This is a genomic window from Pararhizobium sp. IMCC3301, from assembly GCF_030758315.1.
GTDB lineage: Bacteria > Pseudomonadota > Alphaproteobacteria > Rhizobiales.
In genome coordinates this window covers 3,337,532-3,394,002 of sequence record NZ_CP132336.1, presented here as the reverse complement: position 1 = coordinate 3,394,002, position 56,471 = coordinate 3,337,532, and the positions used below count along the sequence as shown (strand labels likewise).

The 56,471-nt window shown below is 53.2% G+C and carries 60 protein-coding genes, 1 tRNA gene and 1 pseudogene (2 of these 62 running past the window's edge); 39 read left to right on the top strand and 23 right to left on the bottom strand.

The features are described from left to right. A protein-coding gene (locus tag RAL88_RS16445; RefSeq protein WP_306264935.1) for an SOS response-associated peptidase crosses the window boundary here: on the top strand, positions 1-678 show its 3' portion. Its footprint begins 9 nt before the window's first position; the window shows 678 of its 687 coding nt (coding positions 10-687); the start codon falls outside the window, past its left edge; its stop codon occupies positions 676-678. On the opposite strand, the gene RAL88_RS16440 is transcribed toward RAL88_RS16445, so the two are convergent. Continuing rightward, positions 675-1,064, bottom strand: coding sequence for a helix-turn-helix domain-containing protein (locus RAL88_RS16440; protein WP_306264934.1), 390 nt, complete (start codon positions 1,062-1,064; stop codon positions 675-677). The two genes, RAL88_RS16445 and RAL88_RS16440, sit on opposite strands and share 4 nt — an antisense overlap. Before the next feature lie 310 nt (positions 1,065-1,374). Continuing rightward, a complete protein-coding gene (locus tag RAL88_RS16435) occupies positions 1,375-1,794 on the bottom strand; it encodes an N-acetyltransferase (RefSeq protein WP_306264933.1) in 420 nt (139 codons plus the stop codon). 21 nt (positions 1,795-1,815) lie between these two features. Between RAL88_RS16435 and RAL88_RS16430 the strand changes: the two genes are divergently transcribed. Further along, positions 1,816-2,954, top strand: a protein-coding gene (locus RAL88_RS16430) for an IS3 family transposase (protein ID WP_306264932.1) whose coding sequence is annotated in 2 segments (ribosomal slippage) — positions 1,816-2,071 and positions 2,071-2,954 — 1,140 coding nt in all. Because the reading frame shifts where the segments join, the coding sequence is not laid out codon by codon here. Between the two features lie 58 nt (positions 2,955-3,012). Here RAL88_RS16430 and RAL88_RS16425 read toward each other — a convergent pair. Further along, positions 3,013-3,228 carry a hypothetical protein gene (locus tag RAL88_RS16425; protein ID WP_306264931.1) on the bottom strand — a complete coding sequence of 72 codons (216 nt, stop codon included), beginning with the start codon at positions 3,226-3,228 and terminating at the stop codon, positions 3,013-3,015. Further along, complete coding sequence (locus RAL88_RS16420) at positions 3,228-3,884, bottom strand: helix-turn-helix transcriptional regulator (protein ID WP_306264930.1); 657 nt, start codon at positions 3,882-3,884, stop codon at positions 3,228-3,230. Before RAL88_RS16420 ends, RAL88_RS16425 begins: the two co-directional genes overlap by 1 nt. A gap of 126 nt (positions 3,885-4,010) precedes the next feature. Here RAL88_RS16420 and RAL88_RS16415 point away from each other — a divergent pair, with 126 nt between their 5' ends. Further along, positions 4,011-4,451: a hypothetical protein gene (locus RAL88_RS16415; protein ID WP_306264929.1), complete on the top strand. Its 441-nt coding sequence runs from the start codon at positions 4,011-4,013 to the stop codon at positions 4,449-4,451. A 19-nt stretch (positions 4,452-4,470) separates the two neighbouring features. Beyond that, the gene (locus RAL88_RS16410; protein ID WP_306264928.1) at positions 4,471-4,851 is read left to right on the top strand and encodes a helix-turn-helix domain-containing protein; all 381 of its coding nucleotides are present in this window, start codon (positions 4,471-4,473) and stop codon (positions 4,849-4,851) included. An 11-nt stretch (positions 4,852-4,862) separates the two neighbouring features. On the opposite strand, the gene RAL88_RS16405 is transcribed toward RAL88_RS16410, so the two are convergent. Continuing rightward, entirely contained in the window at positions 4,863-5,606 is a 744-nt protein-coding gene (locus tag RAL88_RS16405; RefSeq protein ID WP_306264927.1) for a hypothetical protein, read from the bottom strand. Between the two features lie 2 nt (positions 5,607-5,608). Next, positions 5,609-5,968, bottom strand: coding sequence for a hypothetical protein (locus RAL88_RS16400; protein WP_306264926.1), 360 nt, complete (start codon positions 5,966-5,968; stop codon positions 5,609-5,611). A gap of 189 nt (positions 5,969-6,157) precedes the next feature. Here RAL88_RS16400 and RAL88_RS16395 point away from each other — a divergent pair, with 189 nt between their 5' ends. Continuing rightward, complete coding sequence (locus tag RAL88_RS16395) at positions 6,158-6,727, top strand: recombinase family protein (protein WP_306269725.1); 570 nt, start codon at positions 6,158-6,160, stop codon at positions 6,725-6,727. A 96-nt stretch (positions 6,728-6,823) separates the two neighbouring features. Here RAL88_RS16395 and RAL88_RS16390 read toward each other — a convergent pair whose 3' ends face one another. Beyond that, positions 6,824-7,228, bottom strand: a complete 405-nt coding sequence (locus tag RAL88_RS16390; RefSeq protein WP_306264925.1) for a hypothetical protein — start codon at positions 7,226-7,228, stop codon at positions 6,824-6,826. Positions 7,229-7,444: 216 nt separating this feature from the next. Between RAL88_RS16390 and RAL88_RS16385 the strand changes: the two genes are divergently transcribed. Together RAL88_RS16385 and RAL88_RS16380 are read left to right on the top strand one after the other, a co-directional pair. Continuing rightward, positions 7,445-7,660, top strand: a complete 216-nt coding sequence (locus tag RAL88_RS16385; protein WP_306261318.1) for a hypothetical protein — start codon at positions 7,445-7,447, stop codon at positions 7,658-7,660. Further along, positions 7,650-7,925 (top strand): type II toxin-antitoxin system RelE/ParE family toxin, encoded by a 276-nt coding sequence (locus RAL88_RS16380; protein ID WP_306264924.1) that lies wholly within the window; start codon positions 7,650-7,652, stop codon positions 7,923-7,925. Before RAL88_RS16385 ends, RAL88_RS16380 begins: the two co-directional genes overlap by 11 nt. Positions 7,926-7,999: 74 nt before the next feature. Here RAL88_RS16380 and RAL88_RS16375 read toward each other — a convergent pair whose 3' ends face one another. Continuing rightward, positions 8,000-9,709 (bottom strand): ParB/RepB/Spo0J family partition protein, encoded by a 1,710-nt coding sequence (locus RAL88_RS16375; protein ID WP_306264923.1) that lies wholly within the window; start codon positions 9,707-9,709, stop codon positions 8,000-8,002. 88 nt (positions 9,710-9,797) lie between these two features. Further along, on the bottom strand, positions 9,798-10,685 hold the full coding sequence (locus RAL88_RS16370) for an ArdC family protein (protein ID WP_306264922.1): 888 nt from the start codon (positions 10,683-10,685) through the stop codon (positions 9,798-9,800). A 743-nt stretch (positions 10,686-11,428) separates the two neighbouring features. Between RAL88_RS16370 and RAL88_RS16365 the strand changes: the two genes are divergently transcribed. The 5 genes from RAL88_RS16365 to RAL88_RS16345 all read left to right on the top strand — a co-directional run bounded on the left by RAL88_RS16365 (position 11,429) and on the right by RAL88_RS16345 (position 15,311). Continuing rightward, positions 11,429-11,884 carry a hypothetical protein gene (locus RAL88_RS16365; protein WP_306264921.1) on the top strand — a complete coding sequence of 152 codons (456 nt, stop codon included), beginning with the start codon at positions 11,429-11,431 and terminating at the stop codon, positions 11,882-11,884. An 8-nt stretch (positions 11,885-11,892) separates the two neighbouring features. Then, a complete protein-coding gene (locus RAL88_RS16360) occupies positions 11,893-12,177 on the top strand; it encodes a hypothetical protein (RefSeq protein ID WP_306264920.1) in 285 nt (94 codons plus the stop codon). Positions 12,178-12,286: 109 nt separating this feature from the next. Then, positions 12,287-13,006 (top strand): hypothetical protein, encoded by a 720-nt coding sequence (locus RAL88_RS16355; RefSeq protein WP_306264919.1) that lies wholly within the window; start codon positions 12,287-12,289, stop codon positions 13,004-13,006. Then, complete coding sequence (locus RAL88_RS16350) at positions 12,952-13,674, top strand: thermonuclease family protein (RefSeq protein WP_306264918.1); 723 nt, start codon at positions 12,952-12,954, stop codon at positions 13,672-13,674. Before RAL88_RS16355 ends, RAL88_RS16350 begins: the two co-directional genes overlap by 55 nt. A gap of 239 nt (positions 13,675-13,913) precedes the next feature. Continuing rightward, positions 13,914-15,311, top strand: a complete 1,398-nt coding sequence (locus tag RAL88_RS16345; protein WP_306264917.1) for a hypothetical protein — start codon at positions 13,914-13,916, stop codon at positions 15,309-15,311. 155 nt (positions 15,312-15,466) lie between these two features. Here RAL88_RS16345 and RAL88_RS16340 read toward each other — a convergent pair whose 3' ends face one another. Together RAL88_RS16340 and RAL88_RS16335 are read right to left on the bottom strand one after the other, a co-directional pair. Further along, on the bottom strand, positions 15,467-17,803 hold the full coding sequence (locus RAL88_RS16340; RefSeq protein WP_306264916.1) for a hypothetical protein: 2,337 nt from the start codon (positions 17,801-17,803) through the stop codon (positions 15,467-15,469). A 64-nt stretch (positions 17,804-17,867) separates the two neighbouring features. Continuing rightward, a complete protein-coding gene (locus tag RAL88_RS16335; RefSeq protein WP_306264915.1) occupies positions 17,868-18,371 on the bottom strand; it encodes a hypothetical protein in 504 nt (167 codons plus the stop codon). A 779-nt stretch (positions 18,372-19,150) separates the two neighbouring features. Between RAL88_RS16335 and RAL88_RS16330 the strand changes: the two genes are divergently transcribed. From RAL88_RS16330 to RAL88_RS16300, 7 genes are all read left to right on the top strand, one after another. Then, positions 19,151-20,365, top strand: a complete 1,215-nt coding sequence (locus RAL88_RS16330; RefSeq protein ID WP_306264914.1) for a hypothetical protein — start codon at positions 19,151-19,153, stop codon at positions 20,363-20,365. Beyond that, on the top strand, positions 20,365-20,904 hold the full coding sequence (locus RAL88_RS16325; RefSeq protein ID WP_306264913.1) for a hypothetical protein: 540 nt from the start codon (positions 20,365-20,367) through the stop codon (positions 20,902-20,904). The genes RAL88_RS16330 and RAL88_RS16325 overlap by 1 nt, the downstream gene beginning before the upstream one ends. 17 nt (positions 20,905-20,921) lie before the next feature. Beyond that, positions 20,922-21,458 carry a hypothetical protein gene (locus tag RAL88_RS16320; RefSeq protein WP_306264912.1) on the top strand — a complete coding sequence of 179 codons (537 nt, stop codon included), beginning with the start codon at positions 20,922-20,924 and terminating at the stop codon, positions 21,456-21,458. Further along, positions 21,455-21,841, top strand: a complete 387-nt coding sequence (locus tag RAL88_RS16315; RefSeq protein ID WP_306264911.1) for a hypothetical protein — start codon at positions 21,455-21,457, stop codon at positions 21,839-21,841. Before RAL88_RS16320 ends, RAL88_RS16315 begins: the two co-directional genes overlap by 4 nt. Then, a complete protein-coding gene (locus RAL88_RS16310) occupies positions 21,825-22,124 on the top strand; it encodes a hypothetical protein (RefSeq protein WP_306261305.1) in 300 nt (99 codons plus the stop codon). Before RAL88_RS16315 ends, RAL88_RS16310 begins: the two co-directional genes overlap by 17 nt. 104 nt (positions 22,125-22,228) lie before the next feature. Then, positions 22,229-23,593: a type IV secretory system conjugative DNA transfer family protein gene (locus RAL88_RS16305; protein WP_306264910.1), complete on the top strand. Its 1,365-nt coding sequence runs from the start codon at positions 22,229-22,231 to the stop codon at positions 23,591-23,593. Further along, positions 23,590-23,835 carry a hypothetical protein gene (locus RAL88_RS16300; RefSeq protein ID WP_306264909.1) on the top strand — a complete coding sequence of 82 codons (246 nt, stop codon included), beginning with the start codon at positions 23,590-23,592 and terminating at the stop codon, positions 23,833-23,835. Before RAL88_RS16305 ends, RAL88_RS16300 begins: the two co-directional genes overlap by 4 nt. On the opposite strand, the gene RAL88_RS16295 is transcribed toward RAL88_RS16300, so the two are convergent. Beyond that, complete coding sequence (locus tag RAL88_RS16295) at positions 23,832-24,092, bottom strand: hypothetical protein (RefSeq protein WP_306264908.1); 261 nt, start codon at positions 24,090-24,092, stop codon at positions 23,832-23,834. The two genes, RAL88_RS16300 and RAL88_RS16295, sit on opposite strands and share 4 nt — an antisense overlap. A 63-nt stretch (positions 24,093-24,155) precedes the next feature. Here RAL88_RS16295 and RAL88_RS16290 point away from each other — a divergent pair, with 63 nt between their 5' ends. The 5 genes and pseudogenes from RAL88_RS16290 to RAL88_RS21735 form a co-directional block, all read left to right on the top strand. Then, positions 24,156-24,662 carry a hypothetical protein gene (locus RAL88_RS16290; protein WP_306264907.1) on the top strand — a complete coding sequence of 169 codons (507 nt, stop codon included), beginning with the start codon at positions 24,156-24,158 and terminating at the stop codon, positions 24,660-24,662. A 22-nt stretch (positions 24,663-24,684) separates the two neighbouring features. Next, a complete protein-coding gene (locus RAL88_RS16285) occupies positions 24,685-25,302 on the top strand; it encodes a hypothetical protein (RefSeq protein ID WP_306264906.1) in 618 nt (205 codons plus the stop codon). A gap of 12 nt (positions 25,303-25,314) precedes the next feature. Beyond that, positions 25,315-25,650 (top strand): hypothetical protein, encoded by a 336-nt coding sequence (locus tag RAL88_RS16280; RefSeq protein WP_306264905.1) that lies wholly within the window; start codon positions 25,315-25,317, stop codon positions 25,648-25,650. Positions 25,651-25,810: 160 nt separating this feature from the next. Next, positions 25,811-26,182: a hypothetical protein gene (locus tag RAL88_RS16275; protein ID WP_306264904.1), complete on the top strand. Its 372-nt coding sequence runs from the start codon at positions 25,811-25,813 to the stop codon at positions 26,180-26,182. Then, positions 26,179-27,210: pseudogene (locus RAL88_RS21735) on the top strand (recombinase family protein); the annotation flags it as partial. The gene RAL88_RS16275 and the pseudogene RAL88_RS21735, both read left to right, overlap by 4 nt. A 505-nt stretch (positions 27,211-27,715) precedes the next feature. Here the strand turns inward: RAL88_RS21735 and RAL88_RS16270 are convergent. After that, positions 27,716-27,790, bottom strand: a tRNA-Thr gene (locus RAL88_RS16270). A 133-nt stretch (positions 27,791-27,923) separates the two neighbouring features. Here RAL88_RS16270 and RAL88_RS16265 point away from each other — a divergent pair. The 6 genes from RAL88_RS16265 (at position 27,924) to RAL88_RS16240 (ending at position 32,449) form a co-directional block, all read left to right on the top strand. After that, positions 27,924-28,106: a hypothetical protein gene (locus RAL88_RS16265; protein WP_306264903.1), complete on the top strand. Its 183-nt coding sequence runs from the start codon at positions 27,924-27,926 to the stop codon at positions 28,104-28,106. Between the two features lie 95 nt (positions 28,107-28,201). Continuing rightward, on the top strand, positions 28,202-29,491 hold the full coding sequence (murA, locus tag RAL88_RS16260; RefSeq protein WP_306264902.1) for a UDP-N-acetylglucosamine 1-carboxyvinyltransferase: 1,290 nt from the start codon (positions 28,202-28,204) through the stop codon (positions 29,489-29,491). Between the two features lie 42 nt (positions 29,492-29,533). Then, a complete protein-coding gene (locus RAL88_RS16255) occupies positions 29,534-29,995 on the top strand; it encodes a DUF2948 family protein (RefSeq protein WP_306264901.1) in 462 nt (153 codons plus the stop codon). A gap of 36 nt (positions 29,996-30,031) precedes the next feature. Further along, positions 30,032-31,324: a histidinol dehydrogenase gene (hisD, locus tag RAL88_RS16250; RefSeq protein WP_306264900.1), complete on the top strand. Its 1,293-nt coding sequence runs from the start codon at positions 30,032-30,034 to the stop codon at positions 31,322-31,324. Positions 31,325-31,340: 16 nt separating this feature from the next. Next, positions 31,341-31,916, top strand: coding sequence for a UPF0262 family protein (locus tag RAL88_RS16245; RefSeq protein ID WP_306264899.1), 576 nt, complete (start codon positions 31,341-31,343; stop codon positions 31,914-31,916). Positions 31,917-31,957: 41 nt separating this feature from the next. Further along, positions 31,958-32,449 carry a low molecular weight phosphatase family protein gene (locus RAL88_RS16240; protein WP_306264898.1) on the top strand — a complete coding sequence of 164 codons (492 nt, stop codon included), beginning with the start codon at positions 31,958-31,960 and terminating at the stop codon, positions 32,447-32,449. A gap of 41 nt (positions 32,450-32,490) precedes the next feature. Here RAL88_RS16240 and RAL88_RS16235 read toward each other — a convergent pair whose 3' ends face one another. Then, positions 32,491-33,474, bottom strand: coding sequence for a glycerophosphodiester phosphodiesterase (locus RAL88_RS16235; protein ID WP_306264897.1), 984 nt, complete (start codon positions 33,472-33,474; stop codon positions 32,491-32,493). Positions 33,475-33,748: 274 nt separating this feature from the next. Between RAL88_RS16235 and RAL88_RS16230 the strand changes: the two genes are divergently transcribed. From RAL88_RS16230 to RAL88_RS16210, 5 genes are all read left to right on the top strand, one after another. Beyond that, positions 33,749-35,059: an extracellular solute-binding protein gene (locus RAL88_RS16230; RefSeq protein WP_306264896.1), complete on the top strand. Its 1,311-nt coding sequence runs from the start codon at positions 33,749-33,751 to the stop codon at positions 35,057-35,059. Between the two features lie 77 nt (positions 35,060-35,136). Next, a complete protein-coding gene (locus RAL88_RS16225; RefSeq protein ID WP_306264895.1) occupies positions 35,137-36,015 on the top strand; it encodes an ABC transporter permease subunit in 879 nt (292 codons plus the stop codon). A gap of 12 nt (positions 36,016-36,027) precedes the next feature. Then, on the top strand, positions 36,028-36,882 hold the full coding sequence (locus RAL88_RS16220) for an ABC transporter permease subunit (protein WP_306264894.1): 855 nt from the start codon (positions 36,028-36,030) through the stop codon (positions 36,880-36,882). Then, positions 36,882-37,958 carry a sn-glycerol-3-phosphate ABC transporter ATP-binding protein UgpC gene (gene ugpC / locus RAL88_RS16215; protein WP_306264893.1) on the top strand — a complete coding sequence of 359 codons (1,077 nt, stop codon included), beginning with the start codon at positions 36,882-36,884 and terminating at the stop codon, positions 37,956-37,958. Before RAL88_RS16220 ends, ugpC begins: the two co-directional genes overlap by 1 nt. A gap of 52 nt (positions 37,959-38,010) precedes the next feature. Further along, positions 38,011-38,829 (top strand): ABC transporter permease subunit, encoded by an 819-nt coding sequence (locus tag RAL88_RS16210; RefSeq protein ID WP_306264892.1) that lies wholly within the window; start codon positions 38,011-38,013, stop codon positions 38,827-38,829. Positions 38,830-38,841: 12 nt separating this feature from the next. Here the strand turns inward: RAL88_RS16210 and RAL88_RS16205 are convergent, their stop codons facing one another. From RAL88_RS16205 to RAL88_RS16180, 6 genes are all read right to left on the bottom strand, one after another. Next, positions 38,842-39,804 carry an ABC transporter permease gene (locus tag RAL88_RS16205; RefSeq protein WP_306264891.1) on the bottom strand — a complete coding sequence of 321 codons (963 nt, stop codon included), beginning with the start codon at positions 39,802-39,804 and terminating at the stop codon, positions 38,842-38,844. Positions 39,805-39,814: 10 nt separating this feature from the next. Continuing rightward, positions 39,815-41,323 carry a sugar ABC transporter ATP-binding protein gene (locus tag RAL88_RS16200; RefSeq protein ID WP_306264890.1) on the bottom strand — a complete coding sequence of 503 codons (1,509 nt, stop codon included), beginning with the start codon at positions 41,321-41,323 and terminating at the stop codon, positions 39,815-39,817. A 67-nt stretch (positions 41,324-41,390) separates the two neighbouring features. Then, positions 41,391-42,308, bottom strand: coding sequence for a substrate-binding domain-containing protein (locus RAL88_RS16195; protein ID WP_306264889.1), 918 nt, complete (start codon positions 42,306-42,308; stop codon positions 41,391-41,393). 106 nt (positions 42,309-42,414) lie between these two features. Next, entirely contained in the window at positions 42,415-43,896 is a 1,482-nt protein-coding gene (locus RAL88_RS16190; protein ID WP_306264888.1) for an FGGY-family carbohydrate kinase, read from the bottom strand. Positions 43,897-43,929: 33 nt separating this feature from the next. Further along, positions 43,930-48,222, bottom strand: a complete 4,293-nt coding sequence (locus RAL88_RS16185; protein WP_306264887.1) for a translocation/assembly module TamB domain-containing protein — start codon at positions 48,220-48,222, stop codon at positions 43,930-43,932. Then, the gene (locus tag RAL88_RS16180; RefSeq protein WP_306264886.1) at positions 48,219-50,120 is read right to left on the bottom strand and encodes an autotransporter assembly complex family protein; all 1,902 of its coding nucleotides are present in this window, start codon (positions 50,118-50,120) and stop codon (positions 48,219-48,221) included. The genes RAL88_RS16185 and RAL88_RS16180 overlap by 4 nt, the downstream gene beginning before the upstream one ends. Positions 50,121-50,617: 497 nt before the next feature. Between RAL88_RS16180 and RAL88_RS16175 the strand changes: the two genes are divergently transcribed. Continuing rightward, a complete protein-coding gene (locus RAL88_RS16175; protein ID WP_306264885.1) occupies positions 50,618-51,727 on the top strand; it encodes a mandelate racemase/muconate lactonizing enzyme family protein in 1,110 nt (369 codons plus the stop codon). Between the two features lie 30 nt (positions 51,728-51,757). Continuing rightward, positions 51,758-52,087 carry an L-rhamnose mutarotase gene (locus tag RAL88_RS16170; protein WP_306264884.1) on the top strand — a complete coding sequence of 110 codons (330 nt, stop codon included), beginning with the start codon at positions 51,758-51,760 and terminating at the stop codon, positions 52,085-52,087. An 18-nt stretch (positions 52,088-52,105) separates the two neighbouring features. Here the strand turns inward: RAL88_RS16170 and RAL88_RS16165 are convergent, their stop codons facing one another. After that, positions 52,106-53,080, bottom strand: a complete 975-nt coding sequence (locus RAL88_RS16165) for an aldo/keto reductase (protein WP_306264883.1) — start codon at positions 53,078-53,080, stop codon at positions 52,106-52,108. An 18-nt stretch (positions 53,081-53,098) separates the two neighbouring features. Then, complete coding sequence (locus RAL88_RS16160) at positions 53,099-53,791, bottom strand: GntR family transcriptional regulator (protein WP_306264882.1); 693 nt, start codon at positions 53,789-53,791, stop codon at positions 53,099-53,101. Positions 53,792-53,932: 141 nt separating this feature from the next. Between RAL88_RS16160 and RAL88_RS16155 the strand changes: the two genes are divergently transcribed. After that, the gene (locus tag RAL88_RS16155) at positions 53,933-54,946 is read left to right on the top strand and encodes a Zn-dependent oxidoreductase (RefSeq protein WP_306264881.1); all 1,014 of its coding nucleotides are present in this window, start codon (positions 53,933-53,935) and stop codon (positions 54,944-54,946) included. A gap of 36 nt (positions 54,947-54,982) precedes the next feature. Then, complete coding sequence (locus RAL88_RS16150) at positions 54,983-55,819, top strand: amidohydrolase (protein WP_306264880.1); 837 nt, start codon at positions 54,983-54,985, stop codon at positions 55,817-55,819. An 8-nt stretch (positions 55,820-55,827) separates the two neighbouring features. Here the strand turns inward: RAL88_RS16150 and RAL88_RS16145 are convergent, their stop codons facing one another. Next, positions 55,828-56,471, bottom strand: partial view of a sugar ABC transporter ATP-binding protein gene (locus RAL88_RS16145; RefSeq protein WP_306264879.1) — the 3' portion only. 913 nt of this gene lie beyond the right edge of the window; 644 of the gene's 1,557 nt are visible here — the last part of the coding sequence; its start codon lies beyond the right edge, outside the window; it ends in the stop codon at positions 55,828-55,830.

Sequence of the window (56,471 nt, the reverse complement as noted above, 5' to 3'; positions counted from 1 at the left end):
CTTTACTCGGTCACGACCAATCGGCAGGCAATCAAAGATTTTGTCAAAGCCGTTAGCGTTGCAGAAGGCGTTGGCAATTTCCCGCCGATACCGGTTGTCTTCCCCGATTATACCGCGCCAATTGTGCGAAATTTTGAAAATCAGCGTCAGCTTTCCATGGCGCGATGGGGCATGCCGTCACCTGAATTTGCGCTTATCAGTAAAAAGACCGGGAAAAAGAAAGGCACGGATAAAGGCATTACCAATATCCGAAATACTAAGAGCCCGCACTGGCGCCGATGGTTCGGGGTCGAAAACAGGTGCGTAGTGCCGTTTAACTCCTTTAGTGAAAACGAAGTCTTGTCGGATGGGTCGCGCCCGCCTGTCTGGTTTGCGGCAAATGATGACAGGCCGCTACAATTCTTTGCCGGAGTTTGGACAAATTGGACAGGCGTAAGAAAACTCAAGGAAGGTGAAATCTCCGCAGATATTTTTGCGTTTTTGACAACGGAAGCCAATAAGGAAGTTGGTGCTATTCATCCAAAGGCCATGCCGGTGATTTTAAGAACAAGCGAAGAGGCTGATATCTGGCTGAATGCACCATGGGTCGAGGCCGTTACTTTACAGCGGCCTCTGCCTGATAACAGTCTCAAGATTGTTGCGCGCGGCGCTAAACCAGATGGGCTGGAATTAATTTAATTGATTTCAGCAATTTTGTTGTGGCGGCGAATGAGATTGATAAACGACCGCCTGAATGCTGGGTCGCGTATTTCATGAACGATAAGGCCATAGCCAAAAATCGTTTCATCATCATCCAAGCTTCGCGGCTCTGATAATAATTGCCTGCCCGTCAAAACGGCACGCGCATCACACAAAAAATAACTCACTGGCTGATCCAAGGAGATAGCGGATTGTAACAATTTGGATGATGAAATCCTGTTCTTGCCAGACTCATATTTTTGAAGTTGTTGGAATTTGATACCAATTTTTTCAGCTAGAGCGGCTTGCGACAGACCTGCCTCAAGGCGCGCCTTCTTTAGGCGTTGCCCGATTAGCTTTTCAATATCTTGATCTACCAGACGCATTTCAGGCCTTCAAAAGCGCATGAAACCGGAGGAAAGCCTACACACCCCAAATCGCTTTCGGCTGGCTTTCCCCCGATCTGCACAAGCGATGGGGAAATATCGCATTGTTCTGTGAAATTGGGTGATGGTTTTTGTTTCGCTCATCAAAAGATAATCGCAGATCTCCGGATCAACGCTCAAGAAAAACCATGCCATAGGCAGCATTTTGTGCGTGTTGCGCGGTTGCCAGCGTAGCACCGTTGCGCTCCACGCAAATTCTGGCGTAACTCTTGAAAGTGGGATTTGCGCAGGACGCAATTCAGCAATCAGATCAAGCCACGATGCATTCTGGCTGACGCGTCCTGATGTTGAAGTCCGGAATTTCATCCTGCCCCACATTGGTCATTCCGATGCGCTCATAGAATGCGGACAATGTTGGATAGTTTGTTTCGCTGGTATTCAGACACACGACATCATGACCGTCTTCAAACAACTTACCCATCATGAGATTTGCCACGCTACGGCCTCTGCCATTGCCGGCATGTTCCGGGAACAGGGCGATGTTCTCAATCTCAATCGGGTTTTTCGGGCCTACCGCCGAAAGAAACGTCCTGACAATGTTTTGATGCGGGGTTACAGCGATGCAATAGCCAATCTGTTTTCCAGCCTCGACAAAATCAAACAAGAGAGGTGGCCTGGCAAATCTGAACAATTGAGTTAGGTGGATTTTCTGCTCCCAATCCGGCAGCATTGTCGGGACGAAGGAGCGAAGATGACGAGACGACCCAGACGGAACCACAGCGCTGCATTTAAGTCGAAAGTCGCATTGGCGGCCTTGAAGGGTGACAGAACGATGAGCGAGTTGGCCTCGCAGTTCGATCTGCATCCTAATCAGATCAAGCAATGGAAAGATCATCTGCTCGACGGCGTGATGGAGGTTTTCGACGATAGATCGAACGCGCACAAAGCGCCTGAGATCGATGTCAAATCCCTGCATGCGAAGATTGGCCAGTTGACGCTTGAAAATGATTTTTTAGAAGGAGCGCTCGACAAGGCCGGTCTTCTGCCGAGCGCAAAGAAATGACAGATCGTAATCACAAGCTGAGCCTGACGCGGCAAGCCGATCTGCTGGGGATCAGCCGTGGCAGCCTTTATTACGAGCCGCGCCCGGCCAGTGGATCGCAACTCAGTCTGATGCGCCGAATTGATGAACTGCACATGGCATATCCGTTTGCGGGCAGCCGGATGCTGAAAGGGCTGTTGCGGCAAGAGGGCTTCACCGCTGGGCGGCTGCATGTCGCAACCTGCATGAAAACCATGGGTATTGAGGCGCTCTACCGCAGGCCAAACACCTCAAAGCCTGCGCCTGGCCACAAGATCTACCCCTACCTGCTGCGCAAGCTGGCGGTGACGCGCCCCAATCAGGTTTGGGCGACGGACATTACCTACATTCCCATGGCACGCGGCTTCGTCTATCTTGTCGCTGTTTTGGACTGGTTCAGCCGCAAGGTGCTGGCTTGGCGACTTTCGGTCACGCTGGAAACCGCGCCTTGCATTGAGGCACTCAACGAAGCCATCCACAAGTTTGGCAAGCCGGAGATCATGAACAGCGACCAGGGCAGTCAGTTTACGTCCATCGACTTCATCAAGGCGCTGAAGGACGTGGACATAAAGATCAGCATGGACGGTAAGGGTGCATGGCGTGACAACGTCTTCGTCGAGCGGCTGTGGCGCAGCATCAAATACGAAGAGGTCTATCTGCGCGCCTATGACAGCGTGTCGATCGCCCGCGAAAGCCTCGCCAGATATCTGGCTTTCTACAACACAAGGAGACCGCATTCATCGCTGGAAGGACTAACCCCCGATCAGACATATAATATCAAGCCAAGGCCGACCATGGTCGCGGCATAAACGGGCGGAAAATCCACTTAAGAAACGGCTCGAAACTGTTCAAACAAACCGAACCACCTCACAAGCGCATATTTTGATTTTTGATCCGCGCGGTTAAAACATCAACATCATAAAGTTCCTTGTTGATCCAATTCCACGGAATGCGCGACACACGGTCAACAATATTCTTCGGATTTGGGGTGACTTCAACCAATCTGTGTTTCGCGCTGATGCCACGCGCATTGAACTGGTCCCTGGTCTTCAAGAAATGCGTGCGTTTGATCGTCTGGATCATCATTTTGGCTCATGCGTCAATTGCCACTGCAAGCTGAACTGCTTTTTCAGGGACTCGGCAAAACCAGCATTCTTGATAACAACAACCATGACGTCGTTATTCTCAAACGTGGCAATGCCCACCTTGTCGCCGTAGACAAAGGTAGCTGTATCATTGAAATGTTCGGGATTTATCCAGCGATATTCGCAATAGGACGCGCCGAAAAATGTGCCGTCACCTTCCGCAAAAATAACCCGGTATCTAAACTGATCGGGCTTCTTGTCTTTCAACGCCATCATACGTTCTTGTTGAACTTTGACGAAGTCAGCACCCAAAGCGCCGATCACAAGGTGCGATGCGGCGTTGTAAAGGCATATCTCGCCGCCAACCTTTCGGGCTGTTTCGTAAATATCGTCATAAAATTGGCGGAACTCCGCGTTTCCACGATAGACCCGAACACCCGAAGGGATTTGCCGAACCCCATTGTGATCGGTAAATTCGACGCCGCGGGTTTCATAGAAATTGACGAGCTTCGCAGCATGCGGGCTTGAAACGTTGCCCTTTCCATTTTCGATATTGGAAATAGTTTTCGGGTCTACGCCAATATTCTCAGCAACGAATTTTTGCTCGAAGCCCGCCAAACCTCTTGCTGCGCGTAATTGTTCTTTAGTAATCATTGTCTATACCGGAATTTAATTTCTATTATTACTATATATTAACCATTCTTTAACCATATATCTGTAGAAAGTACAACATATTATTAATTTACATATTTATATATTTGAGACACACGGGGGTTTATTATGAGTAATACTATTAGAAATACTGAAAAAGAAGACAATGAGGCGCTCAGAGCAGAGCTTGAAAAACGCTATGGCGAGGCTGTGGCGCAGGAAATCATGGATCAAATCGAACGCGCATCGGCGGAAACGACAGTGCCGGACTATATGCCCTTCAAAGCCAGCACTGAAATGCTGGAGCTGTTCCGGGGCGAAGCGCAGGACTTATCCAAAGAGTTGAGAAAAATGCGCCGCAGCCGCAAAGAGAGCAAAATCGCCTATATTGCCGAGCGCACGCTTGAGATCGAGTTCAACCGTGTCTTCCGGCTTTACTGGACAAGCATGAAACTGCACCACGCTTTATACCACAAGGTTAAAACGGCACTGTCAAAGCCGTCATACCTTTCAAGTCGGCTTTCCCCGCAAACGTCTGGCACTCCCCTGTGCCAGGCGTTTGCCGCCTGATCAGATGATGGGGGCCGCAATGAAAAAGAAACAGAAAAACAAATTCAATGTCGATCTGGGCTTTCGTGTCCGGCAGATACGAAGTCTCAACAAATTGTCGCAAGAGGTTCTGGGCGAGAGACTGGGCGTTTCAACCCCGACAATGCAACGCTATGAAGCGGGTGAAATCCCTTTGACTGCGGAGGCAATCGGCAAATGCGCCGCATCGCTGAATACGCCTGTCGGTTTTTTCTATGGCGAGACTGACCAGCATCCGGCAGCGTCGAACACGAACAAAGTCGGCTTGTTGCTGGCGGCTGAGATCATGGAGTTGCCGGACGAGAATATCCGCAAAAGCGTTTTTCACCTTGTACGCTCAATTATCCGGTGGGATGAAAAACGCAGCAAAGACGCGGCGTAGACATTCACCAGTTACATTTCCGGTTTGAAAACAGCCTGAACGCCTGTGGTTGATGGGATGATGGCTGGCATGGCATTGGCAGCAAAAGCGGCTGTCATGTCGGGCGCTGGTGATGGTGATGGTGGCTCGTATCCCACAATATGCATTCCAATTTCTGGCGGCATCGCGTCCAACAAGTCAGCATCCAGTTCCTCAAGTCGTTCTTCTGTCAGCCCGTCCTCAGAAGCTTCGAGCCGTGCAGCGTCAACTTTTTCCTGAAACTCAAGTAGTTCTTGCCGCTCTTGGCTAAGCTGGCTTCGCTGTTCATCCAGTGCGGAAAAGCTTTCCCAGGTTGGATGTGTCGCGTCAATAAGATCAGAATCCAATTCCTCCGGGCCAACCTCTTGTCCGAATTCATCAAACACCTGAGCACCATCTTCAGTTTTGAAAACACGCCTTCCATCTTCCATGACATGAGCGCGTGCCAGCAGATCATTTATCTGGGCGGTGATTAAATCCAATGCCGCTTGATTTTCCATCAACGCAAATACGGTTGCTTCGTCGTAGCTGTCCAGTTTGGCTTCAAAGGCCTCAATTTGAATTTGTGTAGCCATTACGGTTTCGGCGGCGGTAGCAAGTATGTTGTCATCCAATTTCTCGGCGACGTCTTCCCGCCTTTCCCTATCCTGACGTGCCTTAATAAACCAACGCTGTTGGCCCGCCTGATTTATGCGGCTGTCCTTTTTGTCTTTGAAATGATCACCTAACTGAACCAAACTTATTCCCCGCATTCTTTCTTGATCAACACAAATAACAACGGCCCTGCCGGTTTATCGGGATGACGGTCAAACCATGAATCAATCGACCTTTGGAGATCGATACCACCGTTATAAAACCAGTCATAAATGCACTTCATTCCTACATTGCTTGGATTATCCCGTAACCAGCGGGAATAGGCCAAACCCTCAACAACGCCTGCCAGATACCCTGTTCTTTGATCGTCGTTCATCTTATTCATAATATCACCGGCATTTTGCGCCTTTGCGGACTCAACACCACTGAATCCAAATATACATAAAAGTATCATTGCAGATATTTGTTTATAATTACTTAATATATTAATTTTTCTATTCAACATAATCGGTCATTATTGTAGAATTTGATTCTTATGCCTTGGTTTTGTTATAATTGAATTGTAATCGTGCAATTTCAATGGCTTGGCTGGACACAATCCCGGCACTTCCTCACAAATTCAGGATCACACAAAAAGGACCGATTTTGTTGGTTGGCTTGTCACCGACCATATGTAGCTAACGCATTGAAAAACATGATATATGGATATCTCCGGGTCAGTACAAAAATGCAAAGGCCTGATCGTCAAATCGAGGGGCTGAAAGGCTTATGTGACGCGTTTTTTGTTGAAGTGCTATCTGCGGTATCGGCAAAACGGCCAATATTCGAAGAAATCGTTCAAAAGCTACAGCCCGGCGATACGTTTCTTGTCTGGGATTTGGATCGGGTTTTCAGGACGACATATGACGCGATTGTCTATGAAAAAGAATTTCGGCGGCGCGGTATCAAATTCAAAGCCATGAACATGAACATCGACACAAGCACGGCAGATGGAAATCACGAATATCAAAGCAGAGCGGCAGCGGCGGAATGGGAACGGCGTAAGATATCGGAGCGCACGATTGAAGGCCTGGTCATGGCACGCAAGCGGGGAAGCCGGTTAGGCAGGCCGCCCAAAATCACCGATGAACAGGTGCGCCACGCAAAAGCAATGATTGATAACTCTGATACATCCATCAAAGATGCGGCGGCTTCGTTGAAAGTGCACCCATGGACGCTATCCCGCAGAATGCGGGCTTTACCAACGGAGCGGACGTTCCATTAGGGCCAGGACCAGTAAACGGCTAGGTGCGCATAGAGCTTATTCCCACATTGCAGTATTTTGAGTTACTCCCCAAATGTTGGAAGGTTCTGGGGTAGCTTAAATTGCTGTTTGCGCCTGCTGATCGGGTTGGCTGGTTTCATTTATCTGCGGGTAAAGCACGGCTGGTGGTTTGCCGCCAATGGCTGAATGTGGGCGCTTGGGTGGATGAATCTGTTGAGACGTCAAAACCACAATCATCGCGCCGACATGTTCATCTTCCGTTCCTTCTTTGAAAGTGGTATATATTGAGGCAGAGCCCGATTCGGGCACAACAAGTGGTAGGAGACCAGCGAAATGGCCCGGAAAGGCAACAAAGAAGTCACGAGCGCAAAGGCTGCGACAGCCGCATCCAAGGTGCTCAGTAACCCTAGTTCCAGCAAAGCTGCAAAGACGGCAGCGGCGTCCGCTCTCACACAGCGGCCAAACAAGAAGTAAGTTTGAGCGAGCCAAGCGCTCGCTCATTCTATCCAATTTTGGATCATACATTCCAATCGGTAATTTACGCCGCTGCTACCGTCATATTTTGGTTATGAATAATGGCCCCAGATATCGAGGCTAGTCCTCAAGCCGCCTGTCGAAACTCACTGCCTGATGCCGAATGACGGTGCTGGCTCCCAGGCCACACCATAAATCATCAAAATTCTGGCAAATCGAGTTGGTTTAAGCTATAATTGCTGTATGAAAGACGATGTTCTCGAGACAATTCAAATTAACGTTTATCCGTGGGCTGTGCCGACAGATGCGCAAAAACGCGCCTTTGATAAGCTTTCAACCGAAGAAAAGCGTCAGGCTCTGGAAGACGCCATTGAAGAAGGCTTTTCAAGTGGTGTCAGCGATAAGTCGATGAGTGATATCATCGCAGAGGCAAAAGCCGATATCAGGGATGGCGCATAGACTATCCCGGCGGGCAGAACGCGACCTCAAAGATATTTACACGCACACATTTAAAACGTTCGGCGAAGGGCAAGCAGATAAATATCTGCATGAACTTGATGCCGTTTTTGAAATCATTGGTGACAACCATAAAATAGGTCGTGCCTATTCTAAACGCACGTTCCAATTTGTGCATGGAAAACACATCATTCTATACCGGGTTGAAAAGCAAATTGCCCTCATTGGACGCATTCTACATGGCGCGCAAAATCGGAAAGACTCATAAAAAATCCCTTTTACTGCGGACGCAGAGAACCGCCCGTTGGTGGAAACCAACGGGCGGTTTTTATTTAGTGACTGCTATTTAAACAGCTTCTTGAGGGCTTTGCGGCTGTCCATGGCTTCTATGCCGCCTTTTTTAGTGTAGGCGGTCATGGGGAAACTCATATAGCCCGGTTGCCAGTCCTGCTTGCCATTCTTGCGCTTGCCGCTCAAGCCGTCCTGAATGATCTGTTTCTGGACTTTGGCGGTCGAGGCGACATGCGCGTCTGCCGTGCTCTTTCCAGCGACTTGTTTGACAATGGTGTTGAGCGTTTCCTTGTCGCGCAACAGATCAAAGAAGGTTTGATCTGGTTGCCAGTGCTTCGCCATATCAACACCAAGTTTTTCGCCCAAAACTTCAACAAGAGCAGAATTGCTTGGCAGGGTTTCGGCAACGACAAAGGTCAAAACAAGATTGACGCTGGCATCGTCCAGTTCCATCAGCTTGGCGACTATGGCGTAAAGATCAGGAGTTTTACCCCAATCGGTTTTGCGCGGTACGATGGGTTCGCCCTCTTCACCAGAAAGGTCTAACAGACTCTGTACCCGTTCGCGCTCTGCCTGAAACACGCTTTCCGCCTTATTGGTTGCAAGGCTTTCTGCAATAGCGTCCGTATTGGCCTTCTGCGGGTCGGCCTGAACAGTCCATAGGCTTGACCCCGCAATCATCTGCGCCACTGCCAAACGCAGGGCAATACCCTGATGTGAGAGTAGTTCTGTTCTCACGGCGCTGTGACGATGCAAGCCCAGATAATTCTGCATGGCTTTGGTAATCTCGGCCTTTTGTATGTCTGCCATAACTTCGCCAGCTTGAACTTTCTTCTGGCGCTCGGTTTCCTCTCTGGTCAGATAACTCTCATGGAATGTCACTTCGCCATTGGTGGCAATCTGGACATAGATTCTGCCGCCATCTTTCTTGGTGGCCTTGGCATATTCCCATTCGTTCCAATACTCACCGATATCCAGAATGATGACCTCCTGCCAACCATTGGCAAGATAGGTTTCCTTTGCGGCGGCAATGGCCTGATTTTGTAACGTCCAGAAATTCGTTGCATCATCAAAATAGCTGGCGTCTTCAAACAGATCAGACACGCTTGCGCCTTTGTAATTTGCGACATCAAACAGGGCATTTTCCAGTGGAATATTTGCGCCGCCAAACAACCAGCTTTTAAGGCTGTGACCTTGCGGGGCGTGTTGATCTTCGCTCTTGAACAAATCCCACCATAATTTTTGTTGTTTGGTGGTTGCCAGTGTCAAGGCGCGAAGTGTTCCTGCGTTAATCTCAGCCTTGCGGTACGCGCTCAATATCGGTGCATATAGATTGCCAAGGGCAAGGCGCTGTTTGACCTGCCTGTCGGTAATGCCGAATTGCAGGGCAATATCTTCAATGCTTGTCCCTTGTTTTGCCAGCGCTGAAAAAGCCTTGTACTGGTCAATTTCATCCATCGGCAGACGGGCAATGTTTTCCGCCAAGGACGCCTCTATCGCTTTGGCATCATCGCCCTCTTGCATGACAATGCACGGCACAGGCTCAATCTCGCCTTGTTGCGCTAATTTGCTCAAAGCATGAAAGCGCCGCTGTCCTGCGACAACTTCAAACCCTTCACAGTTGGCACGTACCAGCAATGGCTGGATAATACCAAGCGATTGAATGCTGGCTTCAAGATCGGCGGTGTTTTTAGCGCCGATTTTGCGGACATTCAGTTTTGTGGTTTTCAGATTTTTCAATTCAATATGTTGTAGTTCCATGGGTCTTCTCCTTGGGTGTTTAGGTTTTTAAAGGGCGCGGAATTGCACCATCGAGGCCAACCAGCGATTGAACTCTGTGCTGCAATCCCTATTCCTGAAACCCGTCGAGAAATGCCACGGCACGGGCGGCTTGTGCCGATGCCTTGAATATGAATTTCTTGTTGTTTTTGAGCGCCGCCAGCCAACTCTTGATGTAAAGCGCGTGATCTTCGCGCGGGGTCTGTACGATTGCGAGTTTGGAACACAGAAACGCCGCGCCAAGTTCGGCAATCAATTCCTCAAAGGCGTATTTTTCGCGGTCTTGGCGGTTTTTTGCCTTGTCACGGTCAAGGCGTTTGGGCGCGCCTGTCCAGTGGGTCAGTTCATGAAACAAAGTCGCATAATAGTTTTCTGTGGCGGTGGCCTGCGGCGTATCCAAAAAAGCGGCAGTATCAGGCAGATTGATAAAATCGCCGCTGCGTCGATAGAAGGCACTTAACCCGCCATGGCGAATGTCTGCGCCCGTCTGGGTGCAATAGCGGTCTGCATGGTCAATGCGGGTGACAAGATCAATTTTTGGCTCTGCGCCGCTTTCCTGATGGTCGTAGCCGTCCACCTGACTGGCATTAAACACGGTATAGAACCGCATCATCGGTATGTTGAATTCTTCCGGCTCGCCTGCGCTGTTTTCTGCGGTCTTTTGAAGCGTTTTGAAAAAGATAATCGGGCTTCCCTTTTCGCCTTTTCGAACCTGTGCGCCCTTGTCCTTCCATTGTTTGAAGGTCGCCCATTGATTGGACTCAAACCCGTTCACCTGCTGGTCTACCCAAAGGGACGGAATATTGATGCCTTGATACTGGTGGTCTGTTGTGGGGTTCGCTGGTAATCCCTGCGCCGCCAAACCGGCAAAAGGGGCTTGGTAGTCGTCCAGATTTACCTGATCTAGAACGGATATAATCTTGTCGGTAATCTCTTGGTAAATATCTCGCTTGGTCATTGTGTCCTCACTTGGTTTTGGTTTCAAAAGCGAGGATTTCTTTTGTCACTACCCCGCACATGAAACCTTGCCCAGCGGCGAGCGCCCAAAATCCAAAACGAAAAAAGCCGCCTCCGGTTTACCGGGGGCGACCTGATTTGGGCGTCGTTGTTCACGCACAAAAATATTTCAACTTCTGTTGTGGGGGACCGTTTAGCAATTCCCCGAATGCCCCCGCATTTGGCTGGAATTGCTTACGGGAAACAGTGGTTGAAATATTTTTGGACTTGAATAAAGCTTGTCTTAGGTTTCCATGTCCGGTGTGCCGGGCATGGCATAAAGCGGCGGCCTAATTGCCGCCTCATCAGATCTGCTAAACGCCGTCAACAACGGCACCATAAAAATGAAGTCTACCAGGAGCCATCCTTGACATGGCGGGACGTGACGATCGGTGCTTCAAGGTTCCCGGTGTTCCCGCAGGAGCGGCCAAAGCCGCAGGATCGAGACCACCCTTGGAGCGCTGGCTATTTGATCTCTTTTTGTCAGGGATCGTGACCCGAATGGGACGAAACAGCTCTGCTGGTTCGGTTTCGCTTGGCAAGGCACGCGCCTAGAGAAATAGTGCCCGCCCGGACAGAATAAATTACTGGCCCTCGATTTGGCTTGCGGCAGTATTTGGCGTCTGGTTGCAATAGATCATGACAAGTGTTTAGAATGGAAATTAGATGCGGACTTCGCATTTTGCCTTCAGCAAAGGATCACTAATGTCTGACTCTGATGACAACGCTTTGGCAAAGTCGGCCAAGAATCCTTCGACAGATTTGGCGACCAATAATTCTCTCCATCTGGGTGGTGTCGAGAAGCTTGATCTTAGCGGGCTATCACAGAATCAGATTGAAGAGCTCAAACATCAATACCACTCCGGTATGATTGATATTCACAAAAAAGCTCAAGAGTTAAAAGTCGATGCGGCAGCGCTTGACGCCGTGCTTCACAATTTCAATGACCAGACTGAACGCGCAACTCAAGCTGGAAACAGCGCCACTATTACGCACACCCAGACCACATCAATTGGCAGGACGGAAATCATTATCGGCAATACCGAAAAGGCGGCACAAGGAAAAATTTCTCGCTCAGGCTCCGGTTTACCCGACAACATGCCGCTTATCATCGGCATCATTGCCGCCGCAGCTGTTATTGTTGCTCTTGTTATGAACTAGATCGGATGATGAAGAAATTCTTCCATCTTCGCACTAATGAAGACTTCAATAAGGTGCGATTTGATCTGAATGAGGCTCTGGCGAATTCCCAGCTTTCCGCAAAAGACAGGCACAATCTGGAGGAGCAGACGGAATTGATCCTCAAGCAATTCATGCTGCAACTTTCGCTCCCGAATGCGCGAAAGGTTTTTTCGGAACAGAATCTCAGTGGCGATGGATATAAACTACGTTTTGTTTTGAACACCGAAGGCCCAACATTATTGGACAAACTTCGCAAGCTTTTGGGCATCTAGAGAAATGGCTCGTTACAGTCGAGGACGCACGCGATATTCCCGATCAAGCAACAACGGGCGGGAAGCCGCCCGTCGTCACATAGATGAAGCAGAAGCATTTTCTCGCGAGATGGGTGGCACCGACAAAGATGTGAAGGAATATTTTTTCAATCTTGATGGAAAAACTCTCGATACGATTTTGCAAGAATACGGCAAACAATACGGTGAGATAAAAGAAGAATACGCCAGACAAACATTTTCCGATTGGAAAGCCGGTGCCAGGCGCATGTCGGGTCTTGTTGCTAAAAGGCTTTTTGACTTACTGCCTCCAAGAATGCCGCTATCAAAAAAGTATGAGCTAGCTGAAAACGTTTGGGTACATTTCGGGCCAACATCCAAATATGACGTGACCATTGGCCCGACGGCGGATGTTAACTCGGTGGCGGGACTGGTCTCAAAACGCCTTGATGACAGCGTTTCGCATTATGAAGTGCCTGACAATGTTAAGCGGCGTTTCGCTTGGCTCACAAGCGGCGACGTCAAAGTGCAAACAGATATGCTGAACCACTTCAGGCAACTTTCAAAAGAATTGGCGGCCAGTAAAGTCTTAGCAGAAATTCCGGTGCTTCAGCGGCAGGTGCTGGATCATGCCGATACAACCGGCATTGCAAAGTCGGTTTTGCAGGTTCACAAACACGAAATATCCATTTGGATTGATCCGGACATAAACGATGTTATCCAGGAGGACACACGTCCAAACCAGCCTCGATTTGACCGTTCTACGTCGGAGTATTCATGGGTTTGGTGGCTAGTGGGGCTTGGTATTTTACTTTGGGTTTTATTGAAATGAAGATTTGTTTTAAGGTCATTATTGCGCTGTTGAGTTTGGCATTCACTACTCACATGGCGCATGCCATCGATATTTCCGGACGCGCAAAAATATCGGACGGCGATACAATCGAAATAGGTTCGCAAGTGATCCGGCTGCACGGGATTGACACGCCCGAAACAGGCCAACGATGCGCATTGCCGAATGGTAAAACCTGGCCCTGTGGCAAAGCCGCGCTTGAGTATGTCAAGGAATTGGTCGCAGATACGCAAGTGCGATGCACAGGCAACGAATTTGATGAATATTCAAGGCTTCTGGCCATTTGTGAGACAGGCGAAGGCTTAGAGATCAATCGCAATCTGGTCGATGTGGGATTGGCCTGGGCGTTTGTAAGATTCAGTGACGATTATGTTGCGCAAGAGCGAGATGCCCGCGCAAAAAAGATTGGGGTCTGGCAGTATGAGACAGACGCTCCATGGAAGTTCAGGGAAGCGCGCTGGCAAGTCGCCCAACAAACCGCACCAGACGGCTGTCCCATAAAGGGCAACATTTCCAGAAATGGCCAAATTTACCACACGCCGTGGAGTCGGTATTATAACAAGACCAAGATTTCACTGGAACGAGGGGAAAAATGGTTTTGCTCCGAGGATGAAGCGCTAAAAGCTGGATGGCGCGCGCCCTTCAATTGAACCTGAGATTTCAAAACAGTGTAGTGGTTATGACAGATGCGGATATGGCTCTTCATGGCTTTCGTGACAGTCTAAGCCAATCTGTCCATTAGGCGTTGATGGCCAACAAGCCGGACAATCATGAATTTAGCAGTATTGGGATCATCCCCACCGGGACTGATAGGGGAGCCTGACACTGCCCAATTTGCTTCCAACTCAGTGAATTATTTTAGTTTTTATCTTCTTGGAGGGAAAGCATTATGAAGCACTCAGAGACTTTGTACATTCCAACTGAAGGTAAGGAAGAAGACGAATCGCCCTGGGTTGGTACCATCGACGCACCCACGCCTGACGACACTTCATTCCGGTTCAACCTCTCGCGGCATGTTGACCCCAAGAATATGTACGCGACTGATCCATTAACGAATGCGCCCACTGTGATCGCACTGCTTGATCATCAGCGCCAGTGCACGCTCGTCCGCCCGTTGGTCTTCCGTGTCGATCCGGGCAGTCTTGATGTCATGAACGTGGCCCAGCGAACTCGGGTGGAAGGTACCTGTCAAGCAATCGTTGATGGGCTCGCGATCACGGACCCAACAGAAAAAGTCTTTCTAGCGCTGCGCTTCGAGTCGCCGGCGCTAGGCGCGTGGTATTCAGGTCGAGCTTTCAAGAAAGTACGGGATGACGAAACCCGAACAGAATCTCTGATCGCTTCACCACCACAAAGCACAAGCTACCAAATCCCCGATATCGGTTTGGCAAGTGTGGAAACTCAGGTGCGCATGAGATCAATTGATGAGTGTGAGGAGGTCCGGACATCGACCGTTTTCAGTATGACTTTCAATGATCCGCAGAGTCTAGAAGGCATTCAAACACTCGCTTTCGACTTCGAACGTCTGTTTGGCTTCCTTATTGGGCACCGTGGAAAGATGCCTGAATTCCGCATTCAGCACAAAGAAAAGTATGAGCTTGGCCAACGTACACTCCATCACGAAGGTGTACTGCGATTGGGTGGCGTTCAGTACAAGACCGAGGTTATCCCACATTTCTCTCGCAGAACCACTCAGCTGAGTTTTCCGACGAACGACTTCGGCGATATCCTCGAATTTTTTGCCAAAAATAGAGACAAAATGCTCCATCGCATTCATGCAGTAGAGCTAAGCCTGCAATTTCAGAGCGATCTAGTAGATCGTTTCAATGGAATGATGCCTGTTCTTGAGAGGGACATGACAAAGCGCTACATCGAACCAAAAGAGGAATCATACCTTGATCGAAAGGGAGCCTTCTTCGATTACATTGAAAGCGCGCCGGACGACGGCATTAAAGAATTCTCGAGGAAACACATGCGGTTGCAGGATGAAAAAAATCCCTCTCTGGCCACATGCATCGACCGTGCAGTGATCTTTCTAAACAGCAAAGGGTTCCGCTTTCCAACTGATCTTGGTAAACGATTGTCCAAGAGGCGGGGCAATCTGTTTCATGGCGGCAATTCGTTGAAACTAGATGACGTACCAAACCTCTATGAAGAGGTTCGCGCTGCGACTGGTTTGGTCCAATTGCACATATTGTTAGATCTTGGTATGGACATTGCGCTACTTGCGGAACATCACTCAGGCTTGCCTGACATTGAGCCGTTCCTTAAACCTTGCCCCTCTTAAAGAAGAAACGACGCCAACTGGTAGAGTCGTATAATAGCTGCTATCTGCTGGATCAAGCGGATGGTGGCGGGAGTATCAGCATGGTGCCGCCGTAGGCCAAATACGGGTTGCCCCCCAAGTGAGCGGTGCAAGATTCTGTCAGCAGAAATCGCGACCTACTCTTTTAGGTCCTCTTGAAAGCGTTTTAATATCTCGGCTTTGAACTGTTCGGCCTCAGGTGCCTGATCTGCAAGCCTACCAAACGCAGATTTGAAGCCTTGATCGGTCGTGTCGTCAACGCCGCCCTGCTCAACCAGAAACAACAAGAACATGTGATAGAGGATAAAAAGCCATGCTCCATGCGAGTCCGCATTATTGCTCGAAGGCGCTTCACGTCTGAACAGATGGAGTAGATATGAGGCATGACCAATATGCTCGAACTCCAGCAGATTTACGAAGTTTGAAATTGCAATGCAGGTGTTACCGCGTATCTCCTGATCTTCCGGGTTTCGTCTCATAAATCTGAAAGTGTCAGCCAGGACGGGTCGAAACAAAGAGGGATCTTCAAGCGGATATTTCGCAATGAGTGACAAGGCCAGTTCGCACTGTGCCCTGTCGATTTCGAGTGAAGCTGGCAGTTTTGAAACAAAGCTTTTCTGGAATTCATAGATTTTCAAAGCGTCTTTCAAATTAAGGTCTTGAACCCCCACGATCAGATTCAAACCACCATCGATAACGCACTCCGCGACGTAGGGTGTATTTTCATCCGGCTGCATGCGGTTGAAAAACCAAAAGCATTCCATGGCATATTCGCGATGATGCTTTGCCAATGCAGTGACGATATTGAAGATTAGTTCCGGCTTGGAATTTTGATATTCCTGAAAGTCGAGATCAATAACTTTCCTGAGCAGATCAAAAGCTGCTTCACAAGGAAAATCAGAAGCCATGCGTTCGATAAACTCTGCGAACCATGGAGCCAGCGTGGTTGCAAAGTCGAGCAAATGCCTCCGCTCAAAGCGCGAAGCTGATTTCCAGTAATCCAGGACGAACAATTCGCCAAGAATATCCGGTTCCAATGGCGGAACGTCGTCAATAATAGAGTCGCCGTAAACCGAAGCAAGCCTTTCCAGGGTTTGGTTCCCACTCCAGACGGGCCAGAAGCCTTGCATCTCGTGAGTTGACATCGGCTCCACCCACTTTGACGGAAAACCTCCGGTCGTTGTTGCACAAGCACACAAATTCACATCAAGATGGTCAACGCCACCCTGGTTCCAATATCGTTTTTCATGTTGCAGTACATTTTCAACAAGTGCGTAGGCGTCCCAGTTTCGCGGATTTTCTCCGCGCCGGTATGCATCCCCGAGAAAGGCGGCATAAAGCGGCCTGCAATGGTGATCAATGCGTTCAAGCTCAGTAAGTACCTTGTCCTTGGCTGGCAGTCTTTCTGGCGCGTCACCGCAAATATGCTCGATAATCGGCCAAACATCCTCTGGCGGCTCCAACGCCCCGTCTTCTGGAAACCAGGTTTCATCAATTTTGACGCTTTCGGATTTGCCTCGGTGAGTGATCTTATCGAACCAGGTCCCTGTCAGATCGCGTTCAAGCAGAAGAAGTCTGACCTTTTCTTTGATATCATTACGCAGCGAAAGCGTCCGCAGGATCGTTGCGACGGTATCAGCGTGCCGGGCCGCATAGTCGATAATCATGACTGTTGGTTTTGAAGGTTGCCAATTGAGCCAATCAAAACCCTTTGCCTCGTCAAGTGACAGGAAGCCTATTGGATTGCCGTCAAGGCGCTCTCTTTCAATTGCATATTCCAAAGCCATGCGGCTTTTTCCCGTTCCACCGAGCCCGTAAATCAGGTGCCAGCAAAAGTTGATTTCGCACTGTCTGAATCTCTCCAGTTGATCAAAGGTTTGCCGATCATTGATGAACGGGATGGCGCGCGACCGATACAAAAATCGGGTTTCGTCTGATATTTTGGTGAGAAACAGTGACAGTTTTGGTTGGTTTTTGATCTCCGAAATTTCGGCCCTGAGGGATTTGGCCCGCCTTTCTGGGACTTTTCCGGGATGCTCAAGACGTTTTTCAATGGCGCTTGCCGTTGCTGGCTGTTCTGATTCTATTTGACATTTCTCAGGCTCCCAGTTGCAGACAGCCAAAAAAGTTTTTGGTTTAAAAAGAATTTTGTCACATTCAACTGCGATGAATTCAAAACTGGGGTGTTTTTTACACAGCAGATAAATAGCAAAAGCCAGTTTTGTTGATGCTTTTTGTCCTGCGCGAAGCGCCTTAATCGTGTCTACGGTACGTTCCCCGTGATCATATCCCGTTACTTCTCTTAGAAGGGTTCGGAAGTCAATTTCGCGCTCAGGTTGGCCTTTAAATGTGACCGCAATTTCGCGTCCGATATATTTTTTGAATTTGATAAATTTCGCATCGTTACTCTCAAAGAGTTTGTCCAAAATCGATGAAAATTTGTCTAGTTCGGTGGCGGCGGGTGTTGCAATCACGCATTTTCCGATCAAGGAATTACAATTCGTTCCAAGCTAGCAAAAGCGTAATGCGCAATAAATATCAAGTCATTGATGGTTTTGGTGCGCCGGATTTTTTGGGCAGCTGAACGCCATTTTCCCAAAAATCTTCCTTGGTAAGTTTGCCCGTTTGAGGATCAAAATACTGAACGGCACCGGCACCAATCCGATGAAATTTTCCCCACTTTTCAAAATGCAGTTCTTCCCGATTTCCGGTGAACAGGTTGGTTACTTCATATGAAGGATTATCGCCATCTCTGTGACCATTCCCGTCAATAGACCACTGTCTTACACAGACAATACCCGTGACCGGAGAGGTGATAATTTGAGACGGTAAATCATTCGCGCGGTGCAATTCCCCTGCTTTCATCCATCGGGCTTGTTCGCGAATACGGGTCTTGGGGCAAAAGAAGGCCATTGCAGGTCTATCGTCCGGCGCTTCAAACTCATTTTGTTGATTTCGCCAAAACTCTCTAACTGTGCAACCCGTTTCGGGGTCGAGCCAGATTTCAATTGAATATTCTCCTGCCTGTTTGAATAATTTCACTCATTAGCATAGCATTTTTCATTCATATTTTCAAATACCTCATAATTATCATGATGTTAGCGTTGTTATTTTTCATGATTATTCATCTTTAATCATCTGTCAAAGCCATGTGATCTCTCTAAAATGCAGAGGTAGAAACGGTTGATTTTGGGTGATTATCTCAATCATTCAACCGTTTTGAGAGCCTCAATTGCCTCTGTTGGCAAGGCAGTTTTGCGCTGATTTCAAAGCCAACTGAAGGAAGCTAAAATGCGTAACAACACACTCAATGAATACCTGCTTGGTCAAGCAGGCTGGTCTACAGGCTCGCTCATAAACGCGCTGGGCCAGCAAAATAGTGGTCATTCAAAGACCTAAAATCGAGGCCGCTGGAAAACGGCGATTTTCCAGCGGCTGATACATTCAATCCAACGTGGAAGCTGAAAAAATGATTACAAACATCAACGCGCTTGGCGAGGTGATGTCAATCTCCGATCTGGATATTACGCCACTTCCCGATTGGGGCTTTTCAACGCATCCCACTGATGAGGAGTTTTGTCCTGTCTGCCTCGGGCGGCGCATTTGTCAAAATGTCCTGTTATGTCCTGGTTGCGGCGGGCGGGGGAGCTGTTGGTTATAAGCCCGCGAAACTGAGTGACTGACTTGGGATATAACTGAGCCAGTCAGTCAAACACTTCAAAAAATCCATTTAGCCGACTGTCGAGCGACATTCGCAACGCAAATTCAGAACGCCCCTTTGGGTGACCGGATCACTGCGTCCAAAATTCAAGGATTAAGACATGACTGATAATAATCAAATTATCGCAGAAGACCATGAAGTGCATGAGCGCGCGCCAGGCCTCCCGTTCACCGATTGGATCAACATGGCACTGGTGATCGTACAGACCGGAACATTGGCGGTTGGATTGCCAAATCTGATCACTGGATCGGGTGTTGGCTATAATCTAAAAATCACACTCTTAACGCTTGGTGCTGGCATCGTCAGCTATGGCGTCTTGCATGTTGCGGTGAAATTCCTCGCGCCACTTGCTGCCAAAAAATTTCGAATGGCTGCCATCGCGTCTGTTGTTGGCATCGGAATTGTGGGCGGCGGCTTTGCTTTGGCAACAACGTCGGGAAGTATTCTGCCTGATGTTGCAGCGCTTGAATTGCAGGATCACGGCACGGACGTTGCCGTTGCAATTGGGCAAGTTGACAGGCTGGCAACCGAAGCAAGCCGAGGCAGCTCCACCCTTGGCGTTATCTCGGCGGATTTATTGCAATGGGCGAGATGTGAAGAGCAGTCTTCATGTCTGAGCCTTGCCCCTGTTGCGGGGCGGGGCAGTATTACGATTGTTCTTGAGGAGTTGGCCGAGCGTGCGGCATCGATTCAGGAGCAAGTTTCTCTTGGAGAAGAAACGCGCGAAGATGCTCTGGATGAAATCAATGAGCAATTCGCAGCCTATCAGGAGACACTGGGTGATCCGGACAAAAGCGTTTGGCAAAAACGCAATGAGCTGAAACTGACGGATAATCTCATCCATCAAGCGTCAACAAAGCTGTCTGAGTCTGTGCCGCTTCATCTCATCCGCCAATATGCGGAAGAACTGGACGATGGCATTTCGTTGTCGGGACGCGCTGATGTTGCCCAACGTATCAATAAGATACTTGGCAGCCATGCCAAGAATTTGGACGCAATTCTAAAAACCATAAATGCTGACGCGATTATTCGTCCAGCATTTCCTGCGCGCCCAGGCGTTGATGACGCGCTCACGCATGCACTTTCATTTCTGCCGATATTCTTGCTGATCGCGGCAATTGATTTGGTCCTCCCAATATCGGTCTGGGTCATGGCGTACTTGCAATCTGCCTTAGCGCACGAAATTGCGGCCCGCCGCCATCAAAACCAGTCGCCCAGAAAACAGGAGCGCAACAACAATGTTGCCCGAATGCCGCGAAGAGGCAATGGCACGGCGAACGGTAAGGGCAAGAACTTTGGACCGGATGCGCACTGATGAGCGCCCCAGCCAGAACAACAATCAAAAGAGGACTGCGCGCCGTTTTCAGGGCAGCGCGCTTCCTCCTGATTGCCGCCGCCATCGGCGTTTGTGCGCTGATCCTCGCTTCCTTCGTCTTGTGGGACGCAGATTTTTTCACAGTTCGTGACCGCTGGGAGAATTTCAAAGTCGCGATGTTTGGCGACTGGCAACCAAAATCTCGACTGGTTGATGGTGTAGACGAGATCAACCTTTTCAGGCGCGAAACTGTTGCCGGATTTGGCACCATCATGACGGGCGCCAGATTCGGCTTGACCGACGGCGACATGACGGCGAACGCCACATCTCAATGGTGCTACGTGGCATACGGTAGCGGCGTCACTTCCAGCCGGGTTGACCTTGGCACACAGCAAGGCCCCGGTGCGCCAACCTTCAGCGATTTTGAGACCATCCCACAAGAAGTGTTGGGCGCGTTAGGCGTCAGCGCCGCCCGCCTTGCTGATCTTGCCAAAGCCAATTGTCGTTTTGGCATCTTCGACATTGAAAACCAACGCTAACGAAAAGGAGATCAAGCATGCCCTTTGACCAGATCATACCGCCAATTGGCGCCGGACTGTTTCTTACAGGAGCGGCTTATGCGGCGTTCTCCGCTCTGGTGTCCGGTCAAGTGATCGGCACTCGAGTCATTGAGATGTCAAATTGGATGCCGCGCTGTGAACAAGCTCTTGTTCTGGCGGCGAAGCAAGATGCGCCAACTCTCCAAACGCCTGTTCCAACCCCGGATTGCAATAGCATCATGGGTATGTTTGCCGGGCCGGAAGGCAAGCAGCTTTGTAATATCGTGGAGCCTTTGTTTCAAAACCCTTTGGCGGGACAGATTGAAAAACAAAATCAAAAACTGAAAGACGCATATAACGCGCGCCTCAAAAATGCGGCGGCACACGCCTCATCATCCTGCAAATGCGCTGTTAACGTCCAACTGGAAGACCGTATGCCTTGGGCGCTCTACGCCGGCTCGGCACGGCTCATCACTCCGTCTAAAATCCGCAATCTGGACGCAGAGCTTTTTGCGGCTTTGTCCTCCCCCGTTTGCGCGGGGAGGTTTCAATGATTTTGGGGTATGTGCGCATCGGGACCGATACCGTCAAAACGCATCGGACAAGCTATTCCATTTCAAGCCTGGATCACGTGGATACGGATCGACCATTCCGCTTTGCATTCGGTTTCTTCGGGGTTGCTGCGATTGGTTTTGTGGTCGCCTTTAGTGATCTTTTGTACCCCGTCGAAATCATCACAATAGCGAGCGTTACAGCAATTTTCGTCTTTGTCGGTTTTCAGATTGGCCAACTGAAATTCATCTCGCGCGAGCTCATTTCAGCAAAGCAGGGAAACGTAGTCTGGGGTGATTATAAGACTCTTGATCGGCTTCGGGACGAGATCACGCCGCGCATTGCTGCGTCGAAGAAAGGAGCCTCACATGCAAGAACTCAATAGCTCATGGCGCGACGTTGCAAAGATCAATCTGATGATTGCCTATGGCTGTTTTTTGATCTTGGCGGGTTACGTTGTGTACCCCACTGATCCGCACTGGTGGGCGTTCGGCTTTTTAAGCATCTGCTGTTATCTGTCCGCTGCCGGATTGATCGGCAAGGCAATTTCAGCCGCCCTTAAATTACGGCAGAATGACGCCGTTCGGGACGACATGCTCACCCGACCGGCACCCCACAATGCCAAACTTGCCAGCCGAGAAGACCTTGTAAAAGCGGGGATGCTGTGATGCGAAAGCCCCTCAAAAATGTTCTCCGACATCTTAAAAACCCGTTTGGACTGACCCGCAAAGATGTGCGGAAGATAGCGGCAGAAAACCGGGAAATCCGCCGGGTGATCGGCCTCACTCTTGAGGATGAAACGCCTATCTATGAGCCGAACACCACCCTGTCCTGGCTCGTCTATGGTGGTGCAGGATCAGGCAAGACCACTGGTGTCACGATATCGGCGATTTTGTCGTTGCTGGCAGATAGCACACGGGGGCAGATCATCAACGATGTGAAGCCGGAAGTGGCCCACCAGATTGCAGATTTGTGCCTGAAATACGGGCGCAATTTTGCGGTCATCGATGATAGCGGGTCGATGGGCAAGGCCTATCCTCATCGTGTGCGCGTCAATCCGTTTAGCAATTTGACTGCTGCCCACCGAGAAAACTCGCCCAATCTGATGTTGGAAATTGAGAGTGTCAGCAAGGTTTTTATAAATGAGCCCGACAACGAACCCCGCAATTTCTATTTTCGGCAATCACCAAGAGAGCTTGTTATCGTTGCGATATTAATCCTGCTGGCGCACAGCCCCGATAACGCCACACCGGGCGGAATAGCCAGCCTGATTGCTGATCCTGATCTATGGCACAGCGCGCTCGAGATTGAAGCGGAAGAAGGCACGCCGCTGACCAAAAACCGCGCCAGTCAAATACTGCAAATGCACGCCGATAATCCCGAGCATTACAGCCAGCATATTTTGGCGGCGCTCTCGGCCTTCTCGATCTTCATGGAAGGCGGACCCCTCCACGAAATTGGACAGAATGAGGACATCACCCATGAGCAATTGCTGAAAGAAAACTACATTGTCTGTGTCTGCCAAAATGCCAGAAATGCCGCCAACCTCAGTATTTATTATGGGCTGACTTTCAACGCCTTTCTGAATGCCCAGATGTCCGGCGAGTGTGGGCGCACGATTTTGATTTTCGATGAGGTAGCAAACACTCCGGCCAAGGACATCATTAAGAATGTTACGATCTTTAGATCGTTCGGATTGCAGGTCTTGTATCTGGCCCAATCAAAAGCCGACTTGGAACGTCAAAATGGCGTAAAAATAGTTGCGACCTTGGAAGATAATTGCGCCATCCAGTATCTGCAAATTACCAACCAGGCAGCCGAGACCATTTCAAAAGCCATCGGTGACATTGAGAATGTCAGTTACAGCATCAATGAAAGCTCGGGCAAACCCGACGTTTCAAGAACAATCAATTTAGGCAAAGAACGCCTGTTCACCGCTGATCAACTCCAAAGCCTTCCGGCTGACCAGCAAATCATATTCATTCCGGGCCAACCCACTCTCCATTGCAAGACGGTGCGGCAGAATAATTTCTTTCCCCTCTCCGCTGATTTGTCAGGCAATCCGAACGAAGGCGGAAAGATATTGCCGCCCGACTACAAGGTGGTACTGCCCGAGTATGACGGGTGGCAGTCATGAGGATTTTGCGTTTTTTCTCGTGGCTGATTTTTCCGGCAGCGCTTGTCGCAATCTATCTGGTTTTTGGCACGCCTTATCTCAACTGGTCGTATGATTTTTACAGCGATGGCGGCAATGATCCGTTTGCCGAACGGCATTATACGCGCTGCACCTATACGAATTTTCGCACTGAAATCACCATTCATCCCGGCAATGGCAATTGCCCGCGCATCAAATTCTTCAAAACGGATGGGAGAGACTAATGGCTGGTTGCCAGTTTCACCCAGGGGGTCGGCATGCGGTGGTCAAGACCGAGTTTTTCAGTCAATTCTTGCCGGGCAAAATTCTTCATGACGTTCAGCACAACTGCCGCCGAAACATTGGTCTCCCTGATCTGCTGGTCACAATGTTCCTTGGTCATGATGTCCAGATCAAACGGCGCAATTGCGTACCAGAAACCGCTGTAGTCCATCAGTTCCAGCCACTCTTCAACATCATCTATATCTTTGAAACTTCTCACCTTTTGAGAATACCACAAACGGATTCGCCAACGCAATAAAAACAGCAGAAGGAATATTTCCGCATGTGCTCTGATATTACGGACGACATAAAACGGCAATTTGAACTGCGCGCCTTGCGCAGGCAGGCGCAGATTTTGCGACAGCCCGGTGACTGGGACAAGGCCAATGAAATTACCAGCCGCTACAAAAATGAAACACGCCTCACATCACAAAAATACTATGGCGAATATGACGCCCGCGTTGCAAAGCGGCTTGAAACACTCATCGACAAAGCGGGCGCGAAAACCAAAGACCATACTCTCAAGCTCTTTGGGTCGGATCGGTTCAATCAGCAGAGCTTAAAACGCCAGGCGCACCGGGAGGTTCAACACGACCACGCGCGTCGTTTGAGCTCAATTGACGGCCGGGAAAAAACCGAGCTCGGCAGTTTTTTGGATGTTGTCCATGAGCGCAATGAAAAGCGCGACAAAAGCAGGCAGGAATTCAAACGTTCCGCAGATCGTCGCCAAGCAGATCAAACGGAAAATCAACCGCGCGGGCAGTCTCGCAGACTGAGCCGCGACCGCTAATCAAAAGCCAAAGGAGAACAAGATGAACATCACCAATACGGAAAACGACATGGCTGGCTTTCAACGCGCAATGGAGAGCAAGACTGGCCGCAGCCTGACAGGTTCACAGTTCCAGTTCGTTTGGAACCTCACGGAAATCACGCACCGGGAGATATTGCATTCCGGCAAGTTCAAGGACGTGCTCACCGATTTTTCCCAAACGTTCGCCCGCCATCAACCTTTCGACGCCATGAAAGCCGAGATTATCATCAGGGATGTCTATGCCTCGCGTTACGACCTAACCATGAAAGCCAACCTGAAGGTTCTGCAGGACAGAGAGGCAACGCTGACTGACCTCGAAAAAAGCAAAGGGCATGCTTACGCGATTAATATCGGCATACGGATAGAAGACGGTGACATCCCTTTATACCGCGCCCTGGATAAAGCGGCTGTGGATTACGCACAAGATCTCGGGATTAGCGAAGCGGGCGCTAAACGCGTCATCGCAGAATCATTCAAAGCCAAAGAGGGAAAAGACTTCTATCAGTGGGCCAAAGAGACTGAGAAGCAATATTATACCCCTGAAGCACGGTCCTTCAGCCGAAGAGAAAGAAAAGAAGACGGGCAAGCCCAAAGGCGAACGCGCACTCAGTCGCAATAGGGAGACACCATCATGAGAGATATTTTCTTCGCCAAGGTTGATCTGCCAAACGGAAAAGACCTGGCCCTGCCAGTGACGCAATCTCACTTGGAGTTATTCGGGATACGTCAAAGCGCCGTTCATTATCTCAATGAGGCTCACGATACAGTACGCCGAATAGAACACGAGCAAACGCACGATCTGGGTCACATCGGACGCGCCGAAGCAATGTGTCTTGATTATCGTTTTCCTGCCGGGCCATTGCCAATGAATCAATGCCTGCGCTGGGAGATGCTTTTGCAGGCCATCGGTGAACTTCACAGTATCAAAGAGCAATTTGGCGAAGGGCTTATTGATAAGCCTGAGTGAGCGCGCTCGGCACGGTTTATTTTCATAATTAACTGAAAACGCAACAATATTACGCCCTTTTTACTTGATTAAATAGGACAATGTTCCTATTATGTTCTCTTTTGTTTGAATTGAAAAGGAGATCAAACAAGTAAACTAACTTATCGAGAGGCATGTTGACATGAAACAAAAAACACCCCCAAAACCGGAAAAATCACCGGAGGCACACTCTGCACCGGGGAATGACGCGGTACAGTTTTCCCCCCTGATAATGGACTGGCAGGAATTCGCTCATTTGCTTGAAGTTAGCGATCTGACAGACGATCAAAAACGCGAATTCATCGAGATTTTATTGAACATTGTCACTGCCTTTGTTGATCTCGGCTTTGGCACCCATCCAGTGCAGCAAGCCTGTGAGCAAAAAGGCACATTGGGGCATATTTCTGCCCTGGATTTGGCTGGTCTGATAGAATCGGAAAATTCAATAAGACAACAATTTGAAGGTAGAGCGCACAAAGACGGCTTGCCTGAAAGCGAAGGAGGTCATCCATGAGTCAAACAAGCGAAAAAATAATCATACCCGACGCCGCCCTCCTATATTGTCGGGTTTCTGGCAAAAAACAGGAAAACGACGGGTCAGGTCTAGACACTCAAGAGCATCGTTGCCGCCAAGAGGCACAGCAATTGGGGTGCCCTGTTGAAGCCGTTTTTCCTGATACGATGACAGGTGGCGGTAACTTCATGAAGCGCTCAGGCATGGTCAATTTGTTGGCGCATCTGGATGCGAACCCACACAAACGTTATCTGGTGATCTTTGATGACCTCAAGCGCTATGCACGTGATACTGAATTTCACTTGGCCTTGCGACGTGAAATGCTAAAGCGCAATGCCATTCGCATCTGCCTGAACTTCAAATTTGAAGACACGCCGGAAGGAAAGTTTCTAGAGACCATATTGGCCGCGACGGGAACGCTTGAACGGGAACAAAATGCCCGCCAAGTATCGCAAAAAATGAAGGCGCGGATGGAGCAAGGTTTTTGGGTTAATCGTGCGGCTGTCGGTTACAAATATGTGAAATCCCCAAACGGAGGGAAAGAACTTGTTTTTGACGAACCTCAGGCGTCAATTTTGCGGGAAGCGCTTGAGGGGTTTGCATCGGGGCGGTTTGCGATGCAGGCGGAAGTACAACGCTTCCTTGAAAGCCAGCCCAAATATCCAAAGGACAAGGCGAATGGAAAACTCCGCCCGATGACCGTCACGCGTCTTTTGAAAAAGTCGATTTACGCGGGTTATGTTGAGTCCAAAGCTTGGAATGTTTCTTTACGGCCGGGGCGGCACGAAGGACTAATCTCTTTTGAGACGCACGAGAAAATCTTGCATCGGCTACAAACGGGTACCTACGCACCTGCGCGAAAAGACATCAATGAAGATTTCCCACTACGCGGATTTGTAGCATGCGGCTCTTGCTCAAAGCCTCTGACGGCTGGTTGGTCGAAAGGGAAATATAAGGAATACCCTTATTACCTCTGCCAAACCAAAACCTGTGCGGAGTATGGCAAATCATTGCCGCGCGCTGAAGTTGAAGGTCTATTTGAAGATATCCTAAAAGCCATGACCCCGACGGAGAACCTGTTCCGTTTGGTGAAGGCCATAATCGAAAAACTATGGGAACACCGCAGGACGCAGGCTGAAGAGGTGGTTGAGAGTCTGCGCCGCGAAGCCAAAAAGATCGACAAAGAAATCAACAGTTTTCTTGACCGGATTGTAAATACGCAAAACAGTTCCGTTGTTGCCGCATACGAAAATAAGATTGCGACTTTGGAACGCCAGAAGCTTTTAGCCGCTGAAAAACTCGCCAAAAGCAAGCATCCGGCGAAGAGCAAAAAGCAAATTCTAGAACTCTCCCTGAGATTCCTGTCAAACCCTTGGAAACTATGGAATTCCGGCAATTTGATGCTGCAGAAAACAGTCCTAAGATTGGCCTTTACAGACCGTTTGGAGTATCGCCGGACTGAAGGTTATAGAACACCAAAAACATCCTTACCTTTCAAGCTGTTAAGCCAAACTCAGGGCGGTAAAAATATGATGGTGCCGCAGGGGAGGATTGAACTCCCGACCTCGTCATTACCAATGACGCGCTCTACCACTGAGCTACTGCGGCGCTGCCGGTGCGGCATGTATTGATGATCGCGCTCATCTGACATATCCCACGCCATGGTGCAAGATGGTTTGGATTGAAAAGCGCATATTATAAAGCTATCTGCAGTGCACAGCCGGAAAATGCGGAGGGGAACATGGCCAGCGGGAAACCCGGCAAGGACAGCAAACAGGAGCGCCTTTCGGCGCTGTTGCGCGGCAATCTGCAGAAACGCAAGGCGCAGATGCGGGCGCGGCGCAATGCCGATGAACAGCAGCGTGACGGCATTCCGGAGGATATTTCAGAGCGGCGCACAGAAAAGCCGCAAAAAGATGAGTAATGCAGGTGTTTCCCGGCTCTTTATGTCCTCCCGGACCTTGATGCTATCCTGAATCCCGTTAAAAAGAGCGCCAACCAAACAAGCGAAAGAACATAATGGACAAGATCCGTATTCGGGGTGGTAACCGGCTGAATGGCACCATCCAGATTTCCGGCGCGAAAAACGCCGCTTTGCCACTGATGATTGCCAGCCTGCTGACCGATCAGACCTTGCGGCTTTTGAATGTGCCGCGGCTGGCCGATGTCGTGCTGCTGCAGAGTATTCTGGTCAATCACGGCGTCGACTGCACCATCAAGGGCAAGCGGCCGGGCGAGCCGGATATGGCCGGGCAGACGCTTGATCTGCGCGCCGAGGAGATTGTCGACACCACCTCGCCCTATGAGCTGGTGTCGAAAATGCGGGCCAGTTTCTGGGTGATCGGTCCGCTGCTGGCGCGCATGCATGAAGCCCGTGTCTCGCTGCCGGGTGGCTGTGCCATCGGAACGCGGCCGGTGGATTTCTTCCTCGATGGTTTGCGCGCGCTGGGTGCCGAGATCGAACTGGAAGGCGGTTACGTCGTCGCCAAAGCTCCGAACGGGCTGGTTGGCGGCACAGTGCGGTTTCCAAAGGTCTCTGTCGGGGCAACCCACGTGACGATGATGGCCGCAACCCTGGCCAAAGGCACGACGCGGATTGAAAATGCCGCGCGGGAGCCGGAAGTTACCGATCTGGCAGATTGCCTGATTGCGATGGGCGCCAATATCAGCGGCGCCGGCACCGACACAATCACCATTGAAGGCGTCGAAAAGCTTCATGGCGCGACCCACTCGGTGCTGCCGGACCGCATTGAAACCGGCACCTATGCCATGGCGGTGGCGATGACCGGGGGCGATGTGCATCTGGATGGCGCGCGGATGGATCTGCTGGAAGCCGCACTGGATGCCATCAAGGCGTCGGGCACCACCATTGAGCCGACCAATTCCGGCATCCGCGTTACGCGCAATGGCGGGCCGATCAAGGCCGTCAATGTGACAACCGAACCCTATCCCGGCTTTCCCACCGATCTGCAGGCCCAGTTCATGGCGCTGATGACACGGGCGGACGGCAATTCGGATATTGTCGAGACGATTTTTGAAAACCGCTTCATGCATGTCCAGGAACTGGCCCGGCTGGGGGCGAATATCCATCTGGACGGACAGAAGGCCGTTGTCGAGGGGGTCGCTCATCTGACCGGTGCCCAGGTGATGGCAACCGATCTGCGCGCCTCGGTGTCGCTGGTGATTGGTGGTCTGGCCGCCGAGGGCGTGACCTTCGTCAACCGGGTCTATCATCTGGATCGCGGATTTGAACGGCTTGAAGAAAAGCTGCGCAATTGCGGCGCGGAAATTGAACGTATCTCGGCCTGACGCAGGAATTCTGCGCAGGTTAACCAGTTTGAAGGGAACAGCATGTCCGCACTGAAAATGATGGCAATGGATGAAGAGGATTTGACAGTTCTGTCGGCCTATTGCCAGGACGCTGTGTTCAAGGCTGCCGATGTCACCTGGCTTGCTGCAGAAAAGCGGGTGCTGATTTCGCTCAACCGGTTTGCCTGGGAACAGGCGAACCAACGCAGCGGCGTGTCCGGGCTGCTGGGCCGTAAAACCTATGAACGCCATAACGCGGTGCTGCATTTTGAGCAGGTCACAAAGGTGCAGACAAAGGGCCTTGATGAAGCTGCTCGCGACACGGTGTTTGATCTGCTGTCGATGGAATTTGTTGCGGGCGAAGATGATGTTTCCGGGCAGATTGAACTGCTGCTCGCCGAGGGGCATTCGATCCGGCTGGATGTGAAATGTGTCGAAGTGCGGCTTGCCGATCTGGACGCGGCATGGGAAACAAGAAACCGGCCCCGGCATCCGCTCAGTTGAGAGGTACAGCCGTCTGGTGTTGTAAGGAAATTCGCCTTGGTATACCGCCTGTCCCAGTCTGATCCGGATTTCTCGTCGGAATTCAAGACCTTGCTGGCTGCAAAGCGGGAAGTCTCAGAAGATGTCGATGCGGCGGTGCGCGGCATTGTCGGGGATGTCCGGCGGCGCGGCGATGCCGCAGTGCTGGAACTGACGGAAAAATTCGATCGTGTTGCCCTGACACCAGCGACGCTGCAGATTTCAGCGGACGAAATTCAGCAGGCGGTCGACGCTGTCGATGCCGATACGCTGGCGGCCCTGACCCTCGCCCATGACCGCATCACCTCACATCACCAGAAACAACTGCCTGAAAACCAGCGTTACAGCGATGCGCTGGGCGTTGAACTGGGCTATCGCTGGTCGGCCATCTCCGCCGTCGGCCTCTATGTGCCGGGCGGCACCGCCAATTACCCCAGTTCGGTTTTGATGAATGCAGTGCCGGCACGTGTTGCCGGTGTTGAGCGCATTGCCATGGTGGTGCCAACCCCCGATGGCGTGCTCAACCCTCTGGTGCTGGTGGCGGCCCGCCTTGCCGGTGTCACGGAAATTTACCGCATTGGCGGCGCGCAGGCCGTTGCGGCTCTCGCCTACGGAACTGCGACAATCGCGCCGGTTGCCAAAATTGTCGGACCCGGCAATGCCTATGTAGCGGCCGCCAAGCGTCAGGTCTTCGGCACGGTCGGCATCGACATGATTGCCGGACCTTCGGAAATTCTGGTGGTGGCCGACAAGACCGCCAATCCGGCCTGGGTTGCGGCTGATCTGCTGGCTCAGGCGGAACATGATGCAGCCGCGCAGTCAATTCTCATCACTGACAGCGAAGAGTTGGCAATTGCCGTGGAACAGGCGGTGGAGGCGCAATTGAAATCCCTGCCCCGCGTCGCCATTGCCGGGCCAAGCTGGCGTGATTTCGGGGCCATTATCCGCGTTGCCGATGTGATGCAGGCCGCCGCGCTGATTGATGCAATTGCCGCAGAGCATCTGGAATTATGCGTTGCCGATCCCGATGCGCTTTTCGACCGGGTCAGCCATGCCGGAGCGGTGTTTCTGGGGCATCACACGCCGGAAGCCATCGGCGATTATGTTGGTGGTTCAAACCATGTCCTGCCGACCGCGCGCTCGGCCCGGTTTTCTTCGGGATTGTCGGTGCTGGACTTTATGAAGCGCACATCCATTCTGCGCTGCACTGCGGATAATCTGCGCGCGCTCGGCCCTGCTGCGATGGCGCTGGCAGATGTGGAAGGGCTTGAGGCGCACGGGCGCTCGATTGCCATCCGGCTGAACCTGTAGCGCTGGGGGCGCGGCAATGGCTGAAACTGATCCTGATAAAGGGGCCGATAAAGGGGCCAGTTCTGATACCGGTTCTGGCACCAGGTCTGGCGCACCGGACAGTTCCTCTGAACGGCTGTGTGCCATTATCCTGGATGAAAGCACCATCGGCCGTGCTTCCAGCGAGATCGAACATGAGCGCGCCATTGCGATTTATGATCTGGTGGAAGAGAATTGTTTCCAGCCGCTGCCGCAATCAGACAATGGGATGGCTGATTTCCACGGGCCTTACCGGTTGAATCTCTCGCTTCAGGAAGCCCGGCTGGTGTTTGAAATCCTGTTTGCCAACAGTGCGCCACTTGCGACCCATATCCTGTCGCTGACGCCGTTCCGCAAAATCGTCAAGGATTACTACATGATCTGCGACAGCTATTATGCAGCGATCAAAACGGCAACGCCGAGTCAGATCGAGGCTATTGATATGGGCCGGCGCGGATTGCACAATGAAGGTTCCCAATTGCTGCAGGACCGGCTGTCGGGAAAGATCGAAATGGATTTTGGCACAGCCAGACGCCTGTTTACGCTGGTCTGTGTTCTGCACTGGAAAGGCTAGAGGCGTTTCATGATTACATTGAACGATGAAGCGATCTAGCGTTGGTTGACGATGCGCCTTCCGGCGAGCGTTCCAGTTCCGACAAAACCGTCGGTGTGCGGCCCGGTGCAGTGCTGTTTGCATGCCGCATCAATGTGATTCGCTCGCCGATTGCCGCTGCCCTGACCCGGCAGCTGTTTCCAAACCAGATTTACACCCGTTCGGCGGGCGTGCGTCCGGGCGTACCCGACCCGTTTGCCCGTACCGTGATGGACGAGATCGGCGTCGATATCAGCCGCCATGTGCCGCGTTCCTTTGAGGAGCTTGAGGACACCAATTTCGATCTGATTATCACCCTGGCACCGGAAGCGCATCACGCGGCGCTTGAACTGACGCGTTCTCATGCAATCGACGTGGAATACTGGCCGACATTTGACCCTTCGCTGGCCACCGGTTCGCGATCACAGATCCTCGATGCCTATCGCGGATTGCGCGATGAATTGACCCTGCGGATCAAGAAGCGCTTTGCCTGGCAGCCGCGCAGCGCAGACTGACGCTCAGGTGAAATAAGATGGGGCGATCAGAAGGGGCGCAATCAGGGCTCAACCGGTGTTGCCGGGGGTAATGCCATGCCCCTGGCCTGCATCACCGCCCGCAACCGGTCCGGAAAATCGGTGATGAGACCATCAACGCCCGCCTCAATCAGCGTTTCCATCATCGCCGCATCATTGACTGTCCAGGGAATCACTTTCAGGCCCAGAGCCTGTGCCTGCTTGACCAGCGCGGGGCTGACATTGCCGAAAAACGGTGACCAGACATCGCCTCCGGCAGCCTTGACCATTTGCGGCAAATTGCCGCTGTAGTCATCGAGATTAAATTCCGCCGTCCAGGGCGAGGCTTTTCCGGCTGTGGATTGCACATTGTCGAGCCAGTCCTGCTGTGCCGTCAGATAGACCGTTTCCAGTTCAGGCGCTTCGGTCTGAACCGCCTGCAAAGTGCGCCAGTCGAATGATTGTATACTGACACGGTCTTCCAGCCCGCGCGCTTTGACGAGCGCCAGAACCAGAGCGGCAAATGTTCCCGCATCCACCGTATCCTGCGGTTCAAGAGGACTGATTTTGGTTTCAATGTTGAAGCGAACAGAGTTGTTGCCGGCACGTTCGACCAGATCAAACACATCTTCCAGCGAAGGCATTGATGTGCCATCAACCCCCTGCTGCTCGGGAAAACGCGAGGCCGCCCGCGATCCGGGTCTGATCCGCCCGACGTCAAATGTCTGAAGCTCCTCGAAGTTGAGGCTGTTGATGAGAAGCTGTTTTTCAATCCACACACCAGCGGCATTGCGCGTCATATCCGGGTCCAGCGCCGGGTTATGCGACACCACAACACTTTTATCCGCCGTCACCGCCAGATCAAGCTCCAGGGTGGATACGCCAATGGACAAGGCCATGGCAAAAGCCGGCAGGGTATTTTCCGGCATCAGCCCACGGGCACCGCGATGGCCCTGCAATTCAAAGGCAGATGCCCCGGATACATACAGCACACTGCAGAACCAGATCGTTGCAAGGCGAAACAGCATTTCAAAAACTCTCCATATGAATCCGTTCAATCCAGACACGAAGTGCGGCTTTGGGCAAGCGAAAACCCGGTGCGGCGGGGCTCTGTTCGGACAAATAGACGGGGAGAATTTTGTTAGCCGCCTCAGGGGGTTTGCATAAAAGACAAAAACAGGAATACACTTCCCCCAGCAGGCAAATTCAAACAACAGTCTGTCATAAGGGTGTCATGTCAGTGTCACGGAACCATGATCTTACGGGGCCGTACGCTTCCATCACCCAAAAAGGGAGAGAATTATGAACTTGAAATCTATGCTGGTTGCCGGTGTTTTCGGCGCTTCAACACTAATGTCCGGAGCGGCGTGGTCGGTGCCCACTGACATTCAATGGTGGCATGCCATGGGCGGACGCCTGGGCGAAGTCGTCAACGAAATTGCTGAAAACTACAATGCCAGCCAAAGCGAATACAATCTCATTCCCACCTATAAGGGTGGCTATGAGGATACGATGACAGCCGGCATCGCCGCTTTCCGTGCCAAGCAACAGCCGAACATCATTCAGATCTTTGATGCCGGCGCTGCCACAATCATCAACGCCAAGGGCGCAACCATTGCGGTTGAAGATCTGATGACAAAATATGGCGACGGCTTCAACATCGAGGATTATATTACCGGGGTGCGTTATTTCTATGCGGATTCGGATGGCAAAATGATCGGACTGCCGTTCAATTCCTCAACACCGCTGCTGTATTATAACAAAGAGGCTTTCGCCAAGGCCGGCATCGAAAATCCACCGGCGACCTGGGAAGAATTCGAGGCGATGGCACCGAAGCTGAAAGAAGCCGGTTATACCGCTCTTGCCCAGAGCCACAGCCCGTGGATCATGGCGGAAAACTTTCACAGCCGTCACAACATCCAGATGGCAACTGCCAATAATGGTTATGACACTACCGATGTGAAGCTGCTCTACAATAATGACCAGCTAAAAATGCACTGGACGAAGATGAAAGAGTGGCTCGATGCGGGCTATTACGGTTTCTACGGCCGCGCCTGGGGTGATAATCAGGACGCGTTCGTACAGAAAAAAGTTGCCATGTGGCTCGGATCGTCCGGCTCATTCGGTGGCCTGAAACTATCCACCGATTTTGAGTTCGGCACGTCCTTCCTGCCCTATTGGAAGAGCATCATCGACGAACCCAAAGGCACATTTATCGGCGGAGCCGCGCTGTTCGCGATGGCCGGCAAGACCGATGAAGAATATAAGGGCGTCGCTGATTTCTTCGCCTTTTTGACACTGCCGGAAAACCAGGTGTTCTGGCACAAGGAAACCGGTTATGTGCCGATCACCACAGCTGCATATGAGTTGGCCAAGAGTGAGGGTTATTATGACTCCACACCGGATGCTGAAATCGGCATTCTGCAGTTGAGCCAGCCTGGCGGCGAGTGGACCAAAGGCTACCGCCTTGGCTACTATGTGCAAATCCGTGACGTGATGTACAAGAACTTCGACAACATCTTCTCAGGCAATGCCAGTGTTGACGAAGCCTTCGCGGCCATGGAAGAAGAATCCAACGCGCTTCTTGAGCGTTTCAACGCGACATATAATTGAGCTGAATAAGGGTGGCGGGCTGAGCCCGCCACCTGCCGGCCTGATCTAGGGCAGGCATCATCTCCGGGGAGCTGTAAATGAAGCGCGTTCAATTTGAACACAGTGCGATTCCGTATCTGTTCATCACGCCGCAAATCCTGATCATTTCTGTGTTTTTTCTCTGGCCTGCAGCTCAGGCCATCTATCAGTCGTTTCTGCTGGAAGACGCCTTCGGCCTGCAGACCCAATTCGTCTGGTTCAAGAATTACAAAGATACGATCCTCAGCGGCTCCTGGCTCCAGGCGGCCGGGTTTACCGTGGTATTTTCCGCGCTGGTGACGTTCCTCTCGCTTGCCATAGCGCTGCTGCTCGCCGTCAAGGCCAATGAAGTCATTCGCGGCGCCCGCACTTACAAGACCACTTTGATGTGGGCCTATGCCATAGCCCCGCCGGTAGCGGGCCTGATGGGCAATTTGATGTTTCATCCCCTGATCGGGGATCTCTACAAGTTTTTCAACGCAATCGGCTGGGATTTCGATCACAAGCTGGATGCTTTTGATGCAGGATTTGTCGTTGTGCTGATTGCGGTCTGGAAACAGGTTAGCGTCAATTTCATCTTTTTCCTGTCCGGATTGCAGGGCATTCCGAAATCTGTATCCGAAGCCGCGACCATGGATTGCCGCAGTCCGACGCGGCGCTTCTGGACAATCACCTTTCCATTGCTGGCACCGACAACTTTCTTCCTGATGGTGATCAACATCACGTATGCCTTTTTCGAGACGTTCGGCATTATCGACACCACAACGCGCGGCGCTCCTGGCGGCGCCACCAACACACTGGTGTTCAAGGTGTTCCAGGATGGTTTCCGCGGCGCGGATCTTGGCGGTTCGTCGGCACAATCCGTCGTTCTGATGCTCATTGTGCTGGCGCTGACCGTGATCCAGTTCCGCTTCATCGAGCGCAAAGTGCATTATTAGGGGGACGCAGATATGAGCAACATCAATTGGCGTCTGATCTCCACCCACGCAATTCTTATTGTCGGTGTGCTGTTCATGAGCCTGCCGGTCTGGGTGGCGTTTTCCACTTCCACCCATTCGCCAGAAACAATTCTGCGCAACGGCCTGCAATTGTGGCCGGGCGGCAATTTCTTTGAAACCTATTACGAAGTGCTGTTCGTCGAAGGCGGCGTGATGAAATCGGTGCTCGGCACAACGATGCTGAAGAACAGCATGATCCTGGGCGTTGGATTTGCCGTCGGCAAGGTTATCATTTCGATGCTGGCGGCCTATGCGATTGTCTATTTCCGCTTCCGGCTTGCGGTGCCATTGTTCTGGGTCATTTTCATGACCCTGTTGCTGCCATTGGAAGTGCGCATTATTCCCTCCTATGAAGTGGTGTCCGGCATGGGTCTGCTGGATACACAGGCAGGTCTCATCATTCCGCTGATCGCTTCCGCTACCGGCACTTTCTTTTTCCGCCAGTTCTTCAAATCCGTACCGGAAGAAATACTCGAGGCAGCGCGGCTTGACGGGGCGACGCCATGGCGGTTCTTTATCGATATTCTGGTGCCGATTTCAAAAACCATGATTGCGGCGATTCTGATCATCATGTTTGTGGTGGGCTGGAACCAGTATCTGTGGCCACTGATGATGACCACGAAGGAAGAAAATTACACTCTGGTGATCGGCATCAAGCAGATTTACCAGATACTCGCCGAAGGCGGTGAGCTGCCGCAATATCAAAAAGCGTTTGCACTGACCATCCTGGCGACCCTGCCGCCGGTGCTGGTTGTACTTGTATTTCAAAATTGGTTCGTGAAGGGCCTTGTGGAGAGTGAAAAATAATGGCTGGCGTTGAACTTTCCGGGGTCAAAAAAGTCTACCCGAACGGAGCTGAGGCCGTGCGCGGCGTTGATATGAAAATTGATGATGGCGAATTTATCGTCTTTGTCGGCCCGTCAGGCTGCGGAAAATCCACGCTGTTGCGGATGGTTGCCGGCCTGGAATCCATCACCGAAGGCGAAATCAGTATTGATGGGCGCGTCATCAATGAGGTCACGCCGGCGGAACGCGATGTTGCGATGGTTTTCCAGAATTACGCCCTCTATCCGCATATGACGGTGCGGGGAAACATGTCCTATGGCCTGAAAAACCGGGGCCTGCCGAAGAGCGAAATCCATCAGAAAGTCGTGGATGCGGCGCAGATGCTGCGCATCGATGATTATCTCGACCGCCAGCCCCACCAGCTTTCCGGCGGCCAGCGCCAGCGGGTTGCGATGGGCCGGGCCATTGTGCGCGAACCCAAAGTGTTTCTGTTCGACGAGCCCCTGTCCAATCTTGACGCGAAATTGCGTGTCCAGATGCGCATCGAGATCAAGCGGCTGCAACGGCGCATGGGCGTGACCAGCGTCTATGTGACCCATGACCAGACCGAGGCCATGACCCTTGCCGACCGGCTTGCTGTGATCAATGATGGCCGCATTGAGCAGATGGGCGCGCCGATCGAACTTTATAACAATCCGGCAACATTGTTCGTCGCATCCTTTATCGGGTCGCCGCAGGTCAATCTGATCCCGGCGCGTTTTGAGGGCGGCAAGCTGGTCAGTGGCAGCATTTCACTGGCCGGATTTGAAAACCTGCCGGAAAACACCGATCTGATGCTGGCGATCCGGCCCGACGCGCTGCACCAGGACGGCACGTCTCGACTGGAGATGCGGGTCGATCTTGTCGAGCAGCACGGTGCAGACAATCTGATCTATGGCGTGTTGCAAGGCGCAGCTGCTACTGATGGCGATGAGACCGAAATTTGCCTGAAAACCGATCACGAAACGCTTCCCGATATCGACAGCAGTCTGAAACTGCATTTCGACACGACGCGGGCAATGGTGTTCGAAAAAGACTCTGGCGCGCGGATCATTTGACGGCAAAAGTTCCCTCGTCACGTATTATTGCGTTTCATTCAGCGGCGGCCTGGTGACGCTCAGAGCTATCATCAATCATGGCATTCTTGTCCTGGGGGTGGTGTTTCTCATCACACCGATTGCTGTGTTTTTCTTTTCTTCCAGCCACAGCACGGCGACGCTTCAAATCGATGGTCTGCAATTGAGCTGGGGGGCTTATTTTCAGCGCAACTATTTGAGCATCCTCAATTTTGAAGCCGGCTTCAGCGACGAGGTTACGCCGCTTGCGATGCTGAAGAATTCCATGATTGTCGGGGTGGGTGTTGCCGCTCTGACAACCCTGTTCTCATTGCTGAGCGCCTACGCCATCGTGTTTTTCCGCCTGCCTTGGGCAAACGGGATTTTCTGGCTGATCCTGACGACGCTGCTGTTTCCTCTGGAAGGTAGGTTCATCAACACGTTTCAGGTGACTTCCGATCTGGGGCTGATCAACAGCCATACCGGGCTTATTCTGCCAGTTCTGGCAGCGGCACTTGGAACGTTTTTCTACCGGCAGTTTTTTCGAACGCTTCCGGAGGAATTGCTGGAAGCTGCCATGCTGGATGGCGCTGGCCCGGTAAAGTTTCTGCGCGATATTGTCATACCGCTGTCGTGGCCGAGGACCGGAGCGATCTTCGTCATCGCCTTCATGATCGGCTGGAACCAGTATTTGTGGCCGGTGATGATCAGTACCGATGACAGTCTTTATACGCTGGTGCGTGGCATTCAATTGATCGGCCAGTCGTCGGGATCAGGCATGGCGCTTGTGATGATCACCATCATCCCGCCGTTTTTCCTGCTGTTGATCTTTCAGAGATGGTTTTTCAACTCTCTGGCACTGACTGATAAATAGATCGGTTCATGACTATCTGGCCTGTTTGGTAATGCTGGAAAACGCCACTGCGGAAACGATGATCGCACCGACAAGAATTTCGCGAATATATGAATCGACACTCATCTGCGTCAGGCCATTATCGAGAATTCCCAGAATGAGAACACCGATAATCGAGTAAAGAACCCGTGGCTCGCCCTCCTCGCTCATGGTCATGCCCAGAAACACTGCGGCAATGGCGTCGAGCATCAGGCCGCTGCCCTGAGTGGGATTGGCTGAGGCGACACGGCTGGCATACATCAGCCCGGCAATGGCTGCGCCAAAACCGGTCATGGCAAAGGCGACAAGCCGCAGGGTTCTGACCTTCAGCCCGGCCAGACGCGCCGCTTCGGAATTGCCGCCAATGGCATACAGCCGGCGGCCGAAAGTGGTCTGCTCGAGGATGAACCAGACCACCAGCAGCACCACCACAGCGAGCACGCTGAGATAGGGCAGTTTCAGGCCGGCCAAACCAACCGTATCGAGCTGGATACCGCTGCGCGCAAAGCCGGAAAATGCCGACGGAATATCGCGTCCGAAAATGGTTTTGCCGCCGCTGGTGAGAAACGCCATGCCACTGAACATGGTCAGAGTGCCAAGTGTGGCGACAAATGGCAGAATGCCGAAAATCGACACCAGCACACCATTGAACAGACCGCCCAGCACACCAACCAGAAGTGCGGCACCCACACCGACAGCAATCGGAAAGCCGAGGGAAAACAGAACGGCGGCGACAACCCCGGCAAGACTTGCCATCGAGCCGACCGACAGATCGAAATCATTCATCACCATGACCAGCGTCATGGAACTGGCGACCACAGCCAGCATGCTGATCTGCTGAGAAATGTTGATCAGGTTCCTGGCGGTGAAAAATGTGCCCGGCAACTGGATTGAGAAAAACACCACAATGGCGAGAAACCCGATCAGGGTTCCGTAAAGTCGAAGGGTTCGGATCATAAATGCCTACTCACGCCGCCTCGGAATGGTAAAACTGCGCCAGAAGCTCAGGGGGTTTCATGGCACCGGTTTCCACCAGAGCCGCCTGCCTGCCATCACGCATGATGAGGATACGATCGCAGATGCCAAGCAGTTCCGGCAGGTCCGATGATGTCAGCAGGATGCCGCAGCCGGTATCGCTGATCGTGCGCAACAGGGCATAAATATCAAATTTCGCCCCGACATCAACGCCGCGTGTCGGTTCGTCCAGCAACAGCAGCGCCGGGGTCGCGCCGACGGCGCGGGCAAACACCACTTTCTGCTGATTGCCGCCGGATAATTCATACACCGCCTGGCGCAGTGAGGCAGCCTTCAGCCGAACCGCCCTGCCCAGTCGCGCTGCAGTCGCCGTTTCCGCATTGCGGTCGGCAAGCCCACCGGCTCTGGCAACCGCACCCAGATGCGGCAGGACAATATTGTCCCGGACATTGCGGCGCAGCATCAGGCCCTCACTGCGACGTTCCCTGGGGACATAGGCAATGTGACGGTTCCAGGCCTGGGATGGGGATGCCGGCAACGGCCCGCCACAGACCTGCATCTGCCCCTTTTTCAGCGGAGCAAGACCCATGATCATACGCAGGACTTCGCTCTGCCCCGCATTTGTCAGACCGGCAATGCCGAGGATTTCCCCGCCATGCAAATCAAAATTGACAGCGCGGATGTGCCGGGTTGAAGCGGCCTTTGCCGAGCAGACAATGGTCTCGCCTACCGGCTTTTGGCGTTTCGGATACGCCTCATCCAGCGGCTTGCCTGTCATGGCAAAGATGATTTCCTGCCGTCCGGTTTTGGCAACGGGCGCTGAAAACACCGCCCTGCCATCACGCAGAACAGTGACATCGTCGCATATCCGCAGCACTTCATTGATGCGGTGCGAGACATACAGAATGGCGACACCTGCCGCTTTCAACTGCGCCAGAACGTCAAACAGTTTTTCCGATTCATCCTCCGACAGAGCTGCTGTGGGCTCATCCAGCACGTAAAGCTGCGCCTGCGCACCGTCGAGGGACACCAGAGAGCCTGCAATTTTCATCAGCATCTGGTCACCGCTCGACAGACGCGCCGCCTGCTGCGTGACATTGATATGATCAACGCCAAGGCGCTGCAGGGCGGCCTCTGCCTGCTGTTTGAGGCGCGGCCAATTAATCACCAGGCCGAATTTTTTGGGATAAGGCCAGCCCAGCAGGATGTTTTCGGCCACCGACAGATGCGGAACAATATTGAGTTCCTGATGAATGAAACGAAAGCCGGCGTTCCGGGCGTCGGCAGCGTTGGTCAACGGAACAACTTCGTCGTCGCGGTAAAGCTCGACAGTGTCGGCGCGCTGCACACCGGCGAGAATTTTGATCAAGGTGCTTTTGCCGGCGCCATTTTCGCCCATCAGGGCGTGAATGCGGCCTGGAGCAAGATCCAGGTCGACGGAGGACAGCGCCATGGCACCCGAGAATGATTTCGAAACATTCCTGATCAGAAGGTCGCGCATCATCTTATCCCGGGAACCATTTCGGCACTTTACTCACAGCAGTCCTGATCCACTCCGACGGGATGCCCTATTGCTCAACATTAGTCTTGGTGACCAGCACGGTCGGCACATATATCACGTCTTCGCGGATTTCCTCGCCGTTGATTGCGCGTGAAACGACAGCGGCAGTTGCCTTGCCGATGCCGACAAAATCCTGCGCCACAGAGGCTTCGAAATTGCCCCCGGCGGCAATCGCATCACGGGCCTGCGGGTTGGCGTCTATGCCGACAATGACAATGCCCTCGGCCTCGCGGCCGGCGGCCTCAATTGCCTGCAGGGCACCAAGGCCCGGCTGATCCCAGGCGGCCCAGACGGCGGCAATGCTGCCGGGTTCCGGATTGGCCGCCAGAATCGCCTCCATCTTGGCGCGGCTGTCGGCAATACCGCCATCCTGCACGTCAGGGGTGACCCGGTCGATAACCTTGATATCGGGGAAATTGGCAAATACCGCATCGGCAATAACGCCGCGGATCTGGACCGGCGGGAACGGGTCAAACACGAACATCACCACATTGCCTTTCCCCTTGATGCGGTTGGCCACATAGACCGAGGTTTCCGCCGCCATTGCATAACCGTTGGAGGTGACATTGGTCACCAGCAGCGGGCTTGCGCCGCTGTCCATGCCGATAACCGGAATGCCAGCTTGTTTCGCCGCTTCCAGACCGGCGGCAATCTGTTCGGGATCAACGTTGATGACAATCGCATCAACGTTCTGGGTGACAGCATCTTCAATCCGGCTGATAACAGCCGCGACGTCACCAGCGGTGTCGACAATGTTGGCGTCCCAGCCCATGCCGTCAGCTTCGGCCTTGAAGCCTTCGACAAACATCTGGGTGCCGGGCTGGGCCAGGTAAGGCGTCACCACCGTAACCTTTTGAGCCAGCGCCGGAGCCAGGCTGAAGGCAGCGACCAGAAATGCGCCCGCGACAGATTTACAATTGAACATAATGTCTCCCGATGTTTTGCAAAGGATCGCGGGTTGAAATTGCCGTTCCGCTCGCCCGTTTTTTGATTTACCCCATGAAGCCAGAAAACCGCGAAAATGGGTAGGACTAATTCGCATCAATGGATAATTTAGCGACGTCAAGAAAGGCACGGTTCAGTGCTTCATTGGCATCAATCGCATTGACATAGATGTCGAACAGCGCGTCATAGCGGCTTTTCAGGCTTGAATTGGGTTGATAGGCGGCGTCAAACCGCACGATCTGCTCAAAGGCGGCCGACAGCGAGGGATGAAGTCCGACGGCGCAGGCCGCTATTCCAGCCGCTCCCAGCACGCCGGTGTCGGTAACCGCGACGCGGCGCAACTCGCGCCCGAGAATATCGGCGCGTATCTGGTTCCAGACATCCGACTGGAATCCCCCGCCGCCGCAATGGATGGGTCCGCTGGAAATGCCGGAGGAATGCTGCAGCGCCTGCAGCAGCAAGCGCACAGAAAACGCCACGCCCTCATAGACGGAGCGCGCCATATCGGCAGCGCTGGTGGTGTGGTCCAGACCGAGAAACACGCCTCTGGTGTGGGATTTCCAGATCGGCGCACGCTCGCCCTGAAGATGGGGAATGAAGATCGGAGCCGGCTTGCCGAAATCCGATGCAGCAGCGGCTGTCGCCATCTCCTGCGGACTTTGCCCTGTCAACTGGCCATACCATAGTTTCGCGGCACCGCCGGATTGTGTCGGGCCGGCGTGGATGCGGATGTTCTGGCAGGGCGGAAAGACAATGATGCCGGGCGTCGGCTCTACCGATTGTGAGGTGATCCCGAGTATTTCGCTGGTGCCGCTGAGATAGGCGGTGGTTCCTTCAGTGGCAGCGCCGCAACCCAGCAGGCCGGTCCAGCCATCCATGGTGCCATTGGCCAGGGCAATGCCGGCTGCAGGACCGGCGCGGATTTCGCCGATGACAGACAGAACTTCCCTGACCGGAACCAGCCGGTCGGCGGCACCGGGCACCAGTTTCAGAACATCGGGTATGGGTCGCAGTTGCTGATCCACCAGGCCGATATTGGACAGGCCGTCCGTTGCCAGCTGGCCGGTCAGTTTGAAGGCGCAATAATCCTTCGGCAGCATGACCCAGGCGGTGTCTTGCCAGATATCCGGCCGGTGACGCGACATCCACAACATGCGCGACAGCACATGGCTGGCATCGATCGGCATCGGCGCACCCCACCAGGCGATGCGCTGCTCGTGAGACACCGCGGCGTCCAGCTCCCGGGCTTCCTCATCAGCCCGCACATCCTGCCACAGGATGGCCGGTGCCAGCGGATTTCCATCCTTGCCGACAAAAATATGGGTGTTGACCTGGGAGCACATGCCGATGGCGGCGACGTTCTTCATTTCATCGGAAAATTGTGAGAAGGCGTCTTCAATGGGTTGCAGCCAGTCATCCGCATTCTGCTCGACGATGCCACCTTCGCGCCGCATCGTCCGGCAGGGCCGGCTGACAAAACCGCGAATCTGTCCGCTCTGATCCAGCAGACCGGTTTTCACCGCCGTGGTTCCGACATCTATGCCAATCAGAAGGTTAGAGCGTTTCATGATTACATTGAACCATTTGACCGGGACAGGCTGTCAGTAGTCTTTTTCGAAAAACAGACCAATGCCGGTATTGCCATCAGATGAGACAGTGCCTTTTGCCGTCAGATCTTCGGTAATATCGAGATTGATGCTGGCTTCGGTTTCCTGGCCTGCCTGCACACCCAGATAGACATTGTCGTTGATATATTTACCAACGCGCACGGCGGTATTTCCGCTGCCATCACTGACAATATCGATGTCGTCGAGACCGGTTCCCTCGCGCAGATTGTCAATCAGCGACGGGCTGTTGCCACCCGTGAGTTCCAGTGCGATGGACGCCAGCCGGGCGACCTGGAAGGGTGACAATTCTCCGATGCTGCGTCCGAAGATGATACGCGACAGGACTTCATCCTGAGGCAGTGATGGCATCGACGAGAAGGTGACTTTGATATCGTTCAGTCGGCCTTCAATGCGAATGAAGGCATCGACGGATTGCGTCGAGACACGCGCCAGAAAATTGATCCGCGGATTCATATCTCCCAGCAGGAAGACGGTTCCCTCTTCCAGATCGATACGCTGGCCGACGACCGAAAGCCGGCCACGGATGAGTTCGAACTGGCCAATCGGCGAGATGTCAAAAGTCGGACCGGTGAGGCGAATGCGCCCGCCAAGCTCGGCGTCAAGACCCCGGCCACGTACGAAAATCCGGTTCGGGGCGTTAATCGTCACGTCGAGTGTCAGGACAAAGGGGCGCGAAGCCGGAGTGGGTACAGGGGTGGAGCGGGCAATTCTGGCAAGAGTTTCGCGCACCGCTGGGGGCGGCGCAACATGACGCACATCCAGCAGTTCAGAACTGGAAGCGAATGTCTCTGGAACTGTGATCTCGGTTTCTCCCAGCGTGATGTCACCTGACAGAAATGGATTCTGAGTGATATTGCCGGTAAGCGAAAGCGTTCCGTTCAGCACGGTGGAGAAGGTCTGTGCATCGGTATAGCGCGCCTGATCCAGCCGGATCGTCAGATTTGTCGCCGACTGATCAAATATGCCGACAACACCGGATGCTGACACTGTGCCGCCGGTGGCCAGCGCCGCGCTGAACCGGTCGATGAAAGCCTGCCTGCCCTGCAGCGATGCCGACAGTGTGATGTTGTTGAGGCGGGCATTTGACAGAGGATCTGAAAAGGTCCCGTTATTGACTGACAGGTTTCCGCTGACCGCCGGGTTCTGGAAGGTACCGCCAATCTCCACATTGAGACTGGCATTGCCGGTCGCCCTGGAGCCACGCTCACGCAACACCGGATCAACCAGCGACAGCGGCGCATTGCCCGATAGATTGATTGCCAGAGTGGAAGCCGCCACCGAAATCTGGCCGCTGGCAGTCAGATTCACGCCTTGCGCATTGTTGGCGCTGGCCCGGTTGAGGAACAGGATATTGTTCTGAAAACTGCCATCGGCGGTCAACTGCAGGGGAGAAATGCCGGCATCGATCAGCGGCCGAGCCGACAGGCCTGATCCCTGTATCGTGAAGCTGGCATTCGGACTGGCCGTCTCGCCGGTAATCGCGACCTGGCCGTTGAGTTGGCCCTGCATCGCCAGATCCGGCACAATGGCATTGGCAATATTGAGAGGCAGATTGTCGATGTCGACGCGAATATCCAGCTGCCGCCCGGAACTGCCATCAATCCGGATACTGCCGTTTCCGACCTGCAGCACCGCGTTGGAAATCCGTGTCACTCCATCCTGAATCTGCAATTCCGCCGGGGCAGTCAGCCTGGCGTCGGCTATGCTGGAATTAAGATCGAAACTGTTGATGACAATGCGCGAGAGCGCAGCGCCACGGGCGATCTGTCCCGATGTCGAGAGCGTTGTATTGTTCTGTGCCAGGGCGGCCTTCAGATCGAAGGTCGTGACATCGCCGGTTGTGACAATTGTGCTGTCGATGGTTTGAATATTGAACCCGCCGAAAACCACCGAGCGGGCGGAAATCGTGCCATCGACACCGGGCAGACGGAACAACTCCGAAATATCGGCATCTACATCGGCGCTGCCAACCCTGATGTCTTCAAACACAACATCGCGGGCCTGCAGTTTGACAGACGCCGACTGGGTGCCGGAAGGGGCCGGCTGCAAACGCACAGTGCCGTTCAACTGACCCGAAGCCTTCACCAGAGCCAGAGCGGCGGCGGCGCTGATATCACGGCTTTGCACTTCGATAACGGCATCAATCAGGCCATCGCCGCTGCGCGCCAGATTACCGGTGATATCCGTCGCACCGATATTCAAATCGAAGCCGGTGAGCCGCTTCGCCTCTTCATCCACTTCAATGCGGCCGCTTAATGCCAGTCTCTGCCGGTCTATGAAACCGTCACCGGAAAGCGCGCCGCGGAGTGCGGTTCCGTCGGTAACGCCCTCAAACAACAACACCACATCGCGGACCGGTTTGCCGGAAAGCCGACCCTCCTCCAGACTCAGTTTTGTCGTCAGGTCAAATGGCCGCTGCTGACCGGTGAGACTGAGATCGAGAACCAGCGCGCCGGAGCCGTTGCTGTTGATGCTGGCCAGATTGCGGATCAGGGCTTTGCCTTCAAGATCAGCTAGTTCTGACGCATACCTGCCATTCAGATTCAACTCCAACTGATCGTTGGAGACAACGAAATTACGGAAACTCAGCCCTTCTGTGGAGCGGCTGACACCGCCAAACAGGGAGGTTTTGCCGCGCAGCAGAGTGTCGACTGTTTCGTTATCCAGAGTGATTGACTGGCCGGTGCCTTCAACTGTCAGATCAAAACTGCCATTGATCAGCCCGATACTGCCTTGAGCCACAAGTCCGGTAGAGCCGCCAAGACGGCGACCGGCGAGAAAGGAGAAAGCGTTGAGATCGGCTGTCTCGAGTTCAATTGTGCCATCAAATGCGGCCTGCGCCACGGTGCCACTGGATTGAATGCTCAGCGTTTCGCCATTGATTGAAAACTCGTCGAACTTCAGCGCAAGCGCTTTTGACCATTGGCCGGCTCCCGTTGTGCTGATCCGACTGCCAAGCGCTTTTGCCAGGGCTGGCTTTGTCGCTTCGATGCCGTTCATCGCGCCATCAAACTGGAACGTTACGCTGCGCTGTGCCGGATCATTGATGTTCTGTACGGTTCCCGATGCTTGCAGGGCCAGCTCATCCAATTGCATATTGGCGCTGCGCAAATCGCCGAGACGCAGATTGGACTGCCAGTCCCCGCTCTGGCCGGCATTGTAGGACACTGTCAGAGAGGCACCGGCAATTGTGGTGGCAGTGGTGCCGAAGGGAAGTTCCAGGCGGGCGTCTTCAGTTGGCGCCAGCGACAAATCAACATTCAGACGGTCGAGAAATCCATCCGCCAGAGTTGAGGCATTGGCTGCCAACTGGACGCTGCCGCTGTCAATCAGGAAGCGGTTGATCGTCACGCCGCCCTGCGCGACGAACAGCGCATCCACCAACAGACTGCTGCGGTTGCCAAAGAACGGCCGCGTGGTTTCCGGCAGGATATCGGACAGTGGCCCTTCAAGTGTGGCGAGGGCCTTCAGACCGCCGGCGGTGTCCTCGAAAGTCAGTTTACCTTCGAGAATGCGCGCGTCCGCTACATTGAAATCCAGCGATACTGCGAGGCCTTCAAGGGGTCCATCACCTTTGATTTCCAGGGAGATCGGCGGCCGGTTCTCCAGCCGCAGCAAAGTGGCAATGATGCCATTTTCGGCTTCCTTGAGATTTACATCAAGGGACAGATTTTTGTCCCCGGCGCGGTATTCCGCCGTGGCGGTAAAACGGCCCCCGGACCCGTCGAGACGCTGAATATCAAGATTGAGGTCGAGCGAGCCTTCATCCAGAGTGAAAGAGCCATTCAGACTGGCCTGCGTCTCAAGACCAAAAACCGTGGGGCCGAACGCGATGTCCGGCACACTGAGCTTTTCCAGTTCTACCGCCACCGGGAGATCCGGCAGGGTAAAGTCGGAAGCTTCAGGAGATGGCAAGCCATCCTCTGCCAGCGGCTTGCGTTTGAAATCAATCCGGTCCGCTTCCATGCTCTTGATTTCGAGGCGGCCGCGAAACAGGGCTGAGCGGTTCCAGACCAGACTGGGCTTGGTGATCTCCAGCCAGATACCGGCGGTATCTGAAATTGTAATGCTGTCGAACGAGACATTCGACGACAGCGAGCCTTGCAGACCGTTGAGGCGGATCTGCCGGTTGGGAGTGGACAATTTGCCTTCGACAAACTGGATAAAGGATGAGCGTTCCTGCGCTTCCTGGGCCTGCCCTGGCACAATAAAGCCAAGCAACAGGGACAAGGTGGCGAACATGATGAGAAACGGTTTCAAGATCAAAACGCCTGTCCAATTCCAACATAAATGCCGAAGGCGGGATCATCCTTGCCCGGATCGAGCGGCACACCGACATCAAGCCGGATCGCGCCCAGACCGGTATAGTAGCGCAGCCCGGCACCAACACCGATCTTCAGGTCCTCGGAAAAATCAATTGCGCTGTCAGGACCCACTGTGCCGATGTCGATAAAGGCCACGGCACCGAAATTCCCGGTGATGCGCTGGCGCAGCTCCACAGATGCCTCGAGCAGCGAGCGTCCGCCGGAAATCGATCCATCCGGCTCCCTCACCCCGATATTCTTGTAGCCGTAGCCGCGCACCGATCCGCCACCACCGGCAAAAAACAGCAGGTCAGGCGGCGCTTCCTGAACGGCAATGCCGGCCAGAGACCCCAGTTTCAGCCGTCCGGCCAAAACCGTGTTCTTGCTGCCAACCGCCACATAGGCGCGGCCTTCGGCTTCCAGATGCAGTCCGGCGCTTTCAAATTCCCACTCGTAGAAAGGCCGTGCCTTCAGATCGGCATAGAAGCCGGAGGTCGGCTCCAGCTTGTTATCGCGCTGATCGAATGTGGCCTGCGTCAAAATTCCGGTGGTGAACAATTGCCGTGTGCCAAATGTATCGGTGTATTCGCCAAACTCGGCAAACAGTCCTCCGGTAAAGGTCAGTTCATCGGAATAATAATGCTTTAGCGTCGCCGTGGCAGATACGGAGGTTTCCGTATAGGTTTCGTTGACTTCGCGTTTGGCAATAGTGCCGAGTGTCAGATCGGTGTCAGGGTTGAAGACGCCCGGTTTGGTGAACTCAGCCCCGAGAAGATAGTCAAACTGGGTGTAATCAATTGTGCTGCCCAGACCAGCAATGCGCCCGTCCAGCCGCAGCCGTTCCGCCTGGCCAAACAGATTGCGGTGCAGCCAATAGGCTTCCACACCCGCGCCATCAATGGTGGACAGGGTTGCACCGACGCCAATGCGCCGGGGTTTTTTCTCACTGGTAATGATGGTGATCGGCAAGCTGCCATCTGGCAGAACCTCAGGCGCTTCCTCTATCTTCTGCAAGGCGAATACGCCAAGCCGCTCCAGCCGCTTGCGAGCCTTTTCCAGATCATCGGGATCGAATTCCTGACCCTTGATCAGTCCGCTCATATAGAGCACGAATTCCGGTGACATGCGTTCAATGCCTTCAACGTCGATATCTCCGTAGACCGCATAAGGACCCTGGGCCATCCACAGATAGACGCGCAGATAATCCTCGGCATGCACGGCAGTGACGGTTTGTCGTTCAACCCGCGCTTTGGGGTAGCCCTGTTGCCGCCAGGCCTCGCGCGACAGGCTTCCGGCGCGGCGCACGACACCGGCCCTTGCCGGTTCGCCATCGGCAAATCCGCGATCTGCGGGCCGGTCGACAATATCGTCCGGATCTGATGTGACCGGTGCCGGATTCATCACGATACTGTCGCGAATACGAAACAGATTACCGGGTCTGACGACAATATCCACGGTCGAGACATCCGGAATTTGAGTTCCGGCCGGAATGTCCGCCGCCTGACGGCCATTGATTTCGATGGAAATGCTGCCGCCATAGTGCGCTTCGTTGTAAAGCGCTGCCTGAATGCGCCTATAATCGCCCTTGGCGCGGGCGATCAGCCCAGCGGAGCCACCAACGGCGGCGTCACTTCCACGCACCAGTTCAGAAGCGGCTCTGACTGCCTTTGCGACGTCTTTGTCCTCTTCCGGCAGGATGGTCAGTTCGGCGGTGTATTGTTTGGGATCAATCAGCTCGCTGTCAGCGGAATCGGCGGTTTTACATTTGCCAAAAAGACATTTTCCGAACAACTCAAGCGCATGGCCGTTGGTAGGTCCTGCTACCAGTGTTGCCACAGCGGCCAGTGCAAAAGCAGACAAAAAAGTGGCCGTGATGTGCGACACCCGCATTCAAACTGACTCCATACCGACAATTCCCTGCACTCTGGACGCTTCTTCAGCATGAAGGTGCACTTCGGGCCGTTGTGACAATAACGTATTTTTTCCCGAATGCTACTGATCTGATCTGCTTTACAAGCATCCGTGACGACCAACTATGCCAAAAGTGTGTTGTCCGGGGGGTTCGGATGTGACGCAAAGTCGCAGCAGCACCAATGAAAGCCTGGCGGTGTTGAAAGCAACCTCCTTCGCAATCGCTGCGGGCTGGCGAGGTCGGAAAAAATTAGCCCTGTTTGCACCATCCAGATCCTTCCGCTCACTCTGTTTTCAGTGCAAAAGTGTGCAACGGCGGCGGAGAATTCCGGTCCCGCTCAAGGCGTTGCCGGTGACATGCTACTGCAATAAAGTCGACTTGCGCAGTGCTGAGTGCCGAGTCGGCCAGACGTTGAGGATTTGAGGAAACGGGAGAACTATCTGCCATGGCTAAAATAGAACGGTGCGAGATTCTGATGGTTGATCTGGTGCCCAAAGTGCGCCGGACGGATGCAATCCAGTCGTTTGACAGCCAGGAAACGCCCATTGTGCGGATCACCGACACGGATGGCGTCACGGGTACAGGATATAGCTATACAATCGGCCAGGGCGGCGCGGCGGTGATGTCGCTGCTGCGCGAGACTCTGGTTCCCCGATTGATCGGCAAGGACGCTGAGACCATTGAAGCGATCTGGCAGGATTTGCTGTTCTCAACCCATGCGACGGCGGTCGGCGCGATTACCTCGCTTGCTCTGGCGGCAATTGATACGGCGCTGTGGGATTTGAGATGCCGAAAGGCTGGCCTGCCGCTGTTCCGGCTTCTGGGCGGTGCCAAGAACAATGTGCCCTGCTACACCACCGAGGGCGGCTGGCTGCACATTGAAACCGAAGATCTGGTGAAGGATGCGCTGGAGGCAAAAGCAAACGGATTTGCCGGGTCGAAAATCAAGATCGGACGACCGCATGTTTCAGAGGACCGCGAGCGGCTTGCCGCCGTACGCAAGGCTGTCGGGCCGGGCTATGAAATCATGGTGGATGCCAATCAGGCGTTCAGCCGCGCGGAAGCAACCCGCCGGGCGCGGATGCTGGAAGAGTTCGACATTGGCTGGTTCGAAGAACCGATGCCGGCGGACAATGTGCTTGAGCATGCCAGGCTGGCCGCCTCCACCTCGGTTCCGATTGCCGTGGGCGAAAGCATGTATTCCATCAGCCAGTTCAAGGATTATCTGGTCTGCGGCGGTGCCTCGATTGTTCAGGTTGATGTCGCACGGATCGGCGGCATTACACCGTGGATGAAAGTCGCCCATATGGCCGAGGCTTTCGGAGTGCCGGTCTGCCCACATTTTCTGATGGAGCTGCATGCCAGCCTGGTCTGTGCCATTCCCAATGCGCCTTGGCTGGAATATATTCCGCAACTTGATACGATTACACAAACCGGGCTGCGTATTGAAAACGGACGCGCCTGGCCAAGCGAAGCGCCCGGTCTGGGGATTGACTGGGACTGGGACGCCATCGGCAAGGCGCGCATTGACGGCCTCTCATGGACATCGAACTGAAATCAACCGGCTAAACGAAGGAGCAAGGCAATGCAGCGAATGGGTATGGTGATAGGCCTGAAGCCGGAGAAAGTGGCTGACTATAAACGGTTGCATGCCGATGCCTGGCCGTCCGTGCTGGAGCGTCTGTCAAAGTGCCATATCCGCAATTATTCGATCTTTCTGAAAGAGCCGGAAAATCTGCTGTTTGGCTATTGGGAATATCATGGCGAAGACTTCGCCGCCGATGCCGCCCGGATTGCAGAAGACCCGGAAACCCAGCGCTGGTGGACCCACACCGACCCCTGCCAGGTTCCGCTGTCAACGCGCAAGGATGGCGAGTTCTGGGCGATGATGGACGAAGTATTTCATCTCGACTGACACGAACTTAATTCCGGGTCAGGACGCCGGCAGTGGTGCATCTTCGCGGATCAGACCTGCGCTTTTCAGGTCTGACCAGAGAGAAGCCGGGATTTCTGTTCGCCACCAGGCCATCATCTGCGAGAATTCCTGCGGTGTGCGCACACCGGGAATGACACTGGCCACGGACGCATGCGCCAGCGGAAATTTCAGTGCGGCAGCAGGAAGCGGCACATTGTGCGCCGCGCAGACTTCGTTCAGCCGCCTCGCCCGGTCAACGATTTCGGCCGGAGCGGTTTCATAATTCCAGGTCGTGCCGCCAACGAGAATGCCCGAATTGAACGGGCCGCCAATGACGATGCGCACCGACTGCGCCGCACATTTTGGCAGCAATTCATCAAGCGATTCCTGCTCCAGCAGCGTGTAGCGCCCTGCCAGGAGAAAGACATCCCAGTCACCATGATCGAGTGCGCGGATCGACACATCAATCTCGTTGACGCCGATGCCAATGGCTTTGATGTCTCCGGCGCGACGCAATTCATCGAGCGCCTTGTAGCCGCCGCTCATCGCATCGTTGAAATGGCGGGCCTCCTCATCCGGGTCAGGATGGGTGAGCGGGCCGATATCATGCAGAAACAACATATCAACATGATCGCGTCCGAGCCGTTGCAGACTGTCTTCAAAGGAGCGCATCACCGCATCATAGCCATAATCGAAATGCGGATGAAACGGCAATGGGCTGGGCCAGCCGAAAGCTGCCGGATCGTCCGGCAGACCCGGTTTCAACAACCGCCCAACCTTGGTGGAGATGATAATTTCATCTGTGCCGCGTACAACATCTCCGAGGCGCCTCTCAGACAGGCCGAAGCCGTAATACGGTGCTGTGTCAAAATACCGAATGCCGCTTTCAAGTGCTGCCCTGATTGCGGCCAGGGCGGCGGCATCATCGACAGCGTCAAGCAAACCGCCGATCGGTGCGCCGCCAAAACCCAATTGTGGAAGATCAAGTGCCATGGAAGTCCTCGCTTAAATTTATGTCTCGAAAAATTCGCTGTTTTCGTTGGTCATCAATTCTATGGAGCCCCAGATCGCCTGTAAATGAGTACGCATTTCGGTTTCAGCGAGTTCTGCATCGCCGGCCCGGATCGCGTTGAAAATAGCGCCATGCTGCCGCACCATCAGATCGGCATGGCCCGGCTGGGGCAGACCCATAAACCGCACCCTGTCCAATTGTCCCTTAACGGCATGAATCACCCGCCATGCCCGTGGCAGGGAGACGCTCTGGCACAACAGGCGGTGGAACTCTTCATCCAGTTCCATGAATTCAATATAGTCTTTCTGCTGCAAAGAGATTTCCTGGCGCTGAAGGTTGGCTTCAATCTGCAACAGGCTGGCCTCATCGATATCGCGCGCGGCGCGGCGAACAATGGCGGTTTCCAGAATGTCCCGCAGAAACTGGGCTTCCTTGATTTCCTCCATCCTGATGGGGGACACCAGAGTTCCGCGTTGCGGAAAAATGTCGACAAGCCCTTCTTCGGAAAGCCGGATAAAGGCTTCCCGCACCGGTGTCCGGCTGACACCCAGCTGCACGGAAAGTTCCTTTTCGCTGAGCGCCTCTCCGGGTTTCAACTGCAAACGCAATATGCGTTGCCGCAAAAGAGCATGGACCTGAACCGTGACGGGAACCCGCCGGTCAAGGGTAATGGCAGCTTCGGCAGAATTCATCGATAAGCCCTCCTGCCCCAGACTTGTTAGCGCCTTGGCCGTGCCTTAACCGCGCCTTGGCCACATTGCACAGTTCAGATTAACGTACTACCATGGTAGCAGGAATTTTCACGTCGTAAACCCGCATTCAGGACCTGCATCATGATTGCCATATCTGTCGATTCTCCCGGCAAACTTACAATTAAGCCAGACACCAGCACCAGACCGGAGCGTGATGAGGTTCTGGTTCGGGTGCGGCGCGCCGGAATTTGCGGATCTGACGTTCACATTCTGGAAGGCAACAATCCATTTGTGCACTACCCGCGCATCATCGGACACGAAATTGCGGGCGAGGTGGAAGCGCTCGGGGCCCAGGTGGACGGGCTGCAGATCGGAGACCGGGTAGTGATCGATCCTGTCGTATCCTGCGGTATCTGCTACGCCTGCCGCATCGGCCGCCACAATGTCTGCGCCGATCTTGCCGTTCTGGGCGTGCATCGCGATGGCGGGTTCAAATCGCATTTCCTGGTTCCGGCAGGCAATGTTGTCGCCGTTCCTGCAGAGCTTGATCTGGGCATAGCCGCTCTCGCCGAACCGTTTTCAATTGCTGCCAATGTGCTGTCTCTGACCGGATGCAGCGATGCTGATTGTGTTCTGGTCTACGGGGCCGGACCGATCGGGCTGACGGTTCTGCAGGTGGCAAAACTGAAGGGCGCGCGCTGTATCGTGGTGGATATCGATATGGCACGTCTGGAGGCAGCCCGTTCATTTGGTGCGGACCGGGTGATTCATTCGCTCTCGGAAGCGGTGCCGAACGCGGTGTCCAGCGAGAATGACGGGCTTGGACCGACGGTTGTGATCGATGCCGCAGGTGTGCCGTCTCTGATGGCCGAGGCGCTGTCGATTGCCAGTCCTGCGGGCAGAATCGGATTGCTTGGATTCTCAACCAGACCCACCGAGATTGTGCAAAAGGACATCGTCGCCAAGGAACTGGCGATTTACGGGTCGCGGCTGAACCGGAAACTGGTTCCCGAGGTGGTGGATTGGATGGCGAGCGGTGCGCTGCAACCCCAGTCGATGATCAGCCACACTTATGAGGCAGAGGATGCGGACGCCGCCTTCGCGCTGATCCGGGAAAACCCGTCCTCAACAATCAAAGTACAGTTGAAATTTTAGAACCCGCCCAAACCGCCCGTACAAAGGAGAACTTTAATGCGTCTTGATGCTCACCAGCACTTCTGGAACTATACCGAAAACGCTGATGATTTTGTCTGGATGACAGATGATCTTGGGGTTTTGCAGCAGAATTTTCTCCCCGCCGATCTGGCCCCCCTGCTGGCAGCGGCCAATATGGATGGTTGCATCGCGGTACAGGCGCGGGAAGTTCAGGCAGAGACCGATTATCTGCTCGACCTTGCTGCATCGAACCCGGTTATAAAGGGTGTCGTCGGATGGGTTGATCTGTGCGCGCCGGATGTCGAGGCCCATATTGAACCCTATACTGACACACCGGCCCTGAAGGGCTTCCGGATGTTGATCCATGATCGCGAAGATGCAGATTTTGCCGATAGTGCAGAACATGCGCGCGGCGTAGCCAGCCTTGCCAAATTCGGCCTGAGCTACGATCTGCTGTTGCGCACCATCCATCTTCCCTCCGCGATCCGCTTGGTCGACAGCCTGCCGGATCAGCCATTTGTGGTGGATCACATTGCCAAGCCGAAAATGGATGGCAGCGACTGGAAAGCGTGGCAATTCGGCATGCAGGAAATCGCCAAACGGCCCAATGTGCTGTGCAAATTATCCGGTCTTGTCACCGAGGCTGACTGGTCGGCGTGGCAGGCCGCAAGCTTTACGCCCTATCTCGACACGGTGCTTGAAGCCTTCGGACCTGAGCGATTGATGATCGGATCGGACTGGCCGGTCTGCACTCTGGCGGCAGATTATCAGACGACGCTGGACATTGTGAGCACATGGGCTGGCAGACTGAGCGCGACAGAACAGGCCGCGATCATGGGCGGCACATGCGCCAAATTCTATTCCGTGAGTTAGATGCAGTCTTACGACGCAGCGGGGGCCATTGCTTCGGCCGGGGTTTCATCGCCCTGAATGAGGTTCATGATGCGCTGGCTCATGGTGTCGTATTCGCGGCTGTTGTTGATTTCGCCGCGGACCTGATAATCGTTCAGCACGATGATGCGGTCTGCCAGCGCTATCATCTCCGGCATATCGCTGGTGATCAGCAGAATTGCGGTTCCCTGATCGGAGAGCTCTCGGATAAGCTCGTGCAGATAGGCCTTGGTCTTGATGTCGATACCGACCGAAGGCTCATCAATAATCAGGATCTCGACCTGGGCGGCGAGCCATTTGGCAACGCTGACTTTCTGCTGATTGCCGCCGGACAGATTGCCCATATTCTGGTCAAGCGATGGTGTGCGCACTTCAAGCTTGCGGATATAGGGCTCGGTGTGTTCGCGAATGGCGCGATTGGTCAGCGGTGAAAACAGATTTGCAAGCCGGCGCCAGACCGGGACACCGACATTCTCCAGCACCGAATGCAGTAATATCAGACCCTCGCTCTTGCGATCCTCACTGACATAGCCGATGCGATATTTGCCAACGGCATCGGCGACGCTTTTAATCTCGACCTTTTTGCCGTGCAGCAGAACCGATCCTTCAGTGATCGCAAATTTACCGAGGATCG

Bases quoted from the DNA above. Each gene is read 5' to 3' on its own strand.
- RAL88_RS16175 (WP_306264885.1), top strand. From the start codon at position 50,618: ATGGCTAAAATAGAACGGTGCGAGATTCTGATGGTTGATCTGGTGCCC.
- RAL88_RS16410 (WP_306264928.1), top strand. From the start codon at position 4,471: ATGAAAAAGAAACAGAAAAACAAATTCAATGTCGATCTGGGCTTTCGT.
- RAL88_RS16160 (WP_306264882.1), bottom strand. From the start codon at position 53,791: ATGAATTCTGCCGAAGCTGCCATTACCCTTGACCGGCGGGTTCCCGTC.
- RAL88_RS16330 (WP_306264914.1), top strand. From the start codon at position 19,151: ATGACTGATAATAATCAAATTATCGCAGAAGACCATGAAGTGCATGAG.
- RAL88_RS16395 (WP_306269725.1), top strand. From the start codon at position 6,158: ATGATATATGGATATCTCCGGGTCAGTACAAAAATGCAAAGGCCTGAT.
- RAL88_RS16380 (WP_306264924.1), top strand. From the start codon at position 7,650: ATGGCGCATAGACTATCCCGGCGGGCAGAACGCGACCTCAAAGATATT.
- RAL88_RS16285 (WP_306264906.1), top strand. From the start codon at position 24,685: ATGAACATCACCAATACGGAAAACGACATGGCTGGCTTTCAACGCGCA.
- RAL88_RS16420 (WP_306264930.1), bottom strand. From the start codon at position 3,884: ATGATTACTAAAGAACAATTACGCGCAGCAAGAGGTTTGGCGGGCTTC.
- RAL88_RS16220 (WP_306264894.1), top strand. From the start codon at position 36,028: ATGAGCAACATCAATTGGCGTCTGATCTCCACCCACGCAATTCTTATT.
- RAL88_RS16375 (WP_306264923.1), bottom strand. From the start codon at position 9,709: ATGGAACTACAACATATTGAATTGAAAAATCTGAAAACCACAAAACTG.
- ugpC (WP_306264893.1), top strand. From the start codon at position 36,882: ATGGCTGGCGTTGAACTTTCCGGGGTCAAAAAAGTCTACCCGAACGGA.
- RAL88_RS16150 (WP_306264880.1), top strand. From the start codon at position 54,983: ATGCGTCTTGATGCTCACCAGCACTTCTGGAACTATACCGAAAACGCT.
- RAL88_RS16300 (WP_306264909.1), top strand. From the start codon at position 23,590: ATGAGGATTTTGCGTTTTTTCTCGTGGCTGATTTTTCCGGCAGCGCTT.
- RAL88_RS16310 (WP_306261305.1), top strand. From the start codon at position 21,825: ATGCAAGAACTCAATAGCTCATGGCGCGACGTTGCAAAGATCAATCTG.
- murA (WP_306264902.1), top strand. From the start codon at position 28,202: ATGGACAAGATCCGTATTCGGGGTGGTAACCGGCTGAATGGCACCATC.
- RAL88_RS16200 (WP_306264890.1), bottom strand. From the start codon at position 41,323: ATGCGCGACCTTCTGATCAGGAATGTTTCGAAATCATTCTCGGGTGCC.
- RAL88_RS16435 (WP_306264933.1), bottom strand. From the start codon at position 1,794: ATGCTGCCGGATTGGGAGCAGAAAATCCACCTAACTCAATTGTTCAGA.
- RAL88_RS16365 (WP_306264921.1), top strand. From the start codon at position 11,429: ATGTCTGACTCTGATGACAACGCTTTGGCAAAGTCGGCCAAGAATCCT.
- RAL88_RS16155 (WP_306264881.1), top strand. From the start codon at position 53,933: ATGATTGCCATATCTGTCGATTCTCCCGGCAAACTTACAATTAAGCCA.
- RAL88_RS16325 (WP_306264913.1), top strand. From the start codon at position 20,365: ATGAGCGCCCCAGCCAGAACAACAATCAAAAGAGGACTGCGCGCCGTT.
- RAL88_RS16170 (WP_306264884.1), top strand. From the start codon at position 51,758: ATGCAGCGAATGGGTATGGTGATAGGCCTGAAGCCGGAGAAAGTGGCT.
- RAL88_RS16425 (WP_306264931.1), bottom strand. From the start codon at position 3,228: ATGATCCAGACGATCAAACGCACGCATTTCTTGAAGACCAGGGACCAG.
- RAL88_RS16205 (WP_306264891.1), bottom strand. From the start codon at position 39,804: ATGATCCGAACCCTTCGACTTTACGGAACCCTGATCGGGTTTCTCGCC.
- RAL88_RS16225 (WP_306264895.1), top strand. From the start codon at position 35,137: ATGAAGCGCGTTCAATTTGAACACAGTGCGATTCCGTATCTGTTCATC.
- RAL88_RS16440 (WP_306264934.1), bottom strand. From the start codon at position 1,064: ATGCGTCTGGTAGATCAAGATATTGAAAAGCTAATCGGGCAACGCCTA.
- RAL88_RS16355 (WP_306264919.1), top strand. From the start codon at position 12,287: ATGGGTGGCACCGACAAAGATGTGAAGGAATATTTTTTCAATCTTGAT.
- RAL88_RS16360 (WP_306264920.1), top strand. From the start codon at position 11,893: ATGAAGAAATTCTTCCATCTTCGCACTAATGAAGACTTCAATAAGGTG.
- RAL88_RS16385 (WP_306261318.1), top strand. From the start codon at position 7,445: ATGAAAGACGATGTTCTCGAGACAATTCAAATTAACGTTTATCCGTGG.
- RAL88_RS16370 (WP_306264922.1), bottom strand. From the start codon at position 10,685: ATGACCAAGCGAGATATTTACCAAGAGATTACCGACAAGATTATATCC.
- RAL88_RS16315 (WP_306264911.1), top strand. From the start codon at position 21,455: ATGATTTTGGGGTATGTGCGCATCGGGACCGATACCGTCAAAACGCAT.
- RAL88_RS16255 (WP_306264901.1), top strand. From the start codon at position 29,534: ATGTCCGCACTGAAAATGATGGCAATGGATGAAGAGGATTTGACAGTT.
- RAL88_RS16230 (WP_306264896.1), top strand. From the start codon at position 33,749: ATGAACTTGAAATCTATGCTGGTTGCCGGTGTTTTCGGCGCTTCAACA.
- RAL88_RS16415 (WP_306264929.1), top strand. From the start codon at position 4,011: ATGAGTAATACTATTAGAAATACTGAAAAAGAAGACAATGAGGCGCTC.
- RAL88_RS16345 (WP_306264917.1), top strand. From the start codon at position 13,914: ATGAAGCACTCAGAGACTTTGTACATTCCAACTGAAGGTAAGGAAGAA.
- RAL88_RS16400 (WP_306264926.1), bottom strand. From the start codon at position 5,968: ATGTTGAATAGAAAAATTAATATATTAAGTAATTATAAACAAATATCT.
- RAL88_RS16235 (WP_306264897.1), bottom strand. From the start codon at position 33,474: ATGCTGTTTCGCCTTGCAACGATCTGGTTCTGCAGTGTGCTGTATGTA.
- RAL88_RS16390 (WP_306264925.1), bottom strand. From the start codon at position 7,228: ATGAGCGAGCGCTTGGCTCGCTCAAACTTACTTCTTGTTTGGCCGCTG.
- RAL88_RS16265 (WP_306264903.1), top strand. From the start codon at position 27,924: ATGGCCAGCGGGAAACCCGGCAAGGACAGCAAACAGGAGCGCCTTTCG.
- RAL88_RS16165 (WP_306264883.1), bottom strand. From the start codon at position 53,080: ATGGCACTTGATCTTCCACAATTGGGTTTTGGCGGCGCACCGATCGGC.
- RAL88_RS16195 (WP_306264889.1), bottom strand. From the start codon at position 42,308: ATGTTCAATTGTAAATCTGTCGCGGGCGCATTTCTGGTCGCTGCCTTC.
- RAL88_RS16280 (WP_306264905.1), top strand. From the start codon at position 25,315: ATGAGAGATATTTTCTTCGCCAAGGTTGATCTGCCAAACGGAAAAGAC.
- RAL88_RS16350 (WP_306264918.1), top strand. From the start codon at position 12,952: ATGGGTTTGGTGGCTAGTGGGGCTTGGTATTTTACTTTGGGTTTTATT.
- RAL88_RS16190 (WP_306264888.1), bottom strand. From the start codon at position 43,896: ATGAAACGCTCTAACCTTCTGATTGGCATAGATGTCGGAACCACGGCG.
- RAL88_RS16275 (WP_306264904.1), top strand. From the start codon at position 25,811: ATGAAACAAAAAACACCCCCAAAACCGGAAAAATCACCGGAGGCACAC.
- RAL88_RS16320 (WP_306264912.1), top strand. From the start codon at position 20,922: ATGCCCTTTGACCAGATCATACCGCCAATTGGCGCCGGACTGTTTCTT.
- RAL88_RS16290 (WP_306264907.1), top strand. From the start codon at position 24,156: ATGTGCTCTGATATTACGGACGACATAAAACGGCAATTTGAACTGCGC.
- RAL88_RS16245 (WP_306264899.1), top strand. From the start codon at position 31,341: ATGGCTGAAACTGATCCTGATAAAGGGGCCGATAAAGGGGCCAGTTCT.